General features: G+C 73.1%; 36 protein-coding genes (2 of these 36 running past the window's edge). 14 read left to right on the top strand and 22 right to left on the bottom strand.

All coding sequences use genetic code 11. From position 1 onward, the window contains the following. Both J2S58_RS13525 and J2S58_RS13520 read left to right on the top strand, forming a co-directional pair. Positions 1-108 carry the 3' end of a MarR family winged helix-turn-helix transcriptional regulator gene (locus tag J2S58_RS13525; RefSeq protein WP_205256601.1) on the top strand. The gene continues 399 nt to the left of window position 1, outside the view, so the window shows 108 of its 507 coding nt (coding positions 400-507); the start codon falls outside the window, past its left edge; its stop codon occupies positions 106-108. Between the two features lie 218 nt (positions 109-326). Next, a complete protein-coding gene (locus J2S58_RS13520; protein ID WP_205256602.1) occupies positions 327-2,423 on the top strand; it encodes a GGDEF domain-containing protein in 2,097 nt (698 codons plus the stop codon). A 34-nt stretch (positions 2,424-2,457) separates the two neighbouring features. Here J2S58_RS13520 and clpB read toward each other — a convergent pair whose 3' ends face one another. The 4 genes from clpB to J2S58_RS13500 all read right to left on the bottom strand — a co-directional run bounded on the left by clpB (position 2,458) and on the right by J2S58_RS13500 (position 12,632). Continuing rightward, positions 2,458-5,052, bottom strand: coding sequence for an ATP-dependent chaperone ClpB (gene clpB / locus J2S58_RS13515; protein ID WP_205256603.1), 2,595 nt, complete (start codon positions 5,050-5,052; stop codon positions 2,458-2,460). 168 nt (positions 5,053-5,220) lie between these two features. Beyond that, complete coding sequence (locus J2S58_RS13510) at positions 5,221-5,862, bottom strand: peptidoglycan-binding domain-containing protein (RefSeq protein ID WP_205256604.1); 642 nt, start codon at positions 5,860-5,862, stop codon at positions 5,221-5,223. Positions 5,863-6,383: 521 nt separating this feature from the next. Further along, positions 6,384-9,191, bottom strand: coding sequence for a GAP1-N2 domain-containing protein (locus J2S58_RS13505; protein ID WP_205256605.1), 2,808 nt, complete (start codon positions 9,189-9,191; stop codon positions 6,384-6,386). A gap of 30 nt (positions 9,192-9,221) precedes the next feature. After that, positions 9,222-12,632, bottom strand: a complete 3,411-nt coding sequence (locus J2S58_RS13500; protein WP_205256606.1) for a hypothetical protein — start codon at positions 12,630-12,632, stop codon at positions 9,222-9,224. A 147-nt stretch (positions 12,633-12,779) separates the two neighbouring features. Here J2S58_RS13500 and J2S58_RS13495 point away from each other — a divergent pair, with 147 nt between their 5' ends. Continuing rightward, positions 12,780-13,883 carry a hypothetical protein gene (locus tag J2S58_RS13495; protein WP_205256607.1) on the top strand — a complete coding sequence of 368 codons (1,104 nt, stop codon included), beginning with the start codon at positions 12,780-12,782 and terminating at the stop codon, positions 13,881-13,883. Positions 13,884-13,913: 30 nt separating this feature from the next. On the opposite strand, the gene J2S58_RS13490 is transcribed toward J2S58_RS13495, so the two are convergent. From J2S58_RS13490 to J2S58_RS13475, 4 genes are all read right to left on the bottom strand, one after another. Beyond that, positions 13,914-16,466 carry a hypothetical protein gene (locus tag J2S58_RS13490; RefSeq protein ID WP_205256608.1) on the bottom strand — a complete coding sequence of 851 codons (2,553 nt, stop codon included), beginning with the start codon at positions 16,464-16,466 and terminating at the stop codon, positions 13,914-13,916. A 107-nt stretch (positions 16,467-16,573) separates the two neighbouring features. After that, positions 16,574-20,164, bottom strand: coding sequence for a tubulin-like doman-containing protein (locus tag J2S58_RS13485; protein WP_205256609.1), 3,591 nt, complete (start codon positions 20,162-20,164; stop codon positions 16,574-16,576). A gap of 109 nt (positions 20,165-20,273) precedes the next feature. After that, a complete protein-coding gene (locus J2S58_RS13480) occupies positions 20,274-23,195 on the bottom strand; it encodes a VWA domain-containing protein (RefSeq protein ID WP_205256610.1) in 2,922 nt (973 codons plus the stop codon). After that, complete coding sequence (locus J2S58_RS13475) at positions 23,195-23,560, bottom strand: hypothetical protein (RefSeq protein ID WP_205256611.1); 366 nt, start codon at positions 23,558-23,560, stop codon at positions 23,195-23,197. Before J2S58_RS13475 ends, J2S58_RS13480 begins: the two co-directional genes overlap by 1 nt. Positions 23,561-24,209: 649 nt before the next feature. Here J2S58_RS13475 and J2S58_RS13470 point away from each other — a divergent pair. The 4 genes from J2S58_RS13470 to J2S58_RS13455 all read left to right on the top strand — a co-directional run bounded on the left by J2S58_RS13470 (position 24,210) and on the right by J2S58_RS13455 (position 30,204). Beyond that, on the top strand, positions 24,210-25,700 hold the full coding sequence (locus tag J2S58_RS13470; protein WP_205256612.1) for an Hsp70 family protein: 1,491 nt from the start codon (positions 24,210-24,212) through the stop codon (positions 25,698-25,700). 12 nt (positions 25,701-25,712) lie between these two features. Next, entirely contained in the window at positions 25,713-26,873 is a 1,161-nt protein-coding gene (locus tag J2S58_RS13465; protein ID WP_205256613.1) for a tetratricopeptide repeat protein, read from the top strand. A gap of 81 nt (positions 26,874-26,954) precedes the next feature. Continuing rightward, positions 26,955-28,544 carry a CYTH domain-containing protein gene (locus J2S58_RS13460; RefSeq protein WP_205256614.1) on the top strand — a complete coding sequence of 530 codons (1,590 nt, stop codon included), beginning with the start codon at positions 26,955-26,957 and terminating at the stop codon, positions 28,542-28,544. Between the two features lie 172 nt (positions 28,545-28,716). Beyond that, positions 28,717-30,204, top strand: a complete 1,488-nt coding sequence (locus J2S58_RS13455; protein WP_306828555.1) for an MFS transporter — start codon at positions 28,717-28,719, stop codon at positions 30,202-30,204. Positions 30,205-30,239: 35 nt separating this feature from the next. Here the strand turns inward: J2S58_RS13455 and J2S58_RS13450 are convergent, their stop codons facing one another. From J2S58_RS13450 to J2S58_RS13440, 3 genes are all read right to left on the bottom strand, one after another. Beyond that, positions 30,240-31,280 carry a GGDEF domain-containing protein gene (locus J2S58_RS13450; RefSeq protein ID WP_306828553.1) on the bottom strand — a complete coding sequence of 347 codons (1,041 nt, stop codon included), beginning with the start codon at positions 31,278-31,280 and terminating at the stop codon, positions 30,240-30,242. A gap of 238 nt (positions 31,281-31,518) precedes the next feature. Beyond that, complete coding sequence (locus J2S58_RS13445) at positions 31,519-32,565, bottom strand: L-idonate 5-dehydrogenase (protein ID WP_205256616.1); 1,047 nt, start codon at positions 32,563-32,565, stop codon at positions 31,519-31,521. After that, entirely contained in the window at positions 32,562-33,335 is a 774-nt protein-coding gene (locus tag J2S58_RS13440; RefSeq protein WP_205256617.1) for an SDR family oxidoreductase, read from the bottom strand. Before J2S58_RS13440 ends, J2S58_RS13445 begins: the two co-directional genes overlap by 4 nt. 522 nt (positions 33,336-33,857) lie before the next feature. Here J2S58_RS13440 and J2S58_RS13435 point away from each other — a divergent pair. Further along, positions 33,858-35,924 carry an SPOR domain-containing protein gene (locus J2S58_RS13435; RefSeq protein WP_205256618.1) on the top strand — a complete coding sequence of 689 codons (2,067 nt, stop codon included), beginning with the start codon at positions 33,858-33,860 and terminating at the stop codon, positions 35,922-35,924. Positions 35,925-36,061: 137 nt separating this feature from the next. Further along, on the top strand, positions 36,062-36,382 hold the full coding sequence (locus J2S58_RS13430; protein WP_205256619.1) for a cupin domain-containing protein: 321 nt from the start codon (positions 36,062-36,064) through the stop codon (positions 36,380-36,382). A gap of 43 nt (positions 36,383-36,425) precedes the next feature. Here the strand turns inward: J2S58_RS13430 and J2S58_RS13425 are convergent, their stop codons facing one another. Beyond that, positions 36,426-38,477 carry an HNH endonuclease signature motif containing protein gene (locus J2S58_RS13425; protein ID WP_205256620.1) on the bottom strand — a complete coding sequence of 684 codons (2,052 nt, stop codon included), beginning with the start codon at positions 38,475-38,477 and terminating at the stop codon, positions 36,426-36,428. 709 nt (positions 38,478-39,186) lie between these two features. On the opposite strand from J2S58_RS13425, the gene J2S58_RS13420 reads away from it, so the two are divergent. From J2S58_RS13420 to J2S58_RS13410, 3 genes are read left to right on the top strand one after another with little or no spacing between them, the layout of a single operon-like run. Continuing rightward, positions 39,187-44,010 carry an AAA domain-containing protein gene (locus J2S58_RS13420; protein ID WP_205256621.1) on the top strand — a complete coding sequence of 1,608 codons (4,824 nt, stop codon included), beginning with the start codon at positions 39,187-39,189 and terminating at the stop codon, positions 44,008-44,010. A 50-nt stretch (positions 44,011-44,060) separates the two neighbouring features. Next, a complete protein-coding gene (locus J2S58_RS13415; protein ID WP_205256622.1) occupies positions 44,061-44,642 on the top strand; it encodes a hypothetical protein in 582 nt (193 codons plus the stop codon). 4 nt (positions 44,643-44,646) lie between these two features. Then, positions 44,647-45,330, top strand: a complete 684-nt coding sequence (locus J2S58_RS13410; protein ID WP_306828547.1) for a TlpA family protein disulfide reductase — start codon at positions 44,647-44,649, stop codon at positions 45,328-45,330. Here J2S58_RS13410 and J2S58_RS13405 read toward each other — a convergent pair. From J2S58_RS13405 to J2S58_RS13385, 5 genes are all read right to left on the bottom strand, one after another. Then, positions 45,281-45,757 (bottom strand): hypothetical protein, encoded by a 477-nt coding sequence (locus J2S58_RS13405; RefSeq protein ID WP_205256624.1) that lies wholly within the window; start codon positions 45,755-45,757, stop codon positions 45,281-45,283. The genes J2S58_RS13410 and J2S58_RS13405 overlap by 50 nt on opposite strands. Positions 45,758-45,857: 100 nt before the next feature. After that, entirely contained in the window at positions 45,858-46,463 is a 606-nt protein-coding gene (locus J2S58_RS13400) for a response regulator transcription factor (protein WP_205256625.1), read from the bottom strand. Next, positions 46,460-47,764, bottom strand: a complete 1,305-nt coding sequence (locus J2S58_RS13395; RefSeq protein ID WP_205256626.1) for a sensor histidine kinase — start codon at positions 47,762-47,764, stop codon at positions 46,460-46,462. The genes J2S58_RS13400 and J2S58_RS13395 overlap by 4 nt, the downstream gene beginning before the upstream one ends. Before the next feature lie 102 nt (positions 47,765-47,866). Beyond that, complete coding sequence (locus tag J2S58_RS13390) at positions 47,867-48,610, bottom strand: ABC transporter permease (protein ID WP_205256627.1); 744 nt, start codon at positions 48,608-48,610, stop codon at positions 47,867-47,869. Beyond that, a complete protein-coding gene (locus J2S58_RS13385) occupies positions 48,607-49,527 on the bottom strand; it encodes an ABC transporter ATP-binding protein (RefSeq protein WP_205256628.1) in 921 nt (306 codons plus the stop codon). The genes J2S58_RS13390 and J2S58_RS13385 overlap by 4 nt, the downstream gene beginning before the upstream one ends. Positions 49,528-49,702: 175 nt before the next feature. Between J2S58_RS13385 and J2S58_RS13380 the strand changes: the two genes are divergently transcribed. Next, on the top strand, positions 49,703-50,695 hold the full coding sequence (locus J2S58_RS13380; RefSeq protein ID WP_205256629.1) for an ATP-binding cassette domain-containing protein: 993 nt from the start codon (positions 49,703-49,705) through the stop codon (positions 50,693-50,695). Further along, entirely contained in the window at positions 50,692-51,513 is an 822-nt protein-coding gene (locus J2S58_RS13375; RefSeq protein ID WP_205256630.1) for an ABC transporter permease, read from the top strand. Before J2S58_RS13380 ends, J2S58_RS13375 begins: the two co-directional genes overlap by 4 nt. 49 nt (positions 51,514-51,562) lie before the next feature. Here the strand turns inward: J2S58_RS13375 and J2S58_RS13370 are convergent, their stop codons facing one another. The 5 genes from J2S58_RS13370 to dnaK all read right to left on the bottom strand — a co-directional run. Continuing rightward, a complete protein-coding gene (locus J2S58_RS13370; protein ID WP_205256631.1) occupies positions 51,563-54,901 on the bottom strand; it encodes an AfsR/SARP family transcriptional regulator in 3,339 nt (1,112 codons plus the stop codon). Between the two features lie 65 nt (positions 54,902-54,966). Then, positions 54,967-55,458 carry a heat shock protein transcriptional repressor HspR gene (locus J2S58_RS13365; RefSeq protein ID WP_205256632.1) on the bottom strand — a complete coding sequence of 164 codons (492 nt, stop codon included), beginning with the start codon at positions 55,456-55,458 and terminating at the stop codon, positions 54,967-54,969. Next, a complete protein-coding gene (locus J2S58_RS13360; RefSeq protein ID WP_205256633.1) occupies positions 55,458-56,696 on the bottom strand; it encodes a DnaJ C-terminal domain-containing protein in 1,239 nt (412 codons plus the stop codon). The genes J2S58_RS13365 and J2S58_RS13360 overlap by 1 nt, the downstream gene beginning before the upstream one ends. Before the next feature lie 165 nt (positions 56,697-56,861). Continuing rightward, on the bottom strand, positions 56,862-57,482 hold the full coding sequence (gene grpE, locus J2S58_RS13355) for a nucleotide exchange factor GrpE (RefSeq protein WP_205256634.1): 621 nt from the start codon (positions 57,480-57,482) through the stop codon (positions 56,862-56,864). Next, positions 57,479-57,671, bottom strand: the 3' portion of a protein-coding gene (gene dnaK, locus J2S58_RS13350; RefSeq protein WP_205256635.1) for a molecular chaperone DnaK. 1,664 nt of this gene lie beyond the right edge of the window; the window shows 193 of its 1,857 coding nt (coding positions 1,665-1,857); its start codon lies off the right edge, out of view; its stop codon occupies positions 57,479-57,481. Before dnaK ends, grpE begins: the two co-directional genes overlap by 4 nt.

The following is a 57,671-nucleotide window of genomic DNA, read 5'->3' as shown; positions in this document are numbered from 1 at the left end:
CCGGTCGTGTTCCGGTCCGGGCTGATCGGCCTCATCGACGCGACCGTCGGGGGGCGGCCGGTGACCGGAGGGTCACCTCACCCGGTCGGCCCGCCCCCGGCGGAGTGAGGCCGGGGCTGAGGAGAATCACCCTCGGTCATGCACCGTCCGGGTGAGAAACCCTCGTTGCGTCGACCTCCTGACCGATCGTCACCATCTTTCGCGGCATTCTCGCTCCGATGACCGCCCGAACGAGACCCGTCACCGTTCTGGCGAAGCTTCGGTGACTCTCGGTACCGTCATCGGTACACCCGCGACACCATCGGGGGCGGGAAGGGGGTCCGGTCGTGTTCTTCCTCGCCGTCCCCCGACCGGGGGAGGACCTCGAGCTGCGGACGGCGCTCCCCCGACCGGGTCGCGTGGTCGGTGGACTGCTGTTGGCGACGGTCCTGCTCGTCGGCGCGCTCGCGCTCACCGGCGCCGTGGCCGGACAGGTGCCCGATCTGCGGGCCCGCACGCTGGTGCTGGCTCTGGTCCTGCCCTCGCTGGCCCTCGCCGCGACCCTGCTCCGGGGCCGTCGACAGACCCGGGGTGGCCTGACGGCCGCGCTGTTCCTCATCGACGCGTGGGTGGTGGTGGCCGCGCTGCCCAGCGTCCCGCTGCTGCCCACCGCGGCCGCGATGGCCTGGTTGGCCCTCGCCACCGTCGTGGTCGCGATGATCGCCGACGCCACGGTCCACCGGATCCAGTGGTGCGGCGCGGTCCTGACCTCCGCGTCGGTGGTCACCCGGGGGGCGTCCGACGTCCCCGACGCCGTGCTGTCGCTGGTCCTGCTGACCGGCGGACTGGCCGCCGCCGGTCTGCTCGTCCGGCACACGGCTCTGCGGGCCCACTCCCGGTTCGCCGGCCTGCACCGTGCCGCCCTGACCGACGGCCTGACCGACGTGCTGAACCGCCGCGGCCTGACCACCGCGTTCCCCGCGCTGCTGGCCCGGGCGCAGCGCCACGAGGACTCCGTCGGTGTCCTGGTGATCGACATCGACCACTTCAAGCAGCTCAACGACCGGCACGGGCACGACCACGGCGACCGCGTGCTCCAGGAGGTCTGCCGGATCATCACCGGAGCGGCCGGTGACGGGGACCTGGTGGGCCGGATCGGCGGCGAGGAGATGGTGGTCGTCACCGTGGGTCCGGCCGCCACGGTCGCCAAGCGCATCCGGGCCCGCCTGGCCGACTCGGCCCATCCCGACGTGACGGTGAGCATCGGCTTCGTGGACGTCGACGCCCGGGGCCTGACGCCGGCGACCTGGTGGACCCTGGTCGCCGACGCCGACCGCGGGCTGTACGACGCCAAGCGCGCCGGGCGCGACACCCTCCGGCGGGGACGCCCCGGGGTCACGCGAGCTCCGCAGCGGCCCGCGGCACCGATGATCCGACCACGGGTGGGCCGCTCCCCCGGCCCGTTGACCCCGGCGCACCCGGCCCTGCTGGGCGTGCCGTTCGCCCTGATCAACCTGGCCCTGCTCGGACTGTGCCTCGTCCATCGCATCGTGCCCGGGCCGCTGGGCACGGCCGCGCTCATCGGGGTGGCGATCACCGGCGCCCTGGTGGGGACGGCCATGGCTGCGCTCCGCGCACCCCTGACCCGGGAGCTGCTGGTGGCCGGGGCCACGGTCACCGTGGCGGAGGCCCTGCTGGTGGCGGCGACGGCGGTCGACGAGGTGACGCGACTGTTCGCCCTGTCCCCGTTGCTGCTGGGCGTGCTCGTGCTCGGGCTGGCGCTGAGCCCCCCGGTGGCCCGGTTGGTGACGGTGGGCCTGGCGGTCGCCGCCGCCGCCGTGGTGCTGGTGGCCGAACCGGCGGCGTCGGCGACCGTGCTCGTGCTGACCGTGAGCATGGTGGTCGCCGGCGAACTGCTGCACCTGGTCCGCCGCGACCACGAGAGTGCCGTGCTGACCCTGCAGGCGACGGCGGTCACCGACCCGCTCACCGCGCTGGCGAACCGACGGGGCCTGGATCAGGCCTTCGCCCGCGCACGGCCGGGTGACACCGTCACCGTGGTGGCGCTGGACGTCGACGACTTCAAGGCCATCAACGACCGCCTCGGACACGTCGGCGGGGACGCGGCGCTGGTCGATCTGGCGCGCGTGCTGGGCTCTTTGACCGATGCCCGCACCGTGGTCGGTCGCAGCGGGGGTGACGAGTTCGTGGTGATGTCCACCGCGGACCCGGCCGTGGTGCTGGACCGGGTCCACGGCGTCACCCGGGCACTGCCCGCCGGGATGACGGTGTCGATCGGCGTGAACCACACGGTGATCGGCCGCGTCGACGCCCCTCGGGACCTGTGGCCGCTGGTGGCGCGGGCCGACGTGGGCCTGCTCGCCGCCAAGCGGGACCGGCGGCGCAGTGGCACGGCCCGCCGCGGGAGCACCGCGACGGGCTGAGCCCGCCGCGGTACCCGTCGTTCATCACCGACCGTCAGCTGCCCACGGTGAGCGCACTCCCGTCGTCGGCCACGCCGACCCGCACGGTGTCGCCGTCGACGACCCGACCGGACAGCAGGGCCCGGGCCAGCTGGTCGCCGATGGCCGACTGGATGAGCCGGCGCAGCGGGCGCGCCCCGTACAGCGGGTCGAAACCGCCGAGCGACAGCCATTCCCGGGCCGCCGGGGTGACGTCCAGGACGAGCCGCCGGGCGGAGAGCCGCCGAGCGAGCCCGTCGACCTGGATGTCGACGATCGCCCCGAGCTGCTCGGCGTCCAGGGCGGAGAAGAACACCACGTCGTCGAGCCGGTTCAGGAACTCCGGCTTGAACGCCTGGCGCACCACGGCCATCACCGCCTCGCGACGCTCGTCCGCGGACAGCGTCACGTTCACCAGGGCCTGGCTGCCCAGGTTGGAGGTCAGGATCAGGATCGTGTTCCGGAAGTCCACCGTCCGGCCCTGGCCGTCGGTCAGCCGGCCGTCGTCCAGCACCTGCAGCAGCACGTCGAAGACGTCCGGATGGGCCTTCTCGACCTCGTCGAGCAGGATCACCGAGTACGGGCGGCGCCGGACGGCCTCGGTCAGCTGACCGCCGGCCTCGTACCCGACGTACCCGGGCGGGGCGCCGACGAGGCGGGCCACCGAGTGCTTCTCGCCGTACTCGCTCATGTCGATGCGGACCATGGCGCGGGCGTCGTCGAACAGGAAGTCGGCGAGTGCCTTGGCCAGCTCGGTCTTGCCGACGCCGGTCGGGCCCAGGAACAGGAACGAACCGGTGGGCCGGTCGGGGTCGGAGATCCCGGCCCGCGCCCGGCGGACGGCATCAGAAACTGCAGCGACCGCCTCGGATTGCCCCACCACGCGCCGACCCAGTTCGGACTCCATGCGGAGCAGCTTGGCCGTCTCCCCCTCGAGCAGGCGTCCGGCGGGGATGCCCGTCCAGGCGGCGATCACGGTGGCGATGTCGTCCGGGCCGACCTCCTCGGAGACCAGCGGCGCCTCGGCGGAGTCGGCGATCCGCTCGGCCTCGGCGGCCTGGGCGAGCTCGCGTTCCAGCGCGGGGATGCGGCCGTACAGCAGCTCGGAGGCACCGGCGAGATCGCCCTCGCGCTGGGCCTTCTCGGCCTGCATCCGCAGGTCGTCCAGTTCCTTCTTCAGGTCGCCGACCCGGTTCAGGCCCTGCTTCTCCCGCTCCCAGCGCTCACCGAGTGCGGTGAGTGCCTCGTTCTTGTCGGCCAGATCGCGGCGCAGCCGGCCGAGCCGCTCGACCGAGGCCGGGTCGGACTCCTTGGCCAGGGCCAGTTCCTCCATGGTCAGCCGGTCGACGGCGCGCTGCAGTTCGTCCATCTCCACGGGCTTGGAGTCGATCTCCATGCGCAGTCGGGACGCCGACTCGTCGATCAGGTCGATGGCCTTGTCGGGCAGGAACCGACTGGTGATGTACCGGTCGGACAGCGTGGCCGCGGCCACGAGCGCGGCGTCGGCGATGCGGACGCCGTGGTGCGCCTCGTACCGCTCCTTGAGCCCGCGCAGGATGCCGATGGTGTCCTCCACCGTCGGCTCCCCCACCAGGACCTGCTGGAAGCGTCGCTCCAGGGCCGGGTCCTTCTCGATGTGCTGGCGGTACTCGTCCAGCGTGGTCGCGCCGACCATCCGCAGCTCGCCGCGGGCCAGCATGGGCTTGAGCATGTTGCCGGCGTCCAGCGAGGAGTCGCCGCCGGAACCGGCACCGACGACGGTGTGCAGCTCGTCGATGAACGTGACGACCTGACCGTTGCTGCCCTTGATCTCGTCGAGCACGGCCTTGAGCCGCTCCTCGAACTCACCGCGGAACTTCGCGCCGGCCAGCATCGACCCCATGTCCAGCGAGATCAACGTCTTGCCGCGCAGGGATTCCGGGACGTCCCCGGCGACCATGCGCTGGGCCAGCCCCTCGACGACAGCCGTCTTGCCGACGCCGGGCTCGCCGATCAGCACGGGGTTGTTCTTCGTCCGGCGGGACAGGACCTGGACCACACGCCGGATCTCGGCGTCGCGGCCGATGACCGGATCGATCTTCCCCTCGCGGGCGCGTTCGGTGAGGTCGATGCCGTACTTGGTCAGTGCCTGGAAGGTGCCCTCGGGGTCGGCGGAAGTGACCTTGCGGTCACCACCGCGGACGGTCGGGAACGCCTCGACCAACGCGTCGGCGGTGGCGCCGAGGCCGGTCAGCAGGTCACCGACCTCGCCGCCGGACCGGGCCAGCGCGGCGAGGAGGTGCTCGGTGGACAGGAACTCGTCGCCGCCGGCCCGCATGATCTGCTCGGCGCCGGTCAGCACGTTGGCCACCGCGCGGGAGAGCTGCGGCTGCGCGACGGTGCTGCCGCTGGCGCCCGGGAGCCGGCTGAGCAGCGCGTCGGTCCGCGTCTGCACGGCGGCCGGGTCGGCGCCGACGACGCGGAGCAGCCCGGGCGCGGTCGAGCCGGGGGTGGTCAGCAGGGCGCCCAGCAGGTGCGCGGGCTCCACGGAGGCGTTGCCCGCCGCGGTCGCGGCGGAGATGGCCGCGGTGAGCACCTCGCGGCTCTTGGTCGTCAGGATCTCGGTGTTCATCGGCGGTACGGCAGTCCTTCCCCGGGGTTCCCGGTGGCGAGCGATGTGGCGGCGGTCGACGACACGGTCCACGCCGCCGACACCTGGATCAACGCGGCAAAGTTGAGTCTATTCCGCTCAACTCTGCCTGTCGCCCGGGCGGGGATGACCAGAGTGAGCGAGGACCCGTCACGCCTGGCAGGCATCGAACTGCACGGCCTGCCAGGTCAGTGCATCGACGATTCCGGTGACGGGCAGTCCTGCCGCCTCTTGGACCTGACCCACCGCGGCCTGGGTTCGACCGCCGTACACCCCCCACAGAGCAGGATCGGTGTCCAGGTCGGACAGGTCGTAATCCAGCTCGACGCGCAACGCGCGTTGCATCTCGCCCACCCAGGCCCCGGTCGACCCGGTCCCCAGGACGGGCAGTGCGGTCGCCGCCGTCACGCAGACACACCCCACGTAAGTGCCCTTCGACGCCTGGGTCGCGCCCTTGACGAACCCGTCCACCGGCCCGGCCAGCCGGTCGGGGCAGGCCTGTTCGACCTCGGTGAAGGGGCCGGAGTACAGCACCCACAGGTTGTCGCGGACGGTGAACAGATCGCAGTCCCCCTGTGCGGTCAGGTAGGTCGCGTCGGCCGGTAGCGTGCCGGCGGCCCGAATCTCCTCGACCCGGCGGACAAAGGCCGATTCGTCCAGTTCGGAGGCGAGCTGAACCAGGTACCCCGACCCGGCGGAGCAGTCCAGGCTCCGTTCGGTCAGACCGGCCAGCCCCACCGGCACCGAGGTGGTCGTCACCGCCGGGGGCGGGGCGGCGCTGACGGTCTGCACGCTGGTTACGGTGAGCACCGAGGGCGCCGACGACGTCGTCGCCGCCGTGGTGGCAGGCGTCGTGGTCGCCGACCCCCCGGTGGTGGACGGTGTCGACGAAGTATTCACACCTCCGGTCGGCGTGGGCGGCGGGGCGGCTGTTCCACCGAAGGGCCGAACAACCACCATGACCAGGACGGCCACGATCGCTACCGCCAGCACCGCCGCCACCACCGTCAGCGGCCCGGACCGAGGCGGGCGGGAGCCAGGTGTCGGTACCGGCCGCGCCATCGGAGAGGCGGGGACAGGTGGCGGGAGATCGAAACGCAGGCTGGTGGGGGGCTCGACAGGCGGAGGCGGACCGGGTACCGGTGCGACCTCCGAGGGTGGTGGTCCCGGCTCGGGTGGGCTCTGCCCCCAAGCCTGCGGCGTGGGCCCCGGGGAGTCCGGCCGGCGCACCGCGGGGATCTGCCGAGTCGGCGCCTCGTCCCACGGACTGTTCGCCCGCGGATCCTGATCCGGGCCTGATGTCGGACCTGTGGTCATGGTCTTCGTGCCCCCCTCGTGTCCTGTACGTTGCCAAGCGTGGCCAGGACCTCTTCCACGTCCTGCAACGCCTCTGCTCCCAACCCCCGGGCGATGGGGCGGCTGGCACGGTGGGCCAGGTCGGCTGCCTCCATCACCGCATGACCGAACTTCTGCGTGAGGGACGGGTCACCGCGCCCCACAAGCGCTCGTACCGCCCGGAACCAGTCGGGCCGGCCGTCCGGCCGCGACCCACCGAAGAAATCCTTGGCCGGGTCGGCGTCGGCCAGTCCGCGGCGCGCCAGCAGCGCCCGGACGAGCCATTGCGCGGCAAGCTCCACCCGGGCGCTCCCGTCGTCGGCTCCGTCCCGCAGGTCGTGGACCAGCGCCTCGCTCGCCTGCCGGCACGTCGGGGCCACCGCCGACCGCAGGCCCGACCCCGCCGCGGCCGCCAGCCAACGTGGGCGGGGTGACTCCAGGTTGAACTCCCCGGCGTCGCGGGGACCGGGGGTCAGGAACACCGCGGCGGGCTGGATCATCACCCAGCGGGCCAGATACATCTGCCCGGCCGCGGCCATCGCGGGTGCCAGCCGCCCGTCCACCACCGCTTCGAGGACCTGCTGCTCGGGCACCGAGGGCCGACGAGCGAGACGGTGGCCCTCGGCCAACCAGGGCGTCGACGGCAGCCGGACGACAACCTGGTGCCAGGTCAGCAGTTCGGCGCCGGTGCGCCCGGGGTGCTCGCGCACCAGGCGCCCGGCCAGAGCGGCCGCGGCGGGCGAGGGCGGCGTCCGGCCTAGTACGGCCACAGCCACCGCCCGCACGTCGGTTCCGGGGTGACGGACGGCGACCTCGGTGAGCAGGTCGTCCAGCACATCGGTGCGGACCTGCCGCCCGGGGAAGCACCGGTCGACCTCACCCAGCAAGATCGCGGCCGCCACCGGAGACCCGTCAGGCAGGGGGGCCAGGACGGCGGCGGCCCGCAGGATCTGGTCGGCATCCGAAGCCCCGCCCCGGCCGCCGTCTTGGGGACGCGCACGCAGCTCGGCCGCGGCTCGTCGACACGCGAGCGGGGACAGCCCCGGCAGGGTCACCCTCGCGCTGAACACCGTGGGCAGCGGTCCGCCGGCCCGGTCCAGCGCCCCGCGCACCGCGGGGGAGCCCAGGGCCCGGTCCAGCTCGGTCGGCGGCGTCTCGGTCAGAGCGCCCTCCACCTCGGTCCACAACCAGTCGGGCAACCTCGGCCAACCGCCGGAGGCGATCGCCGCGCCCGACATCAGGAGCGGGGCGACCCAGAGGCGGGCGCGTTCGGTGACGAAGAACCGGGCGCGCTCCCCGCTGGGCCCGCTCCAGCGGCCGTCCCCCGCACCGATCGCGACGAGGGTCAATAGCCAACGCGCCTGCACCAAGGGGTCGGTCTCCCGGTCGACCCACCCGGACCGCTCCTGCTCACCGGCCCGCTCCGGCGACCCCGGCGGGGCGGGCCGGACGGCTGGGACGAACGGCAGGTCCGCCGTGAACGCGGACCGCTCGTACAGGATCCGCCGCAGATGGCCGCGCTGGAAACCCTCCAGCGCGGTGGTCGCGCCGGCGTCCTGCAGCGCGCCGAGGAACGCCGTCATCGCACCGGCCGCTCCGGGACCGCTGTCGACCGACCCGCCCCGGGCGACGGCGGCCAGCACCGCGTCGACGAGGTCGACGGGGAGAAGGAGCCGGGCTGGCAGGTGCGCCGCGAAGACCTGCTGGGCCAGGTGCGCTAGGTCCGGGACCAGGTCGACGAGCGGGGGGGCGATCCCGTCGCCCGCCAGCAGCGCTGCGGCCAGTCCCCAGCAGGGCCTGTCGTCGCTCATTCGGCCGACCCGGGCGCCCAGGGCATCCACCGCGTCCCGCACCCGGTCCTCAAGGCCCGCCCGGCACAGGCCCTCGGCGAGCCGGGCCCACGGTCCGGCGGCCAGGGTCCCCCCGCCGGGAAGGGCGAACACCGCCGGGTCGGGTCCTGCCCGGAGCCGGCCCGGATCGAGCACGGACGCGGCGTCGGCCGGCACCGACGACCAGAGCCCGGCGTCCGGGACGCCGACGACGATCGACCCGCCGTCCAACACCGCAGGGGGGTGGCCACGCTCGACGGTGGAGAACGGCACGGACCAGCCGCAGGTCGGCACCAGCAGGTGGGTCAGGACCGACGTCCACATCGCAGCCTCGACGGGGAGACCGACCACCACCAATGGCGGGCCGCCCGTCAGCGCCCGCTCCGCCGCGGCCAGCACGAACTCACGCTGACCGGGGTGCAGGTCCACGAAGTCCTCACGACGTTCGGGGTCCATCGGTGATGAGCCGGATAGCCTGGGCAACCTGCCCAGCCGTTCGGCCTCGATCGCCTCGGCCCGGAACGGCGTGGACCACCCCTGGGCGCCCCAGAGGTCTGCCGGCCGGGGAAGGCCCCGGTCCACCGATCCGAGTTGATCAGGATCCACCGGCGGCCGCCCCGGCGTCAGGTCGACCAGGATGCCGTGGGCGAAGAACGCGTCCCGACCGGAGTGATCCCGACCGGCGACCGCCAGGTGGGCGACGCTTCGGGTGGTCTCGTCCAGGACGTCCAGCCGCAGGCAGCGGGGCAGATCGTCGATCTCGGTCTGGGTTGCCAGCGCGGGCACCGGCGGCATGGCGGTCCCCCCGAACGGGCGGACCGCGGCCTGCACCACGCTCTCGGGGGGAATCGGGCCCCCGTCGACGCCGACGACCTCCTTGACCTTCCATCCCGGAACGGTCGTGTACGGCCCCGCAACCTGACACGCGGTGTAGGTGAACTGCCCTCGGATCGTCATCTCAACCCGCCCGGCCCCCACGCGGAGGCCTCATCGACGGCCGTCCCACCCGGCGTTCCACAGCAGCCAACGCAGCGGGTCGCCGACTCGCTGCGGGCTGGCACCCGCCGCGGACACCTGACGACCGCGGGGCCCGTGGCCCAGGGCGGAGACCGCGAAGTACTGCACCTGACGGAAGGAGTCCTCGACCAAGGCGACCAGACCGGACTCGCCCATCCGGACCAGCAGGGCGCGAACTTCGTCATGGACCCGCCGCCCGTCCGGCTCGAGGTACAACTCGGATCGGCCGACGTACGGGTCCCGCCACAGGGCGTTGCCCGGGCCGATCAGATCGCCGATGCTCGACTGCGGGATCGACGCCGCCGCCTGCAGACCGTCGAATTTGGCGAAAGCCACCGCTGCCCGGACCGGCAACGGGCCGGTCGGCACCCCAGCCTGCCGACGGATCTGCTGAACGACGTTGTGCACCACCCTGGCCGGCGGCGCCCCGCGCGGAGGAAGCGGGACGGTTCCGTCCAGCCATTCCCGCACCCCGTCCAACTGCAACGGGTCGATGAGGATGAGCACCATGTCCGCCGCGGACAAGGCCGGGCTGTACAGCCGCACCCCCTCGGCGGTGGACATGTCCTCACCGGCCACGTCGAACAGGGCCAGGTTGCGGCCGCGGCCATGCGGCCCCGTGCCGATCCCGGCCAGCATCGGGGCGAGCAGGGGCAGGTTCTGCTCCGCGCCCTGCGTGCCCTCAGCGAGCTGCCCCGCCATCAGACCCCGGCGCATGACGTCGAGCTTGGCCTCGGACGCTGCGTCAACCGGGTGAAGGTTGCCGTGCACCGACGGCAGCAGGTTCTGCTCCAGATGTCGGATTAACAGGGATAGGTAGGTGGTCTTGCCCGAGCTGCGGGCGCCCACCACCACCACGCCCAGCACCTCCTGTGCCCACCAGTTCGGCGGCAGTGTCGTGTGGCAGTGCGGACACACGTGCTCATGGCTCGGCCGCCCGCAGTTCGGCCGGGGACATACCGCCGTGCCCACGGGTGCGGCGAACGACGGTAAGGGACGATCGGTGTCAACCGCTCGAGAGACGGTGAACACCGGCTTGCCTCGGCGCATCGTCTCCGGACGCGGCGGCATGCCCGGGTCCAGCAGGGCCGTCTGCGGCAGGTCCGGTTCCTCGCGGCAGGAGCCCTGGCACCGGAATGCCTGTACGGCCAGGTCGGTCCCGCGCAGGCAACGCGGGCACCGCAGGACGGGGACGGGGCCGGGTGGGGGCGGCGGATTCACCGCATCGAGCGGGTCCACCACGAGCGGTTCCAGGCCGGACGGGCCGGAGACTCGCAGGCGCACCGCCGCGCCCTTCGGCACCCGGATCTCGGCGCTGGCCGGCACGTACTGCCCCGGGACCAGCGAGCCTGTCGGCATCCGACCGTGGAACAGGGCGTCGACACCAGGCCCGGGCACGGTGAGCGGGAAGCCCTGAGTGCCGGCGACGAGCTCCAGACCGATCTCCGGCCAGTCCGGCCGTTCCACCGCGACCTGCAGCAGCCGGGAGCCCCCGAACCGCCCTCCGGCCACCAGCTGGTACCGCACCACCCACCGACCCGGGTAAGTCACCCGCTCGACGCCGCCGGTCACCCAGGTCGAGCCGTAGCGCGTTGCGCCCTGCACGACGAGATCCTGCGCATGCGGCTCCAACTGCAGGGCGATCCCACCCGCGGTGTCGAACTCGTCCCGGGTGACCCGACGGTGCGGGCCGCCGGTGGTCGGTGTCCCGGGCGGCAACGTCCAGATGCCCAGGAAGGTGGCGCCGGCGGGCCAGGTCACCCGCAGCAGCTGCCAATCGGTCCGCTCCTCAACCGCAGCCTCGGTGACGTCCCCGACGTGCACGACCACCCGCTGCGCACCGATGACCGTCCGGCCGGCGAACTCTGTCACCACCGAGACCGTCCAGCGGGAGGTCCTCCCCTCGGCGTCCTGGTCGTCCAGAGCGATCCAGTCCATCGTCTGCCGGCCCTCGCGCGTGATCACCGGCTCCCGGACCTGGAGACCCAGCAGCGTCTCCTGCATGGCGAACTGCTCGGCGGACAGAACAGCGCCGGCGACCACGTCGTCCGGAGGCTCCCCGGCGCGCAGGTACACCCGCGGCCGACCCCGCCGGGGCGCCGTCCAGCTCGCCGACACGCCCGCCCGGCGGGACCGCACGTCGACGTGGGCCTGCAGGTCATCCACGGCGCTCGGCCGGCCCGGGACGGTGACCTGCCTGGTCACGCCGGTGGACGACTCCCACATCCCACTGCCGCCCATCGCCTGGGACTCCGTGTAGACGCGGTACTCGTAGGTCGAGCCCGGCTCCACATCGGCGTCCCGGAAGGCGTCACCGGAGAAGGAAACCTGCAATGAGGGGTCGGGCCGGGACGGCAACGGCTCGTCGGGCAACGAACGCATCACCCGCACGCGTTCGGCACGGGCCGGTCGGACCCAGCTCAGCAGCACCCCGTGCTCCTGCGCCTCCAGATGGAGGTCCCCGACCTCGGGAACCACCCGGCCGATGGCCTGCCGGACACCCGTCGCGCTGCCCAGCTCGCCGGCGTGGGAAACCGGGTAGGCGAAGACAGCAAAGGCCGGGCCGCTCCCCCCGGGCACGATCACCTGGTTGAGGAGGCTGGCCACCACCCGATGCCCGTCGTCCGGGGATTCCGGAACGACCGCGTCGGCGGCCACCACCAGGTAGACGGGATCGGATCCCAGGTCGGCGGCCGCCGGCCAGCGCAGGATCACTCGCCCGTTGTCGGTACGGATCTGCAGCCGCTCGTCCACCGCGCCGAACACGTCACAACGGGCCGAGAGCCTGAGCGGGTCGACCAGGTCCGCCTCGGTCACCGGAAGCCGGGAGGCGCCCGCAGACCCAGACGGGATACCCGGATACGGGTCGGTCTGCGCAGCCGGCGGGACCTGCGCAGCCGGCGAACTCCGCGCAGCCGGCGGATTCACTGCAGCCGGTGGGACGTCGAGCTCCGGCGGGGTGTACCAGCTGGGCGGCCCGGCTGGGGACGGCGGAGCCGCGACCGGCGGCCCGTTCGGCGGGGGGGTCGGCTCGTCCCGCGTCATCCGGTCGTACCAGGCGGGGGGACCCGCCCACGCGGGAGCGGCCGGCACCGGCGGCGAGACGGGGGCGTCCGGTGTCGGCCCGTCGACGACAAATCCCGGTGAAGGCGGGGGCAGCGCCTTCTCGGCTGTGGTCCGGAGCTCGACGAGCTGTCGGAGGATGTTCCGCGGCTGCGGCAGCCCAGCCATCCGGAACCGTCGGTCCAGCGACTCGAGGGTGCCGCCGGCGTCCTTCGCCGCTTGCCGGATCACCGCATCGACCAGCTTCAGCCCGTACTCGTCGCGGAGCGCGTACATGCGGAGGGCCAGCTGCTCAGCCGCGTCCTTGGTGCTCGTCATCGCGTCATCCTCGTGCTGTGCAGGACCGGGCCCTGGCGGTATGTGCCCTGTCGGGATGGCCCGTCGGGGGCGAGCCGTGGGCGGCCGCCCCGCGCGCGGGGTTCGTTGTTACTGTTCAGGCCCAGCCTGACCGTGAAGGGAATGCTGATGGCCGTCCACCTCCAGCTCCACCAGCCCGTTCCAGCCCCTGCGGCCCAACTGCGCGTCGAATGGCAGGGTTTCCGTCCCGGGGACACCGCCACCGCCGGGTGGACCGGCCCGGACGGCGAGCACCGCTGGGAGGGTGGCACGGGCTTGCGGTGGCTGCAGCGTGACACCGCCCGCAGCGGCGAGGAGTGGCGGATCAACCTCGACGGAGTTCCCGGCGGGGTCGACCGGCTCCGGCTGAGCGTCCAGCCGGCCGCCCCCCGGGTGGTCGGGGTGGCCGTGTCACCGCTGACCGGCAACCCCGACGACTCCGTCCTGCATCCGGGGGCGTCGGTAGAACCGGGGTGCAGCACCCTGGTCCTCGAGCTTCTGCGGACCGCCACGGGCTGGGGGATCCTCGCGCTGGCCCAGCCCGAGACTCCCGACGCGGCCCATACTGCAGAGACGGATACGGTCCCGGACCCGGCACCGGCCTCCCGGGCGGACAGCCCGGCACGGACGAACCCCGGGCCGGCTGCCGACCGGCGCGGGCAGCCCAGAATCGACGGCGAGCCGGTGCGATCCGTTCCTGTCCCGGCCCACCTGCAGGCCGCGGTGGACGCGGCCAGGTCGTCAGGGGCGGTGCGGCGGCGCTCGTCGGTGGCAGCGCTGGTCGACCTTTCCGCCTCGATGCGGCCCGCCCTCGTCGACGGGCGCCTGGCGGCCGCGCTCCGCGCCGTGCAAGCAGTGGCCGGCGCGTCGTCACAGTCGGCGGTATCCACCAGCTTTCTACCCGGCGGGAGCACACGGGAACTGTCGCTGGAAGCCGATCCGGGCTCAGCCCTTTTCGACCAGCTCACGGCGCAGGGCCTGGTCACCGGCAACCGGACGCACCTGATCGCCGAGTGCGAACGGCGGGCCGGACACGGCGGATTGCAGATCGTCCTCACCGACGACCCCTCCCTGCCCGCGCACCTGCCAGCGTCGGTCGTCACGGTGCTGGTGGGCGCCCCCGTGAGCGCCGAGCAGCCGAGCGGCCCGCGGACGGTCACGGTGACGGTGACGCCGGTGGACGTCCCCCTGCTGGCCCGTGGGCTGGCCGAGTGCGCACGCACGGTCGACTGACCGCGAGCCGCTGCAGCGCGCGGTGTCATCTCAGGCCCGTACGTCGATGACGGAGCCGCCCTGCGCCGCCGGGGGCGGCTGCTGGCCGGACTCGCCGAAGGATGCAAGGTCGTCGAGCGGCACGGGCCGTGACAGATCGAGCCTGATGACGGTGCGGTCCAGCTGATGCCGCCCCAGCGAAGGCGGGACCGCCATTGTGGTGAAGCCCTCCCGTACAGGAGCGGGGTACGCGGCCAGGAACGTCCGCGCCACCCGGCTGGAGCCGTTGGTGATGCCGGTGGCGCTGAACCCCTCGTGGGCCAGCTGATCGACCGGCTGGGTCAACGGTGCTGCCACGGACGCCCAGTCGTGGTCACCGCGCATCGCTCCGGCATCCACCCGGACCAGAGACAGCAGGCGGTCGGACGCCGTACCCGACGTCTGGCCGTCGACTGTCTCGATCAGGCGGGCGATGGCCGCTTCCCGGGCCAGCGCCTGCAGGTCCGGATCCCGCAGACCATGCAGGTAAGACGCCAACGGCCCCTCCGCACCCAGCTCAACGTCTGAGCCCAGTCGACTCTCCAGCTGACGCCCGGTCCGACGTTCGACCTGGGCGAGCACCAGATTCTGGCGGCGGCGGATCTGTTCGGCCAGCCAACCGGGGCGCAACATCTGCCCGCGTGCTTGGTAGACCACCGCCTCGTGCTCGTCCGGGGAGAACCGGGCGGTTGCGACCGACATGGCCAAGGGCAGATCACCCGAGAGCGTGCTCGGGAAGCCCCCCGCCACTTGGTCGGTCAACCGTCCGAAGGGCTGGTGGACGTGCTGGGCCAGCACGTCGGACCACATCCGGCTCTGTCGATAGAGCCCGGCGAGCCGGACCACCTCCTGGGTGACCGTCACCGCGTGCTCCCGGAGCCAGGTCCGCCGGGCGGCTTGGACGTCGAGCCGGTACAGCGCCTTAAACAACGCCCGCTGACCGCGCTGGAAGCTGGCGATCGCCCCCAGGACGCAGAACAGCAAGGACACCACGACAACCCCGGCGAACACCCCCCCGCCGATCAGCCCGTTGCCCCACAGGGCACCGCCGCCGCCCAGCAGGAGGACCAGGACGCCGAGCCAAACGAAGACCATCCGCCGGGCGCGAGCCTGCGCCCGGAGCGGCGCCTGCAGTTCCTCCTCGGTGAGCTCCGGGACGGGTTGCAGGACGTCGGCCTGCATCAGCCGGGCCTGCTCCAGTTCACTCGCCAGCCCGACACCGATCCCGACACCGAAGCTGCGGTGCTGCTCTCGCCAGTGATGCAGGTCCGATCGCAATCGCTGCACGGCGGCGGCCTGGGCCACCCCCGGTCCTGTTCCCGCGCCCAGGTCTGCGGCGACCCGGTCGAGCTCCCGCTCGACCTGCAGGGCGTGGTACGGGTCATTGGCAGCGATCGGACCGGACCGCCCCCCGGGGGCCTCGGCGGGCACCGGGAACGCCGGGGTCCCGGGGGCGGGAACCACCCGAGAGGGATCGTCGAGCACCAGCCGCAACGACCCCTGGGTAGGCAGGGGTACGCCCGTCACAGGGTGCCCTCCGTCCACCAGCGACGCGGCCGTGCGCACCGTGTCGTTCCACAGCTCGGCCGCCGCCACCGACGGCGGCTCGCTGCCCTGGGCCAGGCCCAGCAGCGCCTGCGCCGAGTGCTGCAACGCAGTGGCTTGATCGCCCCCGCCCGGTTGCAGGCCGTTCAGCACCACGGCGTAGCGGGATTCGTTGCCGAACATCCAGGACGTCGTGCCGGTCTCGATCCGGTTCTTGGCCGCCTCCAGCATCGCCCGGGCCCAGTTCTGCGGTGAGTGCAGCAGTGCGCGTCCCACGAAGGAAGCGAACATCTTGGCCGCTCCGCCGAAGGAGAGTCGTGTCGAGGGCGGCGGTCGGAACACCGGCGGCGGGTGGAACCGGGTCACCGAGGCGTGCTTGTCCAGCACTGCCCGTGCGGCAGCCTCCGCAGCCGGTGCCTGGGCTGCGACCACACCGAGGGGTTCGCCGAGGGAGGACCGGGTCACCGGCAGCGTGCCGTCGCGGCCGAACACCTCGGCGGCGAGCCGGTCGACGACGGGTGTCGCGTCCAGTCGACGGTGGTAGGAGCGGGCGACCGCCAGGAGGGTGCCCGACCACGGACGTTCGGCGTCCAGCGGCGCGGCCGCCATCCCCGTCCACAGTCCGGCAGCGGTGGCCAGGGCCGCCGCACCGTGGGCCGGGAACATCGGCGATCGGACGGTCAGCGGCTCGGTGGCCGACACCGGGGTGCTGCCGTCCACCGGCTGGACCAGGATGTTGACCTGCGAATCGTGAACTGCGTCGGTGGACACCGGGGCCAACCGGTCGACGGGGACCAGGACATTGACGGCCACCGTCCCGGGCGGCAGGCGCACCTCGTCGGCCACCCGCCGGACGGCGTCTGCGGGCAGGACCGCGTCCGGACCGTCCAACACCTGGAGGGTCACCAGCCGCACCGGACCGGGGTTGCGGGGCAACCAGAACGGCAGGTCGACCCGTTCGGCCAGCCCGTCCACGATCCGGACGGCCGACCGCGGATCACCGTCCGCGTCGACCCACATACACGGCTCCACGAGCCCGACCGCCGACCAGTCATGCAGGACGGCACGGACTGCGCCGGTTTCCGGGCGACCGAGCCGGCCCACGACGAGAACATGCATCTTTCCCCCTACGCCAGCACGTCGTCGATGCCACCGACGACGGTCGAACGGCCGTCGGCGCGGTACTCCGGCCGCTGCAGCTCGGCGAGGACCTCGTCCACCCCGAGCACCAGGTTGTCCGCGATCTCCCATTCCCGAGGAACGTCCATGAAATTGTGCCGGGTGATCTCGGCGAACGGGCCGGTGCCGGGGGCGCCGGATATGTCGTGCGGCAGCAGCTTGGTCACCACGGACGACCGCAGCCGGGTCAACCAGTCCACCGCGGTCTCGCGGCGCTCATCGGCGGTGCCCAACCCGTCCGAGGCGCGGACTATCTGCGGCGCCGCTCCCGATCGTGATGCACCGCTGACGATCCAGGCGTGCAGGGCGGCGTGCCGGGCGCTGCCGGGTAGCGGAAGCTCGTCCCCCAATCGCCGGGTGGCCAGATAGGGGCGCAGGGCCGCCATCGTCGGGTCGGCATTGCACTGCGCCAGCGCGAGTGCGAGCGACTCGGCCACCGCGGCCGGGATCGCCCATCCGTCCACGTCGTGGTTGATCTTCTGCACGCCAAGCAGCGACTCCGGGAACGCCACCCACGCCCCGTCGTCCCAGACGGTGATCCGCTGGTCCAGGTCGTCGGGGCGGGGGGTGCGGACCTCCCCGGTGATCCGCCCGACCAACCAACCGGTGATGAACGCCTGGAACCAGGCCGGGGAGACAGGGACGAACTCGCGCAGTGGACGGCCCCGACGCCAACGCCAGAACGCGGTCCGCTGCTGGGCGGCGATGGCCGTGGCCCACTGTTGCTGGATTGGACCCAGCAGCGAGGTGAACACCAGCGGCGAGTAGGGCTGGGCGTAGGTGCCGACGATGTCGATGCGGGGCAGGTCGATGTTGGCCTGCTCGGTGGCCAGCGCCTGCTCGAGCCGCTCCAGGGTGGGGCGGGAATCGATCGACGGGTCGGCCTGAATACTCTGGGTGATCTCGCGCAACGCGGACGGCGCGGAACGCAGTGGGGCCGCGGAGAACTGGTACGACACCTTGACCGGTTCGCCGTGCACCGCGGTGACCATCGACGGGTGGACCCCGACCAGCGGCGCGGCCAGCTGCAGTGCCGTCCGGAAGCGACTGGCGAACTCTCCCTCCAACCGCTCACGCTGGTGGGAGCCCTGCAGGTTCATCGAGTCCAGATAGGCGCGCAGACCCTGCCGGACGAAGGCCTGGAGCGGCTGACCCGGACGGGTCACCCAGGCCCGGGATCCAGCCAGCAGGGTCGCGGCGGTCAGCTGCGGCTCGTACCGCGCCGTCTGCGCGGCGGCCGCACCGGCCAGCAACCGCGGCCACCAGCTCCCCCGGCGGCCGATCTTCACCGGAGTCAGGGCGTCCTCGCCGAACGCGGTGAGCTGTTCGACGCCGTCGACGCCGAACGCGCCATTGGGATCCAAGGTCAGGAAGGTGATCACCTGCTCAATGGCGAGGTTCTGCGACTCCTCCGCCGACGGACGGACACCGGACGGCATGGTCGTGGTCCCGAAGGTGTCCTCGATGTGGGCCCGGAACCGGGAGGGATAGGAATCGATGTTCTCCAACAGCACCTCGTTGGTCGCTGTGGCGAACCGGGTCGGCACCGCGTCCCCGAAGGGCCAGGCCTGCACGACCCCCGTGCGCACCGAGGAGGCAACCGCGTCCACTGCCCGCGCGGCCTCGGCGGCGACCAGCCCGTTCTCCACGTCGGCCAGGCCGGCCGCCAGCGGGCGGACCACCTCGGCGGTCAGCCCGTCGACCAGGTCGGCGGCTACCGCGGCCCCGCACCGAAGGGCCAGGTCGGCGAGGCGCTGCTGCAGAGTGCGCCGGGCCTCGACGAGCAGGGCGTGCTGCGCGTCGATGGTCCCCTCGGTTGCGTAGAACGGCGTGAGCACGTCGCCAGCGAGCTGGTCACCCGTGCCGGGGACAGCCGACCGGGCCCGCAGCCAGCCGGCCCAGTTCTTCAGGTCGTCGCCCAGCCGATCGACGATCCTCCGGGTCACCGGTATCCCCCAGCGGGCGGTGCTGCGCAGGACCGCCACCTCGATCCGGGCCTGGATCGCACCGACCCAGCGTGCGCCCGCAGCCTGCCGGGCCGCCGCGTCCGCGGCCTGGGCCACCTGCTGGTGGTACCGCGGGATCGAGGCCCCGAGCTGCTGGGCGAACCAGCTCGCCTTCTGCCGTGTCCCGGCCGGCGCCGCCTCGCCGAACAGCCGCCGCACGGCGTCACCAACGAGCCGGTCCTGCTGCTGCGCCGGCCAGAGGTCGGCCACCCACTGCCGCAGCGGGGTGTACTCGTCCACCGGCGGCACCGGGGGCAGGCCCGCCCAGCCCAGCAGGACGGGGTACCCGTCGGCCGCGTACTGGTCGCGGGCCTCGATCTCGGTTCGCTGGCCCTGCAACACGGACGTGTCGTGGTGCCCCCGGAGCAGTCGTTCCACGGCGAGCCGTGCCAGCCGCTGGGCGACGTACTCGGCGTAACGATCCCGGCCCAGGCCGATGGAGGCGAAGCCGATGGCACCGAACCCGAGGGCGTCGCGGCCGCCGCCGGGTGCCCAGGCCAGGTCCGAGTTGTCCGGCAGGGCGTCGGAGTTGCCGAAGTTGGCGACGACGTAACTCATGATCTGGGTCTGCTGCTCCTCCGAAAGCACCATGGCCGACAGCGCCCGGGAAAAGCCCCGGTAGATGGTGTTGGACCGGCCGTCGCCGAACAGCGCGCCGCTGATGCCATTGGTCGCCCCGACCGGGAACACTGCCTTGGGGCCGCGTCCCGGCGTCGTCGGCGCCTGGCCGACGCGGTAGACGTTCCACTCCTGGGTGGTCCACGGCTTCTGGGCGGCGGCCCGGGCACTCATCAGCTCCGCGATGGTGCCCAAGGCATTCGCATTGACCCCGGCCCGCGCCGACTCGTCCAGCTTGCCGAACACGTCAGGGGTGTAAAGGTAGGCCACCGCCTCCCCGCCGGGGAAGTCGGGCAGCTCGTGCTGGACCCCGCGCAGCAGGTTGCAGACGTCCAGCGTCATGGAGGCGCCCGTGCCGCCGGCCAGCGACGACACCACGATCACCATCGTCCCCTGGGCCGGTGCGCTCCGTTGTCCGAGCACCCGGAGGAGCTCCGCGAAGTCCTCGTTGGCCGCACCGGAGTTCAGGGCCTGGGCCGCATCCCGCAGCCCCTCGAAGATCTGCCGGGCCCGGGCCAGCGTGGCCAGTCGGCCCACCGCCCGGAACTGACCGGCACCGAGCACGATCGGCGTGGTCACCCGGGAGGCGTCCGGCCGCCAGCGGACGAGCTGGCGCAACTGGTTGACCGACGGCTGGGCCAGGGCCTGCTCCAGGCCGAGGTCGAGCTGCCGGTAGTGATCGTTCGGGGTGGTCACCGGGATGTAGGTGCCACCCTGTTGGGGAACCGTCGGCGGCAGGCCGTCCCCCACCCCGTCGGGCTGGGCGGGCACGTCGACGTGCACGAACTGCCAGCACCGCGGGAGCTTCTCCCGGTCCCACCCCCGCTGACGCAGCTCGGTGGTCAGCTGGTCCATGAGGAACTGCAGGGTCTTGCCGCCCGACCCACCGAGCCCGACGACGTAGATCTTGTGCATGGGCCAGATCCCTTTCAACGCTGTGGACGTGGGTGCCACCGGGAACCGGGGCGGTGGACGGACAGAGCTCAGTGGTGCGGGAGGTGTGCCGGCTGCGCGGGGCGGGTGGTCACGACCAGCCGTCCTGCCGGGGCGGTGGACCCCAGCCCGGCTGGGTCGCACCCGGCCGTAGACCGCCGACCGATCCGGGAGCGGAAGGCCATCCGGAGGGGGCGGATCCGGACCCGCTGCCGGGCCACACGCCCGGGTCGGCAGGCTGTCCGGACGGGGTGGACGATGCGCCACCCCATCCGTTCGTCCCCCTGCCGCTCCATCCGTCGGAGGGCCGCGTTCCTGCCGGCGCACCGGACGACGTATCCGACGGCGGACCGCCCGCACCGGGATCCGGCGCTGACCCGGCCGAGGCCGCCGTGCGGGCGTCCTGCAGCAGCCCCGGCGCATCACGGACGGCGTCGGCGAGCAGCGTTGCCCGCGCCGGTTCGTCGGCCGCCGTGTCGACGACGAGGAGCAGTCGCGCCGGTACGTCGGGGAGCGGGGACGCGCCGAGGGTCCGGGGAACGGTGACCAGCCACGTGCCCTGAACGGCGAGGGGCATCCGCGGCCGGCCGGCCGGGTCGTGGTGCGGGGCGAGGCTGCCGGTCCCGATGACCTCCGGCCCGTCGAGCTGAGCGTGGCCCGGTTCGGTGAGCTTCCACCCGGCGCGGGCCCGCAGGACGAGACCGCCGACCAGCAGGGTGCGGCGGCCGGCACCCGGCGGAGGGACCGGCTGCCAGCCATCGGCCGGAACGGCCAGGGCTCGTCCGTCCGGGGTGGTGAGGCCACGCGGACCGATCCGCACGTCGATCGGGACGGCGCTGAGGGCAACGTCCTGACCGGTGGGGAAACGGGCGGTGGCCCGCCGCCCGAGCAGGGCGATGAGCAACGGGATGAGCAGCCCGAGTAGCAGCACACCGATCAGCACCGCCGTCTTCACCGCCGCCTGCGGGGTGCGGGTCAGTTCGGCGCGGAAGGCGACGGTGGAGGTGGACACCACCGACGGATCGTCGGCCGGCGACACCTCCACGTCGACGGTCCCCTGCAACGCGCCGTTCCCCTCGGCCCCCAGGGCGAGGGTGACGGGCACCTGCACCGTGCGGCCGGCGGGCACGACGATGCAGGTCGGGTCGGCCCCGGTGATGGTGGCCGTGTCCACCGACGGCGGGTTCACCTGCAGATCGGTGGCGCCCACCCGGACGCAACCGTCCCCGTTGTCGGCCCCGGTGACCGTAAGGGTGCCCGCGGCCTGCGCAAGGCCCTCGATCGCGCCGAAGTCGACGAGCTGGCTCGCCGGGATCACGGGCGACCCGAACGGCGGGATGATCTCCACCGAGGCCTGCCGGACCACCGGCGCGAGCTGTTCCCCGGCCAGGGTGATGACCAGCGATACCTGGACGGTGGCCGTGCCGATGGGGACGTCACGGGGTAGCGGCACCGAGACGGGGCCGTCGAACCCGACCTCGATGGGGACGACCTCGCCGTCGGAGCCGGGCAGGGTCAGGGTCGCCTCTGTGGTCAGCCCGGCCGGGAGCGCGTCCAAGGGCGCGGAGCTCCCGTCGAGTCGCTGCGGCAGGAACTCGACCGAGCCGTCGACGCCGGCCTGCCACGGGGTCTTCGCCGATTCCACCGTCGGGACGATCTGGAAGTCGCTGGCCAGGGTGATCTGCACCTGCGAGACGGCATCGGGATGGGTGCCGGTGGTGTCGATGAACGTCAGCGACCACTCCCCGGCCCAGCTCTGGTCGACGTTGCGGTCCAGGTCGATGGTGAGGCCGCCACCCTGGAACCAGCGGTAGGTCGCGGTGGCGACGGCGCCGGCCGCGGTACCCGTCCCCGCGCCGCCCTGCCCGGAGATCACGAGCGGATCGCCGCCGTCCGGCGGGACCAGTTCGACCTGGAGGTCGGAACTGGCCAGCAGTGATCCGACCTCGTCGCTGACCACCGCGGCGAGATGCACCGTACCCAGGGTGTTGTCCAGGGCGAAGGGGTAGCGACCCTCGGCGCAGGTGGTCAGTTCGCAGACCTGGCGGGGCTCCAAGGGGCCGGTGCCGCCACCGAGCTGGCCGAGCCGGTCCAGGGTGAGGAACAACGCACCGACCGAACCCGCGGGAACGAACAGGCCGGCGGCCGGTTGCTCACCGCAGTCGCCGGTCGGGTTCTCGGCGTACCGCTTCATGAAGTCGAACTGGCTAGCGTCCCCGCCGAGCCCGACGGCGATCATCGTGATGCCGTCCAGGCGCATTTGGTCGGCGACGCCGCCGGGACGGCACAGCTCGGCGGTGGCCACGGCCCGTACTTCGTCGGCCACCGACTCGCTTGTCAGGGGCACGTTCTCGAAACCGGGGACGTCCTTGGTCTGGCCGGTGGGCGGGTCCAGCCGTCCCAGGTCGGAACCGTCCCGCGCAGAGATGGTGAACATGCCGTCGCTGAACCAGACGGCGAACCGGCAGTCGGACACCGCGTCGGGCGTGCTGCGCGCCTGGAAAGTGCGGTTGAGCCAGGTGAGCGCCGACCAGTAGTCAGTCTCCGAGCCGCGGTCCAGCAGGGTGAACCCCTCCACGGCGGCGTCGAGCGTGGGCAGGTTCGCTTCGGTGAGCGGAGTGAAGTCGACGACCGACGTCACGTCGTCGTCGAACCCGGCGACCGCGACGTCGACAGCGGCGCCCGAGGTGGTGAACGTGGCGGCCAGACGCGTGAGCAGCGACTGCGCGGCATCCACCCGCACCCCCGTCGTATCTGTCCCCCCCTCGCCCCCCAGGCTGCCCGAGGTGTCGATCAGGAGCACCAGATCGCCCGCCTTGCGCTCAGCGAGGCAGGCGGACAAATTGCCCAGGACGGTCGACGGATCGGCGGCTGCGCGGCTCCCCACAGCGGGAAGCCGGCCGTGGGCGTCGGCGGGCAGTGCGGTGGCGGGCAGGGCGGTGGCGGGCAGGGCGGCGAACAATAGCGCCGCCGAAGCGACCGCCGTCGTGAGGCGGGCCAGGACACGGGGCATCAGAACCACCAGTCCAACCGGGCGACGGCGTCGGCGATCAGGTAGGCGAATGCACCGGCCACCACGAACCCGAGGAGCAGGACGGCTACCCGCAGAGCCCCCAGTAGGCCGGGTCGGTCGACGTACCAGCGGCTGCTGCGGCGGCGCAGGTCCACGACGGTGAAGGCGGCCAGCGCACCGAGGCTGCCGCCGATCGCGATCGCCCAGCCGGCGACGTGGGCCGCCAGGCCGGACAGCAGGGCCAGGGGCAGCGCGAGCAGCGGGACGACGACGCCCAGAGCCAGCAGCCAGACCGGCGCGGTGACCGGGGAACCCGAACCGAACGACGGCGGCCCAGGGTCGGCCGATTGATCTACCCGGGGCACTCCGGCTGCGGCGGGGTTTGGCCCCCAGGGTGTCGATTCACCCCTGGCGGGTACCGGGTCGGGCCACCCGCCGCCCTGCGGAGCACCGCCGCCCTGCACGCCGGCGGATGCTGCCAGCCACGGGCTGGCGGACGCTCCCCCCGCACCGGGGGATGAGCCGGAGAATTCTCCCGAGGGAGGCGCGGCCCAGTCCTCGCCGGAAGGGCCGGGGCGGTCACTCATGCTGCATCGGACGGCATGGCCGGCCACCGGTTGCCCGTGGGGTCGACCCGGCTCCGGCCGGGGTCGGACCCGGAGGCGGCCCACGACCCTCGACCCGCGGTCGGGGCCACCCCGAACACCGTTCGGACACGACCGATCACCACGTACCCCCGCACGGTTCGTCCGACTCCCCTGGTCCAGGCCGGATCGTAGGCCATCAATCGGACATCGACCGGGTTCGGTCCACATCGGAAACATTCTGTGACCGTCTTGTCCATCATGGCGGTGCCGACCATCAACAGATCCACCCGTTCAGCCCGCCGAGGCTGGTTCTGCTGACCTAAGCTCACCTGCGGTGACAATGGGTGTCCCGATTAGGTCGTTGCCGCGCCGGTCGCGCGAGGTCGCCGGGGAAGACCGGTCGGGATGATGTCAGAGGGGGCCTGTGGTGACGCGTGCGATCGGCATCGATCTGGGCACCACGTTCTGCGCGGTCTCCGTGGTCGGGGAGAACGGCCCGGAGATCCTGCTCAACCGGGAGGGGGAACGGATCACCCCGTCGGTGGTCCTTTTCCTGGAGGACGAGGCCGTCGTCGGCTCGATGGCCAAGCAGATGGCCACCTCGGCGCCGGAGGACGTCGTGCAGTTCGTCAAGCGCAACATGGGCGACCCGCACTGGACCTTCGTGACCTCCGGCGGCGAGGAGTACGGCGCGGAGTGGGTCTCGGCGATCATCCTGCGCCGGTTGAAGGAGGACGCCGAGCTGGCCCTGGGCGCCCCGGTGACCCAGGCGGTCATCACCGTGCCCGCGTACTTCGACGACGCCCGACGGCGGGCGACCCAGGACGCCGGCGAGATGGCCGGGCTGGAGGTGCTGGGGGTCATCAACGAGCCCACGGCGGCGGCCCTGGCGCACGGTCTGCGGACGGCGCTGAACGGCCGGATCCTGGTGTACGACCTCGGTGGCGGCACGTTCGACGTGACGGTGATGGACGTCCGGGGCGATCGGTTCGAGGTGTTGGCCACCCGTGGTGATCGCAACCTGGGCGGCTTCAACTGGGACAACGAGCTGATCGGCCACCTGGCCGGTGAGGTGCAGCGGCAGACGGGGGTCGACCTGCTGGACGACGACCGGGCCGCAGCCGAGCTACGGGACAAGGCGGAGACGGTCAAGCGCACGTTGACCACGGTGGCCGAGACCAAGGTGTTCCTGCGGGCCGCCGGCCGGATGGTGCCGGTGCCGGTGACGCGGGAACTGTTCGCCTCGCTGACGCGGGGTCTGCTGGCCCGGACCCGGTCGATCGCCGATCTGGCCGTGGAGGATGCCCGGCTCGACTGGTCGGACATCGACCACCTGCTGCTGGTCGGCGGGTCGACCCGAATGCCGATGGTCGGCGAGATGCTCTCGGGGTTGACCGGCCTGGTCCCGCTGCACGGCGCCAACCCCGACGAGCTGGTGGCGCTGGGGGCCGCCATTCGCGCGGACCTCCTGACCGCCTCCCCGCGGACCCCCCGGATCACGATCCAGGACGTCACCGCACTCGGGCTGGGGGTCATCGCTCTTGACACGGACACCGGTCGGGAGGGGAACCACGTCCTGGTCCCCCGCAACACCGCGATACCGGCGGACGGAGAGCAGGACTTCGTGACCACCTCGGGCAACCAGACCGAGGTGTTGATCCAGATCACCGAGGGCGACGACGAGGACGTGGAGTTCGTCCAGATCGTGGGTTCCGCCCACCTGCGACTCCCGCCGCGTTCCGAACCGACACCGATGCGCATCGTCATCTCCTTCGATGCGGACGCGGTGATCTTCGCCGAGGTCTTCCACCGAGACACGGGCGCCAAGCTGGGCGATCTGCAGATCGACCGCAGCGGCCTGAGCCGGACCGAGGTCGAGCAGGGTGTTGTGGCCATCCGCGGGCTGGCGGTCAACTGAGATGGGACGCCGATGACCGAGTTGATCAACTACTACGAGATCCTCGACCTGGACGCCGCGGCCGAAACCGCGGACATCGAGAGGGCGGTGAAGGTCCAGCAGCGGAAGTGGCAACAGCGTCAGCTGGGACCCACGGTTGAACGTCAACGCCAGGCCGAGGACCGGATCCGCCTGATCGACCGGGCCCAGCAGGAATTGCTCGATCCGCTGCGTCGTCGGCGACACGACGCCGACCTCGCCGCGGCCGCGGCCGCGGCCGCGGCTCCGGCCCATCCGCCGCCCCCCGCGGCCGGGTCACCGACCCCTGCGCCCGTCGACTGGTTGGGGCGCGCCCGCGGTTTCCTGCAGGCCGGAGACGCGGAGTCGGCGGCCTACGCGGCCCGGGAGGCCACCGAGCAACGACCAGGGGAGGCGCAGGCCTGGGCTGTCCGGGGTGAGGCGAGCCGGGCGATGGGCCGGACTAGAGAGGCGCTCTTCGAGTTCCGGGAGGCGCTCCGACTGGATCGGCAGCCGGAGTACCTGGTCCACCTGGCCGGTGAGCTGGAGAAGGCGGGACGGCTCAAGGAGGCGTTGGAGGCCTGGCACGACGCCGCCGGCCTCGCCCCGACCCAGCCGGTCTTCCCGATGAACGCGGCCCGGGTGCTGGCCCGGCAGGGCGAGCGGGCGGAGGCGGTGGCGATCCTGGAAGAGCTACGCCGGCGCTTCCCCGACCGTCCCGAGGTCGCCGGTCAGCTGGCCTGGGTACTGTCCGAACGGGTCCAGGCCTCCTGGTCCGTGCTGCACGACGGCTCGTCGACACCCACCACAGCCCGGCAGGTGGAGGTAGCACAGCGGGATCTTGCTGAGGCGCTGGCACTGCCCGGGGCGGAGGGGCCGCTCACCGAGCGCCTGCTGGCCCAAGCCGCTGAGGTGGAACGGGCCACCCGGTCGGTGTGGACCTTCCCGCCGCGGGCGACCGGAGGACAACGCTGGCTGCGGCGGATCGGCTGGTTCCTGCTCGCCTGGTTCTCGGTTGCGATACCGCAGAGCATGTTCCCCCGCGCCGAGTGGCTCGGCACCGTTCTCGGACTGCTGTGTTTGGCCGCGGTGGTCTGGGGGTTCGTGAAGCTGTACCGGCGCCCCCGTTGGCAGACCGTCGCCAAGTCAGGGGCCGTGGCACGACCCGGCATCTAAGCCGCCCCGTCCGGTCTCGAGTGGATCACCCACCCGCGCGCCCCCCTGGCCGAATCCCCCCGGACGCGGTACGACCGTCCCATGGCCCGTTCCGACTCGTCCCTCCCCGCATCCACCGACCCCGCCACGCGTCGCACCCCCACGCGCACCGTGGAGATCGAGACGAAGCTCGAGTTCGACGGCGGTGCGGGACTGCCCCCGCTGGACGGCCGGCCCGCCCTGGCCGCGGCCGGGGTGACGGGCAGTGCCGCACCGGAGACCTTCCAGCTGGACGCCACCTACTACGACACGGCCGGGCTCGACCTGCTCGCCGCCAAGCTCACCCTGCGGCGGCGGACCGGAGGGCACGACTTCGGGTGGCACCTGAAGCTGCCCCGGGTCGCCGGGGGCCGGACGGAGGTCGCCGTCCCGCTCACCGACCACGACGCCGGGCAGGTCCCGGCCGAACTGGACCGCCTGGTCCGCGGCATGGCGCGGGGCCGCGAGCTGCGGCCGGTGGCCCGCCTGCAGACCCGCCGCACCGTGCACCACCTGCTGAACGCCGACGGCGCGGTCCTCGTGGAGGTGGCGGACGACGCGGTCACCGCCACCGACCTCACCGGGCGCGACGGGTCCGCCGGCGCCCAGCACTGGCGCGAGGTCGAGGTGGAACTGGTCGACGGCACCCGGGAGCAGCTGGCCGCCGTCGTCGACGAGCTGCGGTCGGCCGGGGCCCGGCCGGCGTCGTCGGCGTCCAAGGTGGGCCGGGCGCTGAACCCGCCGACGGTCGGCACGACCAAGGGGAAGAAGAAGGACGCCCCGGATCGGACCGCCGGGGCGGTGGTCGCGGATGCGCTCGACCGGACCCGGACCGCGCTGCTGACCGCGGACCGCGGGGTCCGGGAGGGGGTGGACGGCGCCGCGGAGGAGGCGGCCGCCGCGCTCACCTCCGCGCGGGCCCTGCTCGGGGTCTGCCATCCGGTGCTCGGCCGCGTCGACGGGCTTCTCGAGCGGGCGACCGTCGTCGCCGACGACCTGGCCGCGGCGCAGACCGTGCACCACACGCACCGGCGGCTCATCGCCCAGCTGTCCGACGAGCCGGAGGACTACGCCCGCCAGGGGCGCGCCGTGCTCACCCGCACCCTGGCCACCCGGGCCGAGGCGGCCGCGGCGCAGGTCGCCGACCTCGTCGACACCCCGGAGTACCTCGAGGTCCTCCGCGGTCTGGACGAGGCGGTCGCGGGTTCGGCCCGGCGCCGTCGCGCCGCCCGGCCCGCGTCGGGCGAACTGCCGGTCCTGCTGGGTCAGGCCTGGGACCAGCTGCGGGAGGGCTCCGACGCCCTGCTCGCCGATCCGGGCCGGCCGGAGAACGTCCGGGTGGTCCGGTCGGGGACGGTGGCCCTGCGCCTGACCATCGAGGCCCTGGCCCCGTCGCTCGGCGAGGACGCCGTGCTGCTGGCCGCCTCCCTGGAGGAGGTCGAGGAGTCGTTGGACGAGTACCGGGCCTCGGCCCGGGCCTCCGCCCTGCTGACCGAGCTCTCGACGGACCCCGGCACGGACGGCGTCGCCGGGTTCGTGTTCGGTCGGCTGCACGCCTTCGAGGAGGCGCTGGCCCACGGCGCGCTGGACGACTTCACCGACGCCTGGGACCGGGTCGAGGACGGCGATCTGGTAGCGGCGCTGGTGCGGTGACCGCCGGCGCCCGGGGCCGACCCGCCCTGCGCGAACGGGTGATCTTCGTCCCCGACGGACCAGCCCAGGACGCCGAACGCCCGGCGTGTCGCGGCAACCCGCCGGTCGTTCCCCGAAACCGGGGGCCGACCGTACGTCCTTTACCCGTGCGAAGGAGCGGCAAGATGGTCCGGTGACCGCCCCCCGCTCCGCCGCCGGTGCCCCCGCCGGCGCCCCCGCCGACACCGACGCTCCCGATCCCCGCCGCTGGAAGGCCCTCGCGGTCTGCCTGATCGGCAGCTTCATGGTCCTGCTGGACGTCTCCATCGTGAACGTCGCGCTGAAGTCCATCACCGACGGGCTGGGTGCCTCCGGCTCGCAGATCCAGTGGGTGCTCTCCGGGTACGCGCTGACGTTCGGGCTGCTGCTCGTCCCGGCCGGCCGCTGGGGTGACGTGCTGGGCCGCCGCAAGATGTTCATGATCGGCCTCGTCGCGTTCACCCTGGCCAGCCTGGCCTGCGGCGCGGCGCCGACCGCGACGGTGCTGGTCATCGCGCGCCTGGTGCAGGGGCTGGCCGGCGGCATGATCACCCCCCAGGTGTCCGCGTTGATCCAGCAGATGTTCCGCGGCGCCGAGCGCGGCAAGGCGTTCGGCCTGCTCGGCGCGGTCGTCGGCATCTCCACCGCGCTCGGGCCGGTCATCGGCGGTGTGCTCATCCAGGTGTTCGGCGAGACCGACGGCTGGCGCTGGGTCTTCCTGGTGAACCTGCCCATCGGCATTGCGGCCCTGCCGCTGGCCATGAAGCTGATCCCCGGCCGCGAGGGCGGCCCGGCCGGCCGCCGCGACTACGACCCGGTCGGCGTGCTGCTGCTCGGTCTCGGCGTGGTGGCGCTGCTGCTGCCGTTCGTCCAGGAACGGCAGTGGACGGGGTCGACCAAGTGGCTGCTGCTGCCGCTGGCCGCCGCGCTGCTCGTGGTGTTCATCCTGTGGGAGCGCCGGTACCTGGCCCACGGCAAGGAGCCGCTGGTCGACCTCAAGCTGTTCCGCCTGCGGTCGTTCTCCTTCGGCAGCTCGATGATCGCCGCCTACTTCGCCGGCTTCACCCCGCTGTTCTTCCTGATCACCCTGCTGCTCCAGTTCGGCGAGGGCTACTCGGCCCTGATGGCCGGCCTGGTCACCATGCCGTTCGCGATCGCCTCCGGCGTGGCCGCGGCCTTCGCCGGCCGGGTGGTCCACCGCTTCGGTCGGCCGCTGGTCGGGGTCGGCCTGGTCGGGGTGGTCGTCGGGTACCTCGGCATCCTGCTGACCGTCCACCTCGTGCCGGGCACCGGCATCGGCTGGGCCCTGCTGCCGTCGCTGATCGTCGCGGGGCTGGGTTCGGGGCTGGTCATCTCGCCCAACCAGACCATCACCCTGTCGCAGGTGCCGGTCGAGCAGGGCGGGACGGCCGGCGGCCTGCTGCAGGTCGGTCAGCGCATCGGCGCTGCTGTCGGCATCGCCGCGGTCGGCTCGATCTTCTACGCCCAGCTCGACGACAGCCGCGGCGACTACCCGCCGGCACTGCAGGGCGGCCTGCTCGTGGCCATCGGGTTCCTGGTGGTCGCCCTGGCCGTCGCGGTCCTCGACATCGTCATCCAGAAGCGCCGGACCGGCACCCACGCGGCGTCGCTCGGCGGCTGAGCCCGCGGCTCGGGGCGCGCAGTGCCGCGGACCGGTCAGGCGGCCGGATCGGCAGCGCGGACGCGGTTCCGGCCGGATCGTTTGGCCTGGTAGAGCGCCAGATCAGCCCGGTGGATGAGGTCGTCGGCGGATTCGCTGCCGTCATGGGTGGCGACCCCGAACGATGCGGTCACCCGCGCCGGGACTCCGTCCACGACGAGATCGGCCAGAGCCTCGCGGGTTCGCTCGGCCCAGCCGACCGCGTCCTGCCGCGAGGTGGCGTTGAGCAGGGTGATGAACTCCTCGCCGCCGAACCGCGCGACCAGGTCGCCGTCCCGGACCTGCCGTCCCAGGCATTCGGCGACCGCGGTCAGCACCCTGTCGCCGGTGCCGTGCCCGTACCGGTCGTTGATGGACTTGAAGTGGTCCAGGTCGGCCAGCACCAGGGAGATGGGCCGCTCGACGTCGAGATCCTCGGCCAGGGCCAGGGCCAGACCCTCGGTGAGCGCCCGACGGTTGGCGATGCCGGTCAACGGGTCGGTGACGGACAGCAGGCGCAGCCGGCGGTGCTCGCGGGCCATGGTCCGGCGGACCGCGGCCACCTCCTGCCGGGTGCGCAGGCGCAGTTCCAGCTCGGTGACCACCAGGGCGGCGAGATCGGCGAGGTTCTCCACGTCGGCGGCGTCGAGTGTGCGCGGCTCGGTGTCCAGCAGACACAGCGCACCGATGTTGTGGCCGTCCGCGGTCCGCAACGGCGCACCGGCGTAGAAACGGACGGCGCCGGAGGTGACCAGCGAGTTGTCCCGGGCGTCCTCGTCGACGCGGAGATCCGGCACCACCCGCGGCACGGGCGACAGGATGGTGGTCGCACAGAGCCCCGGCTCCCGGGGGGTCTGCGTCACCGGCATGCCGTCACAGGAGGCGAACCAGACGCGGTCGGCGTCGACCATGGAGATGGCGGCCACCGGCACCCGGAAGACCCGGGCGGCCAACGCGGTGATGCGGTCGAAGGTCGCCGCGCGCGGGGAGTCGAGGATCTCGTAGCGGTAGACGGCGGCCAGCCGCTGGGCCTCCGTCGCCGCGGCGTCGGTGCACACGTCGTCGGCGTGTTCCGGAGGTGACGTCGCACAGACCATGGTGTTCCCCCGGAGGCTGGGTCCCGGACCTCTCGACGCGGACGGACACGCGTCGATGGGGGACAACCCGAGTGAACTCCGCCGGTGCCGCCACGTCATCATCCCCGCGGGTCGATTCTGCTGCGACGCACAGTCATGGTCCGGCATCTCCGCCATCGTTCGGGGCGGATCCACGCCGTTCGGCGCGGGCCGGACACGCTCAGCGCAGGTCGAGCAGCACCTTGGACGCCCGCGACCGGTCGCCGGCCAGCTCGAAGGCGGCCCGCGCGTCGGCGAGCGGGACGATCTGCGTGACCACCGGGCCGACCGGCAGGTCGCCGGCCAGCAGATCGAGGGCCCGGTCGAACTCGTGGTCGAAGCGGAACGCACCTCGCAGGTCGATCTCGCGGGTGACCAGCAGGTTCCCGGTGAACGGCACGTCCCCGGGGGGCAGCAGCCCGAGCTGGACCACGACGCCGCCGCGCGAGACGCGGCGCACGCAGGTGTCCAGACCCGGGGCCGTTCCGGAGGCCTCGACCGCGATGTCGACCTCGGCGGGCCACCCGGGGTCGTCCGGTCGGTCGGCACGCACGGTGCCGGTGGCGCCGACGGCGGTGGCGACAGCCAGGGCGGCGTCCTGCATGTCGCTGACGATCACCGAGCGGGCACCGGCGACGACCAGCGCGGCGACGACCAGGCAGCCGATCGGTCCGGCCCCGGTGACCAGCACACTGCGCCCGGTGACCTCGCCGGCGCGGGCCACCGCGTGCAGGGCGACGGACAGCGGCTCGGCCAACACCGCCCGTTCCAGGGCGAGACCGGCCGGGAGCACCCGGATCTGGGCCGCGGGCACGACGATCCGCTCGGCGAAGCCGCCCTGTACGTGCGGGAAGGCCGCCGCGCTGCCCAGATAGCGGGTCCGGGGGCAGAGGTGGCGGCGATCGGCCTGGCACTGCGGGCAGTCGTCGCACGGGGTGGCCGGATGGACGGCGACCGGGTCGTCCACGGTCAGGCCCTCGACCTGCGCGCCGAACCCGGCGACCGTGCCGACCACCTCGTGACCGAGCACCATCGGTTCCCGGACGGCGAAGTCGCCGACGGCGCCGCGGTGGTAGTAGTGCAGGTCGGACCCGCAGATGCCGCCGAAGGCGATGCGGACCGCGACCTCGTGCGGGCCGGGTGCTCGCGCCGGCCGGCCCTCCACCCGGAGGTCTCCCGCCCCGTGCACCACGCAGGCCCGGTCCGCACCCGTCCCCGTGGCCGTCACAGGACCGACAGCATTCCGCCGTCGACGTACAGGATCTGGCCGTTGACGAAGTCCGCGGCCGGCGACACCAGGAACACCAGCGCCCCGACGAGATCGTCGACCTTCCCCCACCGGCCGGCCGGGGTGCGTCCCCGCACCCACCCGGAGAACGTCTCGTCGGCGACCAGGGCCGCGGTCAACTCGGTCTCGAAGTAGCCGGGGCCCAGGCCGTTGACCTGGATACCGGACGGGGCCAGATCCGCGCACATCCCCTTGGTCAGCATCTTCATGCCGCCCTTGGTCGCGGCGTACGGCGCGATACCGGGCCTGACCACCTCGCTCTGCACCGAGCAGATGTTGACGATCTTGCCGTGGCCCCGCGGCGACATCACCCGGGCGGCCTCGCGCCCGACGAGGAAGGCGCTGGTCAGGTTGGTCTCCAGCAGGCGGTACCAGTCGGCGTCGGGGAAGTCGACGAGCGGCGCCCGGTGCTGTGCACCGGTGTTGTTGACCAGGATGTCCAGCGGGCCGACGTCACGCTCCACGGTGGCGATGCCGTCGGCGACCTGCGCGGCGTCGGTGACGTCGAACGCACAGGTGACGAGGTCACCGCCGGTGCGTTCGGCCAGGGTGTCCCGGGCCCGCTGCAGCTTGGCCTCGTCCCGCCCGTTCAGCACGACGCGGCAGCCCGCCTCGGCCAGACCCTGGGCGAGGGCGAGCCCGATGCCCTGGCTGGACCCGGTGACCAGGGCGACCCGGCCCGCGATGTCGAACCGCGGCAGCGCGGTCATCGCCGTGGTCCTCGTGGCCGGTGTGCTCGGCGGATCGACACGGGCGCCTCCTGGGGTGGTGCGACGGCACGACCCGCTCACCCTCCCACGGCGGGAACGGGCCGTAGGGTCGGGTCCGGTCGTCCCTCGCGCGCAGTCGTCACCAGATGGTGACCTGGAGAAGCGTCTCGTGGCGCCGTCCTCCTGCCAGGCTGGGGCGGCCGGCCGGTCAAGGGCGACCGACCGGCGCGCATCCGGGCCCGACGTCGTCGCCCGCGTCCTGCCCCTCACCGGCGGAGCGGCCGCCCACCGTCCAGCGCAGCCGCCCACCGCCGCCGGCGGCTCCCCGTCCGGTCCCTCGGCCTCGTGTGCCGAACTCCCTGCTGCTGTCGATCACTCACGCTGCTGTGACGCTTCGCAGCACAGGGTGACGGTGCGCAGTCCGCCGTCGGGGCACGCCGCGCGTCCCTGCCGTCGACCCCATCGGGAGTTCCCGTGCATCTCGCGCTCCGCCCCCTGCGCCGCCCCCCTGCCGTGACGAGCATGCTGACCGGCCTCGTGCTGGTCGCCGGTCTCCTGTCGGTGGCCTCCCCGGCCGCGGCCGCACCCGCGCCCGTGCCCGTCCGTGCTGCCGCGGCGGCCGCCTGTTCGGTGGGCCAGAGCGGCGCCGGCGAACCCGTGCAGTCCTCGGGGCGGGCTGCCGTCCGCACGACCATCGGGGTGGCGAAGACGATGGGCGTGCCGCGCCTGGGCCAGATCGTGGCGGTGATGGTGATGTTCCAGGAGTCCTCCATCCGCAACCTGGCCAACGACGGGTCCAGCACGCAGGGCGCGTCGTGGTCCTCCCCGGGTCGGGCGTACTGGCTGGGGGTGACGAAGCTGTCGCTGAAGTACCCGCACGACCGGTTCGGATCCCGCGACGGCGCTTCCGACACCGATTCGATCGGCCTGTACCAGCAGCGCCCGTCGTCGGGGTGGGGCAACTACGGGCAGAGCACCGGGGTGACGGATCCCGAGGGTGTGGTGCAGCGCTTGCTGGATCCGCGGTGGGAGGCGATGGCGTTCTTCGGCGGTTCCCGCAGCGCAGCTCCGACGTCCGGCCTGCTGGACATCGCGGGCTGGCAGACCATGTCGCCGACGTACGCGGCGAATGCCGTGCAGCGCAGCAACTACCCGGAGTACTACGCGAAGTGGGAGGCCCAGGCCACCACGTACGTGGACAGCAACGCGGACGCCCCGGCGGTGGATCTGCCGTGGGTGCCCGGCGGCGGTGCCGGTGCCCTGGCCTGCACGAGCGTGCCGACCGATCCGGCGGCCGGCGAGGCAGGGCGCAACCCGGCGGGGTCGGCGGACGCGGCTTCCGTGTCGTCGCGCTCGGTCGTGGTGGCCGGGTGGGCGCTGGATCCGGACGCGATCAACGGTCGCACCGAGGTGCACGTGTACGACTCCGGCCCGAAGGGCACCGTCGGGTACCCGGGATTCTTCGCCGATCAGACCCGCGACGACGTCAACCGGGTCTACGGGACGGTGGGTCGTTTCGGCTTCACGGCGACCGTCCCGCAGAACGGCAACGGGGTGCACACCTACTGCGCGTTCGCGTTGAACATCGGGCGCGGCACCGGGAACACGGCGCTGGGCTGCAGGACGCTGACGCTCGGACCGGTGGGGTCGCTCGACGGCGTCGGGCAGACCCCGTCCGGTATCTCGGTGGCCGGCTGGGCCGCCGACGGCAGCGCCCCGGGCGCGCGTCAGCAGGTGCACGTCTACGTGACGGGCCCGGCCGGGACCCGGGGCACCCCGCTGACCACGGGCGGGGCGCGGGCCGATGTGTCGGCGGCGTTCCCCTGGGCCGGCGGTGACCGCGGCTTCTCCGGGACGGTGCCGACGGCCGGGGCGGGACCGACGACGGTGTGCGCGTACGGCATCGGAGTCAACCCGTGGACGCCGAACGAGCTGATCGGCTGCCGCACGTTGACCGTGCAACCCGCGCCGACCGTCGGCGCGCTGGACGACGTCCAGGTCTCGGGGAACACGGCCAGGGTCGCCGGGTGGACCTACGACCCGCAGAACGCGAGCGCCTCGATCCCCGTGCACATCTACGTGCGCGGTGCCGGCGGGCAGGTGGGGACCGCCTTCACCGCCGACGACGTCCGGACGGACGTGAACCGGGTGACGGGAGTGGCCGGCAACCACGGCTACAACCGCACCGTGTCCCTGCCTGCGGGCGAGAGCACGGTGTGCGCCTACGGGATCAGCACCAGCGGCGGGGACAACACCCTCCTCGGATGCCGCACGGTCCGGGTGGCCGCAGCCCGGTCGCAGGTGGTCGAACCGCAGTCCGTGGCGACCACGGAGGCACCGTCCGAGGTGCGACCGGTCCCGACCGTTCCTGCGCCGACCGTTCCTGCGCCGACCAACGCGGTCCCGACGGCCCCCGCGCCGACCGCCGCGGTCCCGACCGGTCCTGTCCTGACCACGGCGGCGCCGACCACTGCAGTGCCCACCACTCCGGCGCCGACGTCCACCGCTCCCGCTGCCCCGTCTGCGTCAGCGTCGTCAGTTTCGTCAGCACCGCCGTCCACGCCGTCGGTCGGCGTCCCGGCGGGCTGATCGGGCCGGGTGGGAGTCCGGCCGGGTGGTAGTCCGGCCGGGTGGGAGCCCGGCCGGGTGGGAGCCCGACCGGGTGGGAGCCCGACCGGGTGGGAGCCCGGCCGGCTGGGAGTCCGGCCGGGTGGGAGCCTGACCGGGTGGACATTGTCGCGGTCTCGGCCGAGCCCCTCACCGACGACGGTGTGACCCTGCGGAACATCCTCGCGTGGGGTCACACCGGTCGCTCCCGGATCGACGTCATCGACCTGCCCGCCGGGAGCTCCCTGCCGCGGCACCGCGCAGGCACCGACCAGACCCTGTACGTCATCTCGGGTCGGGGGCGGGTGGCCGGCGCCGACGATGTCGCCGCATCCGTCTCGGCGGGGCAGGCCGTCCGGTGGGTGGAGGGCGATGACCACACGACATGGGCCGACGAGCCGATGACCGTGCTGGTCGTCCAGACGATCGTGGAGACCTGAGCCGGACCCCATCCACCCCTGGCGACGGTGGGTCGAACCGGCGTCAGAACGGCGGCGGGTCGTCGTCATCCTGTCGCTCTCCTGTCCTGTGGGACGGGTCATCGTTCTCGACCTTTGCTGGGTCGGCTCCCGGCTGGTGTGCGCGGGGGATCCGTTCACGGAGGCGCGCTCGGACCAGCATGGAGACGAGGTCCGCCGGGTCGATGTCGAGTTCGGCTGCCATGCGGTGCAGGGACATCGGGGGAACGCCGACCGCACCGGGCGGGCCGGCCGGACCGGTGACCGCACCGGCCTGTTCGGCGGACTCGTCGGCGGGGCCGCCGCCCAGACGGACCGTCCATGTCTCGGGGATGGCGACCTGTCGGGGTGGGTCGGGGTAGGTGTGTCCGGTGGGGCTGGTCCAGGTGACGCCGAGGCCGGCGGGGTCGGTGGGTGAGGGCTGGTCTCGTCGCAGGGTCCAGTCGGTGTGGTGTTTGAACAGGTGGTGTCTGCGGCAGAGCGGGTCGAGGTTGCTGGTGGTGGTGTGTCCGCCGGCTGATGGTCGGTGGTGGTCGAAGGGGTTGCGGTGGTCGATGTCGCAGCGCCAGGCGGGTTGGCGGCAGGAAGGGAAGCGGCAGGAGTCGGTCAGGGCGGTGAGGTGGTCTCGCAGGTCTTGGCGTGGCCGGTAGTGGTGGGTGCCGGCGTGGGTGACGGCGCCGGTGGTGGGGTCGGCGAGCAGGGTGCACAGGGATGCGGCGGAGGCGGCGATGGTGCGGGCCATGCCGGCGGTGATGGCGCCGTACCCGGCGAGGTCGGCGGGCAGGTCGTCCAGGCCGGCGAGGGTGTGCAGGCCGAGGGTGACTTGCAGGTGGGGGCGGCGGCCCTGCCGGGACAGGCGCCGGGTGGCGCGCTGATCGGCGCGGTGGCCCCCGCCCCCGGTAGAGGCAGGGGCAGGGGCAGGGGTGACGCTGATGGATCCGGCGGAAGATTCACCGGCCCGAGGGATGGTGGTAGGCGGGGCGGGCGCCGGGGCGGCCGTGGAGTCGGCATCGCCGGTTGCAGTGTCATGCTTCAGAAGTGATGCTGCACCGGCGGTGTCGTCGAGGCTGGAGCTATTCGAGCCACCGGCAGTGGTCTCGACAGGGCCGTCGGCATCGACTCTCGGGGCGGTGGGGGCGCCCGCCATCCCGGCCGTATCGACGGTGACCGCCGCCTCTGCGGCGTCCAGGGCGTCGGGGGTGAGGTAGTCGGCGAGGTCGACCTGCCCGTGGGTGAGGATCTGCCCGGCGAGGTCGGTGAGCGCGTCGACTCGACGGGCCCCGATGGACCGGTCGTCGTCAGCGAAGCCGACGGTGTGCGTCGCGAGAAGGTCGGCCAACTGGAAGATGCTCACCGCGCCGTCCGCGGCCAGGTACGCCTTCAGGGTGGACATGCCGTCGGTGCCGGGCTGCACCGACAGCCCCCGCTCCTTGCGCGCCTGCTCGTGCCGTTCCTGGGCTCCGCGGGGGTCGACCGTGATGACGGCGGCTGCGGTGGCCTTGCGGGTCGCCGCGGTGGACTGCGCAGAGGCGATCGGCAGCACCCGGCCCTCCACCACACCGGCGAGGTGAGCGGGCAGCGGCGCGGTGTACTCCGCGATGACCCGGGCCTTGCCCCGGTCGATCACCCCGGACGACAACGCCGCCAAGGTAGCGGGCAACTCGGTGCACATCCGGATAGCGTCCCGGACCTTGACCCCGACGGTCACCGGGGAGATCCGCAGCGCCGCGGCGACCTCACCGGCGGCCATCGACTGCGCCGCATCCAGCACGAAAGACCCCAGCACATCCGGGTCAGGGTCACCGGCCGACGAGAGACTCCCGGCCAGACGGCCGGCCAACGCATGCGGATCGCCCGCCACACCCGGGACGGCGAACGCCGCCAGAGCGCGCATCTGCCACGCGGCCACCGCGGACATCAACCGCTCGGACTCCGCGATCGCATCGACCAGGTCAGCACCGGACATCGCACCCGAGTCACGGTCCAGCAGCGGCGGCAGCGGCGGCAGCGGCGGCAGCGGGGCAGCCGACAACACCGACCTCACCCCGCTGCTCGCTCCACTGCCGGACTCGTACACGTGTTCGATTCTAGGCCGATCAGCACCACTTCAACACTCCCCCACCGGGTGATCGGCGCCAGAGGCAAACATGGGCACGATCAACGGTCCGAAGACCGAGCAGCCTCGCAACCCGAGAACCACGGGTGAGATCGTCTGTGCAACAGACTTTCCGGCACAGCCGAGCCTCGATCGTGGGCCGCTGGCCCGACGTCACCGCGGCTCGAACACACCGGTGACACTCACCAGCCCGTGCCGACACCTGCTGACCTCGGCAGTGCCGACATCACGCTGGAGGTATTCAGGGTGCGGAAGGTTCGCGCAGTCGAGGACCGCAGTGGAGGCTTCCGCCGGACGGGACACCTGGTCACCAGGAGAGGAACGTCCGTACCCGTCCGAGCCTCGGCGCCCGGGGCGGGCACCTGACTCGTCACCTCTGGTCCATCAGCGAAATCTTCTGCTGTCAGCTGCATCTCACCTGGGGTGAGTCATGACGGGGTGGGTCCTGGCCGAGCGCCCGCTGCAGCACACGATCCGGATCCCGAGCCCCTCCCGTCCGCCGGAGGAGCCACCTTGACATCAGGAGATCAGCCGCGGTGGCCGGGCGCGACCCCGACGCTCCCCGCTCGAATCAGGTGCAGGACCCGCGACCGACCGGCCTGTCGGACCTCACTCCTACACTGACCCCCGTCGGGCGCAAGGATCCTGGCGCCGACATCTGGGGGACCGTGTGACATCGACAGTGGGGGCCGGGCGGCCGTCGGCGCGCGACCAAGCCCTCAACCTGATCGATTTCCTGGCGGCGTACGAGGCCCAGCGTCACCCACCGGTCCGCCGCGTGGCCGACCACGCGATGTTCGCCCTGGTCTCCTCCGGGCTGCCGGAGCATCCCGCCGTCCAGGTCACGCCGGACGAGAGCTGCTGGCTGGCCGTCGATTTCGTGGACCTCCCCCCGGCTCCCGTCGTACCGGCGGAGGTCGTGGAACTCTTGGTCGACGGGGACGCGCTCACCGCGCTGACCGAGCCGGTCGTCCTCACCCCACCGGCGCCGGCCGAGGGTGCGACAGCCGAGCTCGTCGACGAGCTGCCGACTCCCGGCCAGCAGGAGTGGGAACGGACGATCGCCCCGGCACACGAATGGATCCAGGAGGTGTGGCGGCCCTGGGCCGTGGCGACCGCCCTGGCACAGGCGGTGAAGCACCTGCACCGCAGTCTGTTCGAGCAGCGGGAACGACTGGCCCTCGACCGGGAGTCCGTCGAGCTGATCTGGGGTTTCGGGCGGCTCCGGTGGACCGATGCAGAGCAGGAACCGCCGGTGGTCGTCGACCATCCGGTGCTCACCGTTCCGGTGGAGATCGGCCTGGACCATCGCACCCAGCGCATCACCGTCGCACCGGCCGGGGCGGTGGACGTGGAGAGCCGCATGCTCCTCGGGCTCGCCCCGTTCGACCGCTCCGGATACACCGCGGTGCGGCAGGGGGTGCTGGACCAGCCGATCGACCCCTGGGACCCGAGCGAGCGGGATCCGTTGCTGCAGCGCCTCGTTCGCGCCGTCGACGATCACGGACTGCTGGCGGAGGGTGCCCCGTCCGGCTCCGCCGTCGTCGACACCTCCTGGACGGTCTTCCTGCGGCGTCGACTTCCCGAGTCCGAGGGGTTCCTGCTCGCGATGCGGGAGCTCTACCGGGAGGACGACGGTGTCATCCCCCCACCCCTGCGGGCCATCCTCACCACCGAGGACCCGACCGCCGCGACGGCCGACGGCACGGCCGCCCGACCCGTGACGGAGGGGCTCCTGCTCCTCCCGTTGCCGGCCAACGAGCAACAGCAGCAGATCCTCAGGCTCGCCCGTTCCCACCCGGGAGTGGTCGTCCAGGGGCCGCCCGGGACGGGCAAGTCGCACACCATCGCCAACCTCATCAGCCATTTCGTCGCCGACGGGAAGAGGGTGCTGGTCGTCGCCGAGAAGGAGCAGGCGCTCGCCGTCCTGGCGGACAAGGTGCCGGAGGAGATCCGCGACCTGACCGTGTCGGTGCTGGGCGCCGACGAGGACGGCCGCCGTCGACTCGGTGGTTCCATCCGGCAGATCCAGTCGCGCGTCGGTCAGGTCGATCCCGTGGTCGCCGACGCGCGCATCAGCCAGCTGGAGGGCGGCATCGACGATCTCGACCGACGCGCGGCTTCGCTGACCACTCAGCTCCGCGAGACACGGCGCGCGGAGATCACCGAGCTGCCGGGTGACTGGCTGGCCGGCGGACCGCTCACCCCCCAGGCGGCGGCGCAGTGGGTGTCCGAACACGAGGAGTTCGGGGCCGTTCCGGATCCCCTCACCCCCGCCACGCCCGCCCCGCTGACCACGGCCGAATTCGTCGAGCTCGTGGAACTCGTCCGCACGGTCGGCGCCGACGCCGCCCGTGAGGCCGGCCGAGCCCTGCCCGACCGGTCCCGGTTACTGTCGGGGGCCGACTTCCGCCGCATGATCGACGAGCACGTCCAGCTCGGTGCGCAGGCCGATCGGGGACGGACGGCACTGCGCCGGGACGGCGTCCGCGGCACCGACCTCCCGCACCTCACCGAACTCGCCGGCGCCCTGAACACCGAGGCCGAGTGGCGCCGGACGATCGACGGAGGCTGGCGGGCCCGCCTGCTCGCCCAGCACACCGACACCCGTCTGGTCGACGAGTGGGCCTCGGCCGCAGGGACGCTCGCCGCGCTCCGGGACCGCGCCTTCACCCTGCGGGCACGGCTGCGTGCGCATGCGGTTCGGCTACCGGAGACCACACCGCCCGACCTGGAACGCGACCTGCAGGACGCGGTGACCCGCCTGCGGGGCAGCGGGAAGATCGGCCTGTTCGCCCGCGACGCCAGACGCGCCCTGGAGGCGTGCACCGTGGACGGCCGGCCACCGGCCACGGCGGAGGGCGCCCAGCTGTGCCTCGATGCTCTCTCCCTGGAGGTGTTGCGCCATCAGATGGCCACGCTCTGGATGAACCAGGCCGGTCCCCTGGGCGCAGAACCGCTGGCCGGGTACCCGGAGGAGAGCCTGGGCGCCCGGCTGGACCAGATCCGGGAGTGCCGGGATGCCCACCAGCGCTGGGACGAGTTGCGCCATCGGCTGACCGCGGTGGGACTTGCGGCGCCCACCGACCCGACCGCCGACGCCCTCGACGACGCCGCCCACCTCACCCGGGCCGTGGCCGCCCTCGCCCGACAGCGGGCGGTCGACGAGCAGCTCACCGCTCTCGCGGGCGAACTGCGGACCGGTGCCACCGCGCCGGCAGCGTCCTCGCTCTGGCTCCGGTTCGCCGATGCCGCAGTGCATCGGGACGTGCGTGGCTGGGACGAATCCCTCGAGGATCTCGCCGGTCTCGAACGGATCGCCCTCCCCTCAGCCCGGCTGACGGTGCTCCAGCGGCGGCTGTCCGCCGCGGCCCCGGTGTGGGCGTCGGCGATCCTGCAGGACGCCGACGCGGCCGGCCCACCCGACGAGTTCCTGGCGATGTGGCAGTGGCGGCAACTGGAGACCTGGCTCGGGCAGGTGGCGGCCGGACACACCCCGGCGGAGTTGCAGGCCGACCTGGAGCAGGTCGCCCAGGACCGTCGCCGCGCCGTGACCGAACTGGTCAGCGAGAAGGCGTGGCGGCGCCTCGTCGACAATCTCGGCCATCAGGAGCGACAGGCCCTGCAGGCGTACGTCGCCGCGGTCAACCGATACGGCAGGACAGGGGGGAAGTTCGCCCAACGGTGGATCACCGAGATGCGGTCCGCCCTGGAGGACGCGACCACGGCGGTGCCCGTGTGGATCATGCCGACATCCCGGGCACTGTCCAGCTTCCGCCCGGCGGCCGTCCCCCCGTTCGACGTGCTCATCGTCGACGAAGCCTCCCAGATCGGCTTCGAGGCGCTCCCGCTGCTGTCCCTGGCGTCCTCCACGATCATCGTCGGCGACGACAAGCAGACCAGCCCGGAGCACGTCGGCCTGGACCGCGCCCGGATCTTCGACCTGATGGACGACTTCCTCCGCGACATCCCGCGCTACCGAACGGTCTTCGATCCCGACAAGAGCCTGTACGACCTGGCCATGCTGCGGTTCTCCCGCCCGGTGATGCTGACCGAGCATTTCCGCTGCCTTCCCGCCATCATCGAGTTCTCGAACCGGCATGCCTACGACGGGCAGATCATCCCGCTGCGCGACCGGCCGCCCCGACCGGGCTGGCAGCCGTTGCAGCTGGTCCGGGTACCCGACGGATTCCGACGCGGGTTCGTCAACGAACCGGAGGCCGACGCCGTCGTCGACCTGCTCGAACGACTGCACGGCAGCCCCGACCACGACGGCATGACCTTCGGGGTGGTGTGCCTGCTGGGCACCGCCCAGTCGACCCTCGTCCGCGACCGGCTGTACGACCGGCTCGGGCCGGAGGTGTTGCTGCAGCGCCAGATCCGGGTCGGCGAGGCGGCGAACTTCCAGGGTGACGAGCGGGACGTGATGGTGATCAGCACCGTCGTGGCCGTCGATCCCACCCGACCGGACACCCGGTTCGGCGCCATGACCAAGGAGGCGGACCTGCGGCGGATCAACGTCGCCGCTTCCCGGGCCCGCCACCAGATGTGGGTCGTCACCTCCGTGGACAGTTCGATGCTGCCGAACGGCGACCTGCGCGCGGCGCTCATCCGACACTGCAGCGACCCGGCCGAGGTCGAGGAGGCCCGCACCGACCTCCTCGAGCGATGCGAATCCGAGTTCGAGAAGCGGGTGGTGCGGGCCCTGCTCGAACGCGGGTACCGGGACGTCACGGTGCAGCACAAGGTGGGTCGCTACCGGCTGGACATCGTGGTCTCCGGTCCCGACGCCCGACTCGCCATCGAGTGCGACGGCGACCGCTGGCACGGGGACGACGCCTGGGACCGTGACCGCGCCCGGCAGGAGGTCCTGGAACGGGCCGGGTGGACCTTCGAGCGGATCCGGGGCTCCTCCTTCTTCCGGGATCCCGCACTCGCGATGGAGCCCGTGTGGGAGCGGCTCGACTCGCTGGGCATCCCGACCGGGGACCATCGGACCGGTACCCGACCCGGAGCCGCTCCGTCGGCCGTGGCCACGACCTCGCCCCGGGCGACCGCGCCACCACCGGCCGGGGGGCAGCCCGGACCCACCGGGGACCACCACGGGCCGGACCATGTCGGGCCGGAACACGGCGAACCGGACCACGCCGAACCGGACCACACCGAACCGAGCCCCGACCGGCCGGAGCACGACCTGGAGCACGACGGCCCGACCCCGGACCCATCCGAGCCGCCGGCCGCCGCCGCCGAGCCTGCCTGGCAACCTCCGGCTTGGTATCGGGCGTTGTCCGCCGACGATCCGCCCGCGGCCGCACGGGCCGAACAGCGTCCACCGACGCCACCCGCGGCACCGACACCGGGTACCCCGGGACCGGGTGCTGCACTTCGGCTGGAATCAGGGCGGACGTTGATCTTCCCGGCCACGAGCACGCGGCAGCGGGGTGGCCTGCCGCGTCGGACGGGCAGACCCGGCCGGACGAACCGATCGGGCTGAACGCGCCGAACCAGCTGGAAGAGCCGACCCGGCCGGACGGTGATGGCCTGTTGAACGAACAGGACAAGCCGCACCTCGCCAGCACCGCAACCGCCCCCGCTCCCGCTCCCGGCGCCATCCCCGCCACCAGCACCATCGGCAAGGCGCCGTACCGGACGTGGACGCCGGAGCCCGTGCCGCCGGTGAGCGACGTCGCGCTGCCCGCGGTCGTGCAGGGGCTGGCCGCCATCGTCGCCGCGGAGGGGCCGTTGCACGCGGGGCGCGCCTACCAGCTCTACGTGCAGGCCTCCGGCGGGCACCGGGTCGGTCGGGAGATCCGGCGCATCCTGGACGGCGCGGTCGACGAGGCCGTCCGGCAGGGGGCTGTCGACCGGGTGCAGGACGCGTACACCCGCACCTCGGAGGCCACCCTGTTCCTCCCGGGCGCACCGAGTGTGCAGGTCCGGGAACGCGGCCCCCGCAGCCTTTCCGAGATCCCGCGGGGAGAGGTCCGTGCCGTCCTGGATCGCCTCGACCCGGGGATGAGCCCGGCCCAGCTCAAGCGGGCCGTCCTGCACGAGTGGGGTTTCGGGCGACTCACCGGGCCTGCCGAGCTGTACCTGGACGAGTGCCTCCGCTATGCGGCACGGTGAAGCCGTGGACCACCACCGCGACGCCGAGCTCCGGGTCCCGGTGACCCCGTCGAACCCGGCCGCCGCCCCCGTTCGCTCCCCGGGCGGCCGCGTCACCCGATCCCGCACCGTGGTGCGCCGCGCGGGCCTGACGGCCGGTGTCGGCCTGCTCCTGCTGGCCGGTGCGTGCAGCACCGGCGACGATGCGGCCGTCTTCGGGGGGACGTTCACCTTCGTGTCCCCGGACGGCGCGCGGGACCTGGCGTATCCGCCGGAGGAACGGGGCACCGTCGGCAACCTGAGCGGGACCGACGTGACCGACGAGAGCCACACGGTGAGCCTGGACGACTACGCCGGCGAGGTCGTCGTGCTGAACTTCTGGGGCTCGTGGTGTTCGCCGTGCCGCGCCGAGGCCGACGACCTGAACGCCGCATCGGACGACCTGGCGGCGGACGGCGTCCGGTTCCTCGGCCTCAACGTCCGGGACACCCGGAGCGGCGCAGCAGACTTCACGGCCGGTAAGCAGACTCCGTACGCGTCGATCTACGACCCGGGGATGACCACGCTGCTCTCCCTGCGGGGCTTCCCCACCGGTTCGATCCCCTCGACGATCGTGCTGGACGAGGAGCACCGGGTCGCCCGGATCTGGCTGGGTGCGGTCAAAGCCGCGGACCTGGTTCCCGCGGTCCGGGAGATCGCCGCGGAGTGACCTGCTCCGCCTGACGAGCGGACCGCCGGGCCAGCAGCACCACGCCCACCAACCGGTCGCGACCGACCCCGTCCAGGCTCACCAGCGACGACCGGCCCCGCACCTTGACCAGGACGCTGGACTCGCCACTCCCCGGCGGATAGACCGCCTCGACCTGCGACCAGAGGATCGTCCGCCACCGCAACGGTGCGACCCGCACGCGGACCCCGTGCCGCCCGATCACCGTGGCCGGCACCAGCACGGTCCCCACCAGGGCGATCGACGAGACGACGATGAACACCCATCCCCATGCGAAGGTGCCGTCCCGCTGCACGTCGACCAGTCCGGTCACGAGCAGCAACCCCCAGAGGAAGGTGCTGATGACCAGCATCGTCCCGGACGCCCGATAGCGGCCGAGGGTCCGCTCCGCAGCGCCCTGATCGTCCACGTCACCCCCGCCACCGGTCGTCGCTCTCCCACCATGGTCCACGTCCCGGCGTCCGGGCAGGTCGACCGCACAGAAGACCGGAGCAGACGGCCGGCTTCGTTCAGAGCCAGCCGCGATCCTGCGCGACCCGGGCCGCCTCCACGCGGGTCCGGGCGCCGGTCTTGCCGATGGCCTGGGACAGGTAGTTGCGGACGGTCCCCTCGGACAGGAAGAGCCGGGCGGCGATGCCGGCGACGGTGGCACCGTCGGACGCGGCACGGAGCACATCGGCCTCGCGGTCGCTGAGCGGCGTGGCCCCCAGGGTGAGGGCGGACGCGGCCAGGGCACGATCGATGACCCGCTCGCCGGCCATCACCGCACGGATGGCGGCGGCCAACTCGGCCACCGGCGCGTCCTTGACCAGGAACCCCGCCGCCCCGGCCTCCATGGCCCGCCGCAGGAAACCGGGACGGCCGAACGTGGTCAGCACGACGCAGCGGCAGCTCGGCAGTGCCGTGGCCAGGGCGCGAGCCGCTTCGATGCCGTCCTGGCCGGGCATCTCGATGTCCAGCAGCGCGACGTCGGGACGGTGCGCGAGGGCGGCCCCGGGCACCTCGTCACCGCGGCCCACCTCGACGACGACCTCGATGTCGGGCTCCAGGTCGAGCAGCGCCCGCAACGCGCCCCGCACCATCGCCTGGTCCTCGGCGAGCAGGACCCGGATCATGCCCTCACCCCGTCCGCGGTAGCACCGGCGGCACCAGCGCCTCCGACAGTTCCCCCAGCACCCCCAGCACCCCCAGCACCCCCAGCACCCCCAGCACCCCCAGCACCGACCGGCAGGGGCACCTCGACCCGCAGCCGATACCCCCCGCGCGGGCCGGCCCCGGCGGTCAGCGTCCCGCCCAGGGCGGCCACCCGCTCGGTCAGGCCGGTCAGTCCGGATCCCGCCGCGGCCCCGGCCCCCGGGCCCCGCCCGTCGTCATCCACGGTCAGCGCCGCACTCGCCCCCGGAGAAGTCGACCCCGGAGAACGCGACCCCGCAGCGCCGACCGCACCGCGCACCGCGATGCGGACCGTGCGGGCGTCGCTGTGCCGCAGCACGTTCGTGGTGGCCTCCCGCACCACCCAGCCCAGGGCGGTGTCCACCGGCTCGGCCAACACGGGGAGCTTCGCGTCGGTGTGCACGGTGATTCCGGACCCGCCCAGCGCAGCCCGCGCCTCGGATACCGCCTGCGCCAGGGTGACCTGCCGGTAGCCGCTCACCGCCTCCCGCACCTCGGCCAGCGCGCGGCGTGCGGTGGCTTCCACGTCGGCCATCTCCCGCCCGGCCCGTTCGGGGTCGGCGGTGGCCAACCGGCGGGCCAACTCACTCTTCAGCGCGATCAGCGAGAGGGAGTGGCCGAGCAGGTCGTGCAGATCGCGGGCGAATCGTTGCCGTTCCTCGTCGACGGCGAGCCGGGCCAGCTCGGCCCGGGCGGCGGACAGCTCGGCGTTGGCGACGATGAGCGCGCGGGTGCCGCGCAGGGCGAATGCGGTCAGCAGACACAGTGCCGGCAGGAACGTCAGCAGCCAGGCGCGGTCGAGGACCACCACGCCCAGGCAGAGCAGCGTCGCGACGCCGGTCACCGGCCAGACCCACCGCGCCGGCAGGCTGGAGGCCGCCCCCGCGCACACGTAGATCAGCAGACCGGCCCAGTTCGGACCGAACAGCACCGGCAGCACGACGGCGAGCACCGCGACCACGACGAACGGCGGGCGCAGCGCCCCGACGGCGGTGAAGCGGTCGAGCACCCCCAGGTACGCGATCGCGAAGACGACGAGAACGGCACCGACCAGCACCCGGACCCACACCGGCCGATCCACCGAGATCAGGTCGAGCACCGGGAAGACCAGGAACGTCAACCACGGCAGCGACCAGCCGATCCGCAGCCGGCGGGCCGGCCGGTACGGGGAGCCGGCACGGGCCGGCTTCGGCGCCCCCAGGAACGATCCGGTGCCGGACGGAGTCGTGCCGGACGGAGTCATGCCGGTCCACCCCTCCCTCGTCACGGCGGTCGCAGCCCCACCCGCCGGCACCCCGCCCGCCTGTGTCCGGCCTGTCGGTGTCACGGTCGGAGTCTGCCCGGTTCAGCCGGCGACGGCATGCAGCGGACGACGCCGGGCGACGGCCAGCGCGCCGGCCGTGAAGAGCACGGTGAAGCCGAGCACGACCAGCCCGGAGACCACCGGGGGCTTCCCGGCGAGGACGTCCCGACCGAGCTGCCCGTACCAGGACGAGGGCATCACCCGGGACACCGCGGCCAGCCCGGACGGGAAGAGGCTCACCGGGATCCACAGACCGCCCAGGGCCGCGAGGATGATCGACAGGATGCCGATGGCCCCGCCCGCGGCCCGTTCGTCCAGGGCCAGGCCGAGGAGCAGACCGAGCGCGACGAAGGCGGCCGACCCCGCCCACAGCACGGCGATCAGCGTCAGCCAGGTCAGCGCCCCGAGCTGCACCCCGTTGACGAACCGGCCGACCAGCGCGACCACGAGCAGGCTGGGCAGCACCAGCACCGCGCCGACCGCGATGTCCGCGCCGAGGACGGCGCCGGTCGTCATCGGGGTGACCCGGAGCTGCCGGAGCCAGCCGGACGCCCGGTCGAAGGCCAACCGGATGGTGGCGCCCAGAGCTGCGCCGAGGGCGCCGTACGCCATCATCGAGACCATGTAGTCCGCGGCGTAGGCCTGGTACTCCGCGGGGCCCCCGGCCTGTCCGCCGAAGATCTTGGTGAAGAAGACGGTGAAGAGCGCGGGCAGCAGCACGGTGAAGACCAGGTACTGCCAGGACCGGGCGATGCGGCGGAGCTGGAAGAGGAAGAGATCGGTCATCGCTGGGCTCCCGTGCTGGTGAGGGTGAGGAAGGCCTGCTCCAGGCTGGCGCCGTGCACCTGCAGATCGGGTAGGCGCTCGTGGCGGGCCAGCAACGCGCGCAGTGTGCTCTCGACGTCGGTGGTGGCCAGCTCGACGGTGTCGCCGTCCCGCCCCACCCCGGTGACCCCCGGCACCGCGACCCAGCCTTCCGGCGGCGGCTCCGGGCAGCGGAAGCGCACCGTCCGCCCCGCGATGCGGGCCTTGATCCGTGCGGCGGACCCGTCGGCCACCACCCGGCCGTGGTCGACCACGACGACCCGGTCGGCGACGGCGTCGGCCTCGTCCAGGTGGTGGGTGGCGAAGACGACGGTGTGCCCCCGCTCGGCGAGCCCGGACATGGTGCGCCAGAACGCCTGTCGGGCCTCGACGTCCATCGCCGAGGTCGGTTCGTCCAGGATGAGCAGCGGCGGCGTGCCCACCAGGGCCATGGCCAGCAGCACCCGCTGACGCTGTCCCCCGGACAGCGCGTCGGTCCGTCGTCCCAGCAGGTCGCCGATGCCGGTGGCGGCGGCCAGCTCGGCGAGCGGCCACGGCGTCGCGTATCGGGACCCGATGAGGCGCAGCACCTCTCCGACGCGGGACTCGCTGGGCAGCCCGCCGTGCTGGAGCATCGCCCCCACCCCACCCGCGGCGACCGCGGCGGCGGGTTCCCGGCCCAGCAGCGACACCCGACCGGCGCTCGGCCGGAACAGGCCGAGCGCGGCGTTGACGACGGACGACTTGCCCGCGCCGTTCGGACCGAGCAGGGCGACGGTCTCCCCGCGGTGGATGGTCAGGTCCAGGCCGTCGACGGCGAGGGTGTCGCGGTAGCGGACGGTCAACCCGGCGATGTCGATGACGGGTGCGGAGCGGTCGGTGGCGTCCTCGGCTGGCATGGACCCAGCCTGGCCGGGACGGCCCGGAGCGCGGCAGTGCCGGATGTCGTCGGCCCGACATGACATCTGTCAGACCCCGACCCCGACCCCTGCCCGGGTCAGGTGCGTGTCAGCGCCGTGTGCGCCGGATGTCAGCGGCGCGGCGCACGCTCGATCCCGAGCGAAGGAGCAGCACATGACAGCGATCATCGAGGCCCACGGCCTGAAGAAGCGGTTCGGCACCACCCAGGCCCTGGACGGGGTCGACCTGGTCGCCCGGGAGGGCACCGTCCTCGGCGTGCTCGGTCCCAACGGCGCCGGCAAGACCACCGCGGTGCGGGTGCTGGCCACCCTGCTGCAGCCCGACGCGGGCACCGCCACCATCGACGGGTTCGACGTCGTCCGCGACGCCGCGGCCGTCCGCCGCACCATCGGCCTGACCGGGCAGTACGCGTCGGTCGACGAGGACCTCACCGGCACGCAGAACCTGGTGATGATCGGCAGTCTGCTCAATCTGAGCAGCCGCGACGCGAAGGCCCGCGCCGCGGAACTGCTCGAATGGTTCGACCTCTCCGAGGCGGCGGGCCGCCGGGCCAAGACGTTCTCCGGCGGCATGCGTCGCCGACTCGACCTGGCCGCGAGTCTGGTCGGTCGCCCGCGGGTGATCTTCCTGGACGAGCCCACCACCGGGCTGGACCCGGCCAAGCGGGAGGACATGTGGGACGTGGTGCGCAGCCTGGTCACCGACGGATCCACCGTCCTGCTGACCACCCAGTACCTGGAGGAGGCGGACGCGCTCGCCGACGAGATCAGCGTCATCGACCGCGGGCGGGTCATCGCCCACGACACCCCGGACGGCCTCAAGCGGACCCTGGGCGGCCAGCGCATCCGGGTCCGGCCCACCGACCGAACCCGGCTGGCCGACGTGCACCGGGTGCTCGGCGACGTCTCCGGTCATCAGCCGGAGCCCACCGGCCGGGACGAGATGACCGTGGCGGTCGACGACGACTCCGCGCTGACCGCCGTCGTCGGACGGCTGGCCGACGAGCGCATCGCCGTCACCGAACTGTCGCTGCACCTGCCCTCGCTGGACGAGGTCTTCCTGACCCTCACCGGCGACCACCGCGCCGGCACCGCGACCCACACCACCGACAAGACCGACACGACCGACAAGGAGGTGGCCGCATGAGCGTCGCCACCCAACTGCCCCCCGCCCACTCCGCGCCCGCTCCGGCCACCGCCCCCACGAGCGGCGGTTACCTCCGGCACGTGCTGATCCTGGCCCGCCGCAGCCTGATCAAGCTCCGGCACACCCCGGAGGCGCTGATCGACGTCACCGTCCAGCCGATCATCTTCCTGCTGCTGTTCACCTACGTGTTCGGCGGCGCCATCGGCGGTTCCCAGGCCGACTACCTGCAGTTCCTGCTGCCCGGGCTGCTCGGCCAGACCATCGCCACCGCCGGTGTCGCGCTCGGCCAGAACCTGAACGCCGACATCGAGAAGGGCGTCTTCGACCGGTTCCGGTCGCTGCCCATCGGACGGTCCGTCCCCCTGGTCGGCGCGGTCATGGCCGACTTCGTCCGCTATCTCATCCTGTGCGTGGTGACGCTGGCGTTCGGCGTCGTCATGGGCTTCCGGTTCGAGACGAACCCGGTGGCGGTGGTCGCCGCCGTCGGCCTCTCGATCGCGTTCGCGCTCTGCTTCTGCTGGATCTCGGTGTTCGTCGGGATGAAGGCCCGCACCTCGGGATCGGTGCAGGGCATCATGTTCCTGGTCGTGCTGCCGTTGTCCTTCGGCAGCAACACCTTCGTGGATCCGTCGACGATGCCGGGCTGGCTCCAGGCGTTCGTGAACGTCAACCCGCTCTCCCAGCTCGTCACCACCGTCCGGGGCCTGATGATCGGCGGCCCCGTCGCGAGCAGCCTCCTCTGGACCCTGGTCTGGATGGGCGGGCTGCTGCTCGTCTTCGTTCCGCTGGCCCTGCGCGGCTACCGCCGCCGTACCTGAGGACGCGACCACCGCGCCCCGGTCCACCCCTCGGTGGGCCGGGGCGCCGTCATGTCAGCGAGCGCGGGTCCAGCCGGGCCATGGCCGTCGCCCGGTCCAGACCCATTGCCCGCACCACGATCTCGTCGTGGAGGGGACCCAGACGGGCGCGCAGCGAGTCGACCAGCCGCACCAGGGCCAGGTCGCTGCGGTCCTCCCCGCCCTGCAGGAGGTGGGCGACCCCCACCATCCCCGCGGCGGTCTCCGGCATCCCGAGGACCTCGGCCAGACCGGCGACACCGACACCCACGTGGGCGAGGATGGGCAGGTCGGAGGTGGTCAGGGCGGCGTCGTACGCGCGGGTGAGGTCGGCCCGGGCCACGTCCAGGTCGCCGAGTGCGACGGCGATCCGCGCCACGGCCGCCCCGACGACCGCCACGGCATGGCCGTGCATCAGGGTCCCGGAGTGCTGCGCGACCCGCCGGCGCAGGTCGTCGGCCATCGCACCGGCGCCGGGCAGGTCGCCCTCCTCCAGGAGGATCGCGGCGAGCACGGCGTCGGCGAAGAGCGATCGCTCCACGCCCTGGGAGAGCCGGCCGATCTCGGCCCGCACCGCCTCGATGTCCTCCCGGGCCCCCGGCAGGTCCCCGCCCGTCAGACGCAGGGTGGCCAACCGGGTCCGGGCCAGGGTGTCGTCCTCGAACGAGCCCAGCTCGGCCGAGTACCGCGACACCTGCTCGAAATCGGCGATGGCCCCCGCGAGGTCGCCGTCCAACGAACGGACCGAGGCCCGGGCGATGAGGGCCGACGAGATCCCCCACCGGTCGCCGATCCGTTCGAAGTCCGCCAGGGCGGCGTCCGCGTCGGCGCGGATGAGCGAGACGTCGCCCTCGTTCTCGGCGTGACCGGCCCGCCCGATCCGGGTGGCCGCCCGGAGCCAGCCGTCCGAACCGGCCAGGATGGTGGACATCTGCGCATCGCCGGCGTCCCGGTCACCGCCGAAGTAGGCGAGCATGGGCCGCAACACGGTCAGGCCCGGGGTCGGCGGATCCGGCGCCGCGGCGAGCTCGCGACCCAGAGCCGCCAGGTGCACCCGCATCTCGACCCAGCTGAGATCGGACGCGGACTCCTCGTACGCGAGCACGGCGGTGGCCCGGGCGGCCCGCACCCACACCCGGTTCGGGTGGTCGGGGGCGTCGGCGGTGGCGTCGAGCACCAACCCGGCCCAGGCCCCCAGATCGGTGTTCGCGCCGACCATCGTCCAGTACCAGGCCAGGGCGAGCACGAGATCCTGGCTGGCGAGGCGGGTGTCGAGGTCGGGTGACTCGATCAGCGAGCGCAGCGCGGCCAGGATGTTGCCCCGCTCCTCGGCCAGGGTGCGCAATGCCCCCAGTTGCTCCCGGGTCCGCAGCACGGGGTCCAGCGTCCGGGCCAGCTGGGCGTAGTACCGGGCATGGGCGGCGCGGGCCGCGTCCGCCTCGCCCCGCTCCCCCAGCCGCTCCATGCCGTACTCGCGGATGGTCTCCAGCATCCGGTGGCGGACCTGCCCCGCCCCGCCGCCGTTCGTCGTCTCCAGCAGGGACTTGTCGGCCAGGGACACCAGCAGGTCACCGATGTCCGCGGCCGACAGGCGGCCTCCCGCGCAGACGGCGACCGCGGCGTCCACGGTGGCCCCGGCCGGGAACACCGCGAGACGTTCGGCCAGCAGGGCCTCGTCGGGGTCGAGCAGGTCCCAGCTCCAGGCGACCACGGCCCGCAGCGTGCGGTGGCGCGGCATCGCGGTCCGGCTCCCGCCGGTGAGCAGCCGGAACCGGTCCGACAGGCGCGCGGCGATCTCGTCCACCGAGAGCACGCGCAGCCGGGCCGCCGCCAGCTCGATGGCCAGCGGGAGCCCGTCCAGCCGCCGCACGATCTCGACGACCCCGCCGACCGTGCCCCCGTCGACGGTGAAGTCGGCCGCGACCGCCCGCGCCCGTTCGGCCAGCAGCTGCACCGCCGGATACCCCGTGGCGTCCGCGGCCGAGACGCCCTCGGGCGGCACGCCCAGCGGCGGGACCACGCAGAGGGTCTCGCCGAGGATGCCGAGGGGCTCCCGACTGGTGGCCAGCACCCGGACGTCCGGGCACTGCGCGAGCAGCCGGTCGACGAGCGCAGCGACCGGACCGACCAGGTGCTCGCAGTTGTCCACCACCAGCAGGCAGTGCGACTCGGCGAGCAGATCGACCAGCTGGTCGCCGGAGTCCCGGACGGCGCGGTCCGGCCGGCGATCGACGGCCCGGGCGTCCAGCGCGCCGAGGGCGTCCAGGAACGCCTGACCCAGGGCGGTGCCGTCGGTGACCGGCGCGAGCTCCACCATCCACACGCCGTCCGGGGCGGCGGGCAGGACGTGGCGGGCCACCTCGGTGGCCAGCCGGGTCTTGCCGGCGCCACCCGGTCCGATGACGCTGACCAGGCGGCTGGTGGTCAACAGCCCGGCGACCCGGTCGACCTCGTCCTGTCGGCCCAGGAAGCTGGTCAGGCCGGCGCGCAGATTGTGCCGCCCGGTGGCCGGAGCGGGGGGCGGCGTCGGGTCGGCGACCGGAGCTGCTGCGGCTGCGGCTGCGGCTGTGGTTGTGGTTGTGGTTGTGGTTGTGGCTGTGGCTGTGGCGAGCGGGATCTCACCGCGTAGGACGGCCAGGTGCACGGCCCGGGTCGCCGCCCCGGGGTCCACCCCCAGCTGATCGGCCAGTGCGGTCCGGAGTCGTTCGTAGAGGGCGAGCGCCTCGGCGGTGCGCCCCGCCCCCGCCAGTGCGCGCATGAGCAGGGCCACCGGCCGTTCCCGGGTGGGGTCCTGCTCGACCAGGACGGCCAGCTCCACCAGGGCGTCGGCGCTCCGACCGATCTGCAGCAGCGCCTCGCCCCGGTCCGCGGCGGCCTCGTCGTGGAGCTCGGCCAGACGCCGGACGGGGGCGAGCGCCCAGAGCGCATCCCCGGCATCGGGCAGTGGCGTGCCGCGCCAGAGGGCGAGTGCCTCGGTCAGCGTGTCGGCCGCGTCCTGGGCCCGACCGCCGGCCAAGGCACGGCGGCCCGCGGTGACCAGGTCGTCGAAACGCCCGGCATCGACGTCGGCGGCACCCACGGCGAGGCGGTAACCCCCGGGTGCGGCGGGCAGCAGGGCGGGATCACCGAGGGCACGGCGGACCCGGGAGACCAGGGACTGCAGGGCGTTCGTGGGATCCACGCCGGGCCCGGCCGGCCACACCGCCTCGACGAGTGCGGCCGCGGTGACGGCGTCCGGGGCGGCGACCGCGAGGCGGGCGAGCAGGGCGCGGACCCGGCCCCCGGTGACGGGTACCGGGCGGCCGTCGAGGACGACCTCGAGCGGGCCGAGAATGCCGACCCTCAGGCCGGCGCCGTCTGCGAGGTCCACGTCCGTCCCCTCGTTCGCCCGTCGTCCCGCATCATGCACCCGCGGCCGGACCCGGCCGGCGGGGCTCAGCGCCGCGGTGGGCGCTGCCAACTGACCAGGGCCGTCCCCACGGAACTCCACGGGACGACGTCGCGCCGGAGACCGGCGATGGCGTTGGCGGCGGCGTTGGCCGCGTCCATCCGCGACTCGACGAGATCGTCGCGCAGCTGGTTCATCTCGGCGGTCAACTCGCCGAGGCGCTCGCGCAGCGCGTCGACCTGGGCCTCGAGCTCGATGATCCGGCGGATGCCGGCCCGGTTGACGCCGTCGTCCTGGCTGAGCTTCTGCACCTCGCGGAGCAGCTCGATGTCGCGCCGCGAGTACCGCCGCCCGCCACCGGAGGTGCGCCCGGGCGAGACCAGGCCCTCCCGGTCGTAGGACCGCAGGGTCTGCGCGTGCATGCCGGCCAGCTGGGCCGCCACCGAGATCACGAACAGCGGTGCGTCCACCTCGAACCCGTGCGGGTGGTCCGGCCGCGGCCGGTCACCGGGGTCGCCGGAGTTCAGCGGGCCGGTCATCACGACCCGCCACCGGCATCCCGGGAAGCCAGCGCCCGGGTGATCGCCTCCCGCGGGTCGTCGGTCTGCTCCTCGGCGAAGGTGGTCAGCGCCTCCTGCGCGGCCGACGAGAGCCGTTGCGGGACAGCCACCTCGACCGTGACGATGAGATCGCCGGTGCGGTCCTTGCGCTTGACCCCGGCGCCCTTGACGCGGAACTTGCGGCCCGACGCCGTCCCCGGCACGACCCGCAGGCTGACCGCACCGTCCAGCGTGGGCACCCGCAGGGTCGTCCCCAGGGCCAGCTCGGGGAAGGTGACCGGCACGGTCAGCGTCAGGTTGTCCTCGGAGCGGCCGAACAGCTCGTGGGCCGAGACGTGCACGACGACGAAGAGGTCACCGGGCGGGCCGCCGGCCAGTCCGGGTTCACCCTTGCCGGCCAGCTTGATGCGCTGCCCGTCGGCCACGCCGGCGGGGATGCGGGTGGTCAGCGTGCGGGTCTTCGTCACGGTGCGCTCGCCGTGGCAGGTGGGGCACGGGTCGTCGATGATCGACCCGGTGCCGTGGCAGTTGTTGCACGGCTCGGAGAAGGCGAACGACCCCTGGTTGCGGTTGGTCATCCCGGACCCGTGGCACACCGGGCACTCCCGCGGGGTGGTGCCGGGCCGGGCGCCGATGCCGTGGCAGGTGTCGCAGGTGCCGCGTTCGGTCAACCGCAGCGGCACGGTCACCCCGGTCACCGACTGGTCGAAGGAGATGCGCACCTCGGTCTCGAGGTCGGCGCCCGGGCGGCCCCGCTGGGCCCGCTGGCCACCGGCCGCGCCGCCGGCCGCGCCGCCGGCCCCGCGATTGAACAGCCCGGAGAAGATGTCCGAGAACCCGCCCGCACCACCACCACCCGCGCCACCGCCGGCGCCGGCGTTGCGCAGCAGGTCGTTGATGTCGAAGCCGCCGGCGCCGCCCATCGGGCCGGCGCCGGGACCGGGACCACCCGCGCCGCCGAAACCCCGGAACGCACCCGAGGCCATCAGGTCCCGGGCCTCGTCGTACTCCTTGCGCTTGGTGTCGTCGGAGAGCACGTCGTACGCCTCGGACGCGGCCTTGAACTTCTCCTCGGCCTGCTTGTTCCCGGGGTTCTTGTCCGGGTGCAGATCACGGGCGAGCTTGCGGTACGCCTTCTTGATCTCCGGAGCGGTGGCGGTCTTGGACACCCCGAGTTCGGTGTAGAAGTCCTTCTCGTAGTAGTCCTTCGCGCTCACGCGGCTCCTTCCCGTGCCGTGGCCCGCGCCCGGTCGTGTCCGGTCGTGCGGGGTGGTGCTGTGCTGTGCCGGCGGGGCCGCCGGGCTCCGGTCGGGGCGACCGGGTCGGCCCCCGTCCCGACACGAGGGTCGGGGACGGGGGCCGGGCGGTGCTGGTGCGGTCGATCAGGCGGACGGCGCCGGATCGGCGGCGACGTCGCCGGCCGGACCGGTGACGACGACGACGGCGGGGCGGACCAGGCGGTCCCCCAACCGGTAGCCGCGACGGAACACCGAGGTGACGGTCGGCTCGGAGACCTCGGCGGAGGTCTCGAACTGCACGGCCTCGTGCTGCGCCGGGTCGAAGGCATCGCCCTCGGCCCCGACCTGCTGCAGGCCGAGCTTGGTCAGCCCGGCCGTCAGCTTGTCGGCCACCGCCTTGAACGATCCGGTCAGATCGCCGTGGGCGCCGGCCCGCTCGATGTCGTCCAGGATCGGCATCAGATCGGTGATGACGGAGGCCTTGGCCTGCGTCACCGTCTGCTCCCGGTCGCGGTCGACCCGGCGGCGGTAGTTGGCGTACTCCGCCGACACCCGCTGCAGATCCGCCGTTCGTTCGGCTGCCTCCTGGCGGGCCAGGTCGAGCTCGAAGGCCTCGGACGGGAACACCGTCAGATCCTGCTCGGCACCGGCCGGGTCACCCGGGACGTCCTGCCCGGGGAACGGGCCGGACCCGGACCCGCCGGCCTGGGCCGACGGGCCGGTGGGATCGGCTGCGGTGGGGTCGTTCTCGGAACGGGCCGTCACTTCTTGCCCTCGTCGACGATCTCGGCGTCCACGATCTCCTCGTCGGCCTGGCCGGTGAACGAGCTCGAACCCTCGGCACCGTCGGCGCCGGCCGCGTTCGCGTCGGCCTGGGTCTGCGCGTACAGCGCGGAACCGAGCTGCTGCGACTCGTTGGCCAGCTCCTCCACGGAGGACTTGATGGCCGCCACG

Source organism: Nakamurella flavida (assembly GCF_030811475.1).
Taxonomy (GTDB): Bacteria; Actinomycetota; Actinomycetes; order Mycobacteriales; family Nakamurellaceae; genus Nakamurella; species Nakamurella flavida.
This window is presented reverse-complemented; position numbering and strand designations above follow the sequence as displayed.

Coding starts and splice junctions, on each gene's coding strand:
- clpB (WP_205256603.1), bottom strand. CDS start 5,052: ATGAACACCGAGATCCTGACGACCAAGAGCCGCGAGGTGCTCACCGCG.
- J2S58_RS13505 (WP_205256605.1), bottom strand. CDS start 9,191: ATGACGATCCGAGGGCAGTTCACCTACACCGCGTGTCAGGTTGCGGGG.
- J2S58_RS13500 (WP_205256606.1), bottom strand. CDS start 12,632: ATGACGAGCACCAAGGACGCGGCTGAGCAGCTGGCCCTCCGCATGTAC.
- J2S58_RS13495 (WP_205256607.1), top strand. CDS start 12,780: ATGGCCGTCCACCTCCAGCTCCACCAGCCCGTTCCAGCCCCTGCGGCC.
- J2S58_RS13490 (WP_205256608.1), bottom strand. CDS start 16,466: ATGTGGGTCGACGCGGACGGTGATCCGCGGTCGGCCGTCCGGATCGTG.
- J2S58_RS13485 (WP_205256609.1), bottom strand. CDS start 20,164: ATGCACAAGATCTACGTCGTCGGGCTCGGTGGGTCGGGCGGCAAGACC.
- J2S58_RS13480 (WP_205256610.1), bottom strand. CDS start 23,195: ATGCCCCGTGTCCTGGCCCGCCTCACGACGGCGGTCGCTTCGGCGGCG.
- J2S58_RS13465 (WP_205256613.1), top strand. CDS start 25,713: ATGACCGAGTTGATCAACTACTACGAGATCCTCGACCTGGACGCCGCG.
- J2S58_RS13460 (WP_205256614.1), top strand. CDS start 26,955: ATGGCCCGTTCCGACTCGTCCCTCCCCGCATCCACCGACCCCGCCACG.
- J2S58_RS13440 (WP_205256617.1), bottom strand. CDS start 33,335: ATGACCGCGCTGCCGCGGTTCGACATCGCGGGCCGGGTCGCCCTGGTC.
- J2S58_RS13435 (WP_205256618.1), top strand. CDS start 33,858: ATGCTGACCGGCCTCGTGCTGGTCGCCGGTCTCCTGTCGGTGGCCTCC.
- J2S58_RS13400 (WP_205256625.1), bottom strand. CDS start 46,463: ATGATCCGGGTCCTGCTCGCCGAGGACCAGGCGATGGTGCGGGGCGCG.
- J2S58_RS13395 (WP_205256626.1), bottom strand. CDS start 47,764: ATGACTCCGTCCGGCACGACTCCGTCCGGCACCGGATCGTTCCTGGGG.
- J2S58_RS13390 (WP_205256627.1), bottom strand. CDS start 48,610: ATGACCGATCTCTTCCTCTTCCAGCTCCGCCGCATCGCCCGGTCCTGG.
- J2S58_RS13385 (WP_205256628.1), bottom strand. CDS start 49,527: ATGCCAGCCGAGGACGCCACCGACCGCTCCGCACCCGTCATCGACATC.
- J2S58_RS13380 (WP_205256629.1), top strand. CDS start 49,703: ATGACAGCGATCATCGAGGCCCACGGCCTGAAGAAGCGGTTCGGCACC.
- J2S58_RS13375 (WP_205256630.1), top strand. CDS start 50,692: ATGAGCGTCGCCACCCAACTGCCCCCCGCCCACTCCGCGCCCGCTCCG.
- J2S58_RS13365 (WP_205256632.1), bottom strand. CDS start 55,458: ATGACCGGCCCGCTGAACTCCGGCGACCCCGGTGACCGGCCGCGGCCG.